The sequence below is a fragment of the Thioalkalivibrio sulfidiphilus HL-EbGr7 genome (assembly GCF_000021985.1).
Lineage (GTDB): Bacteria > Pseudomonadota > Gammaproteobacteria > Ectothiorhodospirales > Ectothiorhodospiraceae > Thioalkalivibrio_A > Thioalkalivibrio_A sulfidiphilus.
In genome coordinates this window covers 283,847-341,517 of record NC_011901.1, presented here as the reverse complement: position 1 = coordinate 341,517, position 57,671 = coordinate 283,847, and the positions used below count along the sequence as shown (strand labels likewise).

The window sequence follows — 57,671 nt, the reverse complement described above, 5'->3', positions numbered from 1 at the left end:
GTCCGCCATCTCACCGGCACCGCCATGCACGGAACGGTCGATGGACTGGAACAACTCCATACGGGGACCCACGGCGTCCATGAGCCGCTGGCGCTCCGCGGGGGACGGCCGGGGATGATGGGCGATGGCGGACGCGTAACGCTCGATGGCCTCGAAGTCCTCGGCGAAGATGGCGGTGTTGAGGTGGTTCATGTCCTCGGCGAGCCCCTGCATGATCACCTTGAAGGTCGGCCCCTCCTGGGCAGCGGCGCCGGCGATCCACGAGACGGCGACAAGGGCGAGCGCGGCACGGCGTACGGTGTTCGACAGACTCATCGGTGTGTCTCCTTTATTGATGGATATTTGGTACATGTTTCAGTGCGCAACGGGGCGAACGGGAACGACGGCCTGAATGCCTCAGGGTGTCCAGCGCGCCTCGAGCGCCGGCTCCAACAGCCGCCACAGGGTGTCGCCCTGGGCCTCCAGGGGGAACTCGAAGTCGCTGATGGACCAGCGCATCACCAGTCCCTGCACCAGGGCGGTGATGAGCCGGGCCGTCTCTTCCGTATCCAGGTCGGGGCGGAACTTGCCTTCGTCCACGCCCTCATCCAGCAGTGACCTGACCCGCCCCGTGTAGGTCTCCATGATCCGCCGCACGACGGCCTTGAGTTCCGGGTCCTCCATGTGCAGGCGTTCCGAAAACAGCAGGCGCGGCAGCCCCCTGCGCTGGCTGATGAACTGCAACTGCCGCGAGAGGAGCTGGCGCAGGCGCTCGTCGGCCGGACCGGATCCGGCGAAGATGGGCGTCAGCACGGTGAGCACCCCCTTGCCGATCCACTCCAGGGCGGCCCGGAGGATGGCGTCGCGGGTCTTGAAGTGGCGGAAGACCGTGGGCTGGGCGATGCCCACCCGGTCCGCGATAGCCTGGGCGGTCACCTGCCCCACGCCCCGCTCGGCAGCAAGATCCAGCACCGCCTGGACGATCTCTTCCCGCCGTTCCTCGCCGGATTTGCGCATGCATCTCCACTAATGTAAGTGATTACTTGCTTGCTTGTATCATAGATGCCGAAGCTTCCTCTTTACAAGGCCTCGTCGGTGAAAAAGGAAATGGACAGGACTAACAGGACTCCTCGGGACTGACAGGATTCAATGAATGCTTATCGCGGCACCCCGCCTGATCATTCAATCCTGCAAATCCGCCCATAAGTCCTGCTAATCCTGCCCATTAATTTCCCGTTTCCGCGCCTCGCCGATCCCCCGCGGATCCGAGGCGGCGCTCACATCACCGGAGCGCCGATCCCACACGATGGCCTGCATGTTGCCGAAGCGCCGCGCCTGGGGGGCGAGGCTGTGGCCTCGGGACTGGAGACCTTGCAGGGTTGCGGCGTCGAAGGCATCCACCTCGAACTGGATCTCGTCCGGCAGGTACTGGTGATGGAAACGGGGCAGCGACACGATGGCCTGAGCCTCTCCGCCTTCCATGAACTCCATCGCGCCCAGCAGCACCATGGTGATGATGCGGCTTCCGCCGGGGGTGCCCAGGATGGCGAGGCGCGCGTCGTTTTCCACGAAGGCCGGCGTCATGCTGGAGAGCATGCGCTTGTTCGGCGCGATGGCGTTGGCCTCGGCGCCCACCAGGCCGTAGACGTTGGGTACGCCGGGCTTGGCGGAGAAGTCGTCCATTTCGTCGTTGAGCAGCACGCCGGTGCCGGGCGGCATGAAGCCGGAGCCGAAGGGGTAGTTGATAGTGATGGTGGCCGCCACCCGGTTGCCCTCGGCATCCAGCACGGAGAAGTGGCTGGTCTGCTCGCTCTCCGGCGCCGGCTCCAGCACCACGGGCAGCAGCTCGCTGGGGGTGGCGCGCTCCGGGTGGATGGTGGCGCGCAGGCCGGCCGCGTAGTCGGGGCTCAGCAGACGGGCCAGGGGCATGTCCACGAAGTCGGGATCGCCCAGGTACTCGGCCCGGTCCCGGTAGGCACGGCGCATGGCCTCCACCATCAGGTGGGTGCGGGTGACGCGGTCCAGCGCGGTCAGGTCGTAGTGGGACAGCTGGTTGAGGATGCTGATCAGGGCCACGCCGCCGGAGGACGGCGGAGAGGCGGCGGTGATGCGGTAGCCCCGGTACTCGCCGCGCACCGGTTCGCGCTCCACCACGCGGTAGTTCGCCAGGTCCTCCAGGGTCCAGATGCCGCCGGCCTCGCGCACGCCCTGCACCAGGCGCTCGGCCAGTTCACCACCATAGAATCCCTCGAAGCCTTCCCGGCCCAGACGCTCCAGGGTATCGGCCAGGTCCGGCTGGCGGATGATCGTGCCTTCCGCGGGCACGCGCCCGTTGTACAGCAGCACCCGGGCCGCCTCGGGATGGGCGTTCAGGGCCGGCAGGCGGAAGTTGGCCATGCGCCGGTACACGGCGTCCACGGGGAAGCCGTCCCGGGCCAGGCGCACGGCGGGGGCCAGGGAATCCGCGAGCGGCAGGGCGCCGTAGCGCTCGGCCAGGTGCACCAGGGCCGCGGGCGTGCCGGGGATACCGGCGGACAGGGGGCCGTCCACGGAGAGGTTCGGGATCACATCACCCTGCGCATCCAGGTACATGTCCCGGTGGGCGGCGCCGGGGGCGGTCTCCCGGCCGTCCAGCATGGTCTGGAAACCGTCTTTGGCGCGGTGCAGCAGGAAGAACCCGCCGCCGCCGATGCCGGAGCCGTAGGGTTCCACCACACCCAGGGCGGCGGTCACCGCGATGGCGGCGTCGAAGGCGTTGCCGCCCCGTTCCAGCACCTCGTGGCCCGCCGCCGTGGCCAGCGGGTGGGCCGAGGCGATAGCGTGGACGCCGGGGCGCTCGGTGGCCGACGCGACACCCGCGAACAGCAGCAGGATGAGTGCGAGCAGGATCGTGGGTCGGCCTTCAGGCCGACGGCGCAGTGTCCGACCCGCAGCGTGTTGTTGGCCTGAAGGCCGACCTGCGGTGAGCGCGACGCTGCGCGCCAGACGTGACAAGGGGCCCATGGGGCCCCTTGCATGTATCGATTCCGTCACCCTGAACATCAGGCCTTCAGGGCCATCAGCTGTTCGTACTTGGCCATCAGTGCCTCCTTGCTCTCCACCATGTCCGGATCCTTGGGGATGCAGTCCACGGGGCAGACCTCCACGCACTGGGGGGTGTCGTAGTGGCCCACGCACTCGGTGCACAGGGCCGGGTCGATGACGTAGATCTCGTCACCGGGAGAAATGGCGCCGTTGGGGCACTCGGGCTCGCACACATCGCAGTTGATGCATTCGTCGGTGATCATCAGGGCCATGGGGATTTCCTCTTGCAATTCCGTCACATGCCAGCGTCTCGGCGCAGGCGCAAAGGGGCGTATTTTATCCCATGCGCGCCTTGAGCGCAGCCACGACCGGTCCTGAGACGAAGTGTGAGACATCGCCGCCCAGCGCGGCAATTTCCCGCACCAGGCTTGAGGAGACATAGGCGAACTCCTCGGCGGGGGTGAGGAACAGGGTCTCCAGCTCCGGGGCCAGGTGGCGGTTCATGCCGGCCAGCTGGAACTCGTGCTCGAAGTCGGAGACCGCGCGCAGGCCGCGCAGGATCACCTGGGCCTGCTGCTCGCGCATGAACTTCGCCAGCAGGCCGCTGAAGCCCGTCACCTCCACGTTGCCCAGGCCGGACAGGGCATCCCGGGCCAGCCCCACCCGCTCGTCCAGGTTGAAGAAGGGCTGCTTGGCGGGGCTGGCCGCCACCGCCACCACCACCCGGTCGAACAGGCGGGTCGCCCGGCGCACGATGTCCGTGTGTCCGTTGGTGATGGGATCGAAGGTCCCGGGATAGACGGCGATGACTTGCATGACAGGACTCCCCGTGTATTGCCTCAGGCCGGCCGCGGCCTGGCGAGGGCGGCGGCCCGCCCGCGAGCCTCGTTGATGGGCAGAATGGCCACCAGGGCCAGGGCAAAGAGTAGCAGACACAGCAGGATCGCCGCCTGCAGACCCACCCAGGCCTGCAGCACGCCGATGCCCAGCAGTCCGACGATGGCCGCCAGCTTGCTGGACAGCCCCCAGAAACCGAAGAACTCCGCCGCCTTGAGCCGGGGCGCGAACTGGCCCACCAGGGCGCGTCCGGCGGACTGCACGGAGCCCAGGCACAGGCCCGCCACCGAACCGACCACCAGGAACACCTGCTGGGGCTCGACGCTGCTGCCGGTCACGGCCGTGAGCCAGTGGGCGATCTGCGGTGTGCCGAAGATCAGCAGCACCGCCAGCAGCCAGAGCGTGAGGCTGATCCCGTAGGTGAGCTTGGCGCCGATGTGGTCCTGCAGATAGCCGAAGCCCAGGGCGCCGGCGGCAGCGGTGAGCTGCACCACCACGAACATGATCACCCGGGTCTGCTCGTCCCAACCCACCACCTGGGCGCCGTAGATGAAGGTGAAGGAGATGATGATGTAGATGCCCGCCATGGCGAAGAACACCGACACCAGCAGCCAGGCCAGATCCCGGTGACTGCCCACGGTGGCCAGGGTGGCCTGTACCCGGCGCAGCCCCAGCCAGAGATAACTTGCACCCCGCGCCAGGCGCCGACGGCGACCCCGTTCCTGGAGCCAGAGGAAGGTGGGGATGGCGGTCACCAGGAAGAAGCCTGCGGCGAAGGGCCCCACCCAGCGCACGTTGTCGAAGTTCTCCAGGCTGACCTCGCCCAGGAACAGCAGCGCGAAGGCGGTGGACACCAGACCGCCCACGTAGCCCAGGGCCCAGCCGAAGCCGGAGATCCAGCCCAGGCTCTCCGGCGGGCCCAGGTCGGGCAGAAAACTGGCGATGAAGGATTCGCCGATGGCGTAGGCGAAGTTGGACAGGATGATGAGCAGCATGCCCAGCCAGATGTAGCCCGGGGCGACGAAATACAGCAGCGCCGTGGTGACCACAGTCATCAGGTAGCTGGCGAACAGGAAGCGCTTGCGGGCGGCGGAGAAGTCCATGATGGCGCCGCACACCGGGCCGGCGATCACCACCGCGAGATAACTGATCGCCAGCGCCACGCTCCACAACAGATTGCCCAGCCGGTAGCCCTGATCCGCGTCGCCCACGATCACCCGGGTGAACAGATCGCCGAACACCACGGTGATGATGAGCAGGGTGTAGGCCTGATTGGCGAAGTCGAACATCGCCCAGCCGAAGATCTCTTTCCGCGACGCGCGCTGCATGCAGGGGTTCCGATCGGGAGCCGGTGGAGAAGACGAACCGGGCTAGCGTAACACGCGGATCAAGCCTGACAGAGGCCACAAAATCGGGAGCCGCCCGGCGTCAGCGATTGACGCCCGTACAAACACCCGCACAGAATGTATCCGGTTTAGCCACCCATGGATCCCCGGAGGTCGTGCGTCATGATCAAGAACAACTACATTCGACGTGTACTCGTCCTGCTCTGCATCTTCGCCCTGCTGGGCGGCACCCTGAGCCCCGCGTTTGCCAGCATGATCGGCACCGGCGAACTGCTCGCCACCGAACAGTCCCTGGCCGATCGTGAGCGCCTCATGGCCACCCTGTCCCGCGACGACGTGCGCGAGCAGCTCGCCACCATGGGTGTGGATCCCGCCCAGGCCGCCGAGCGTGTGGCGCGCATGACCGACGCGGAAGTGGTCGCCCTCAACGAGCGCCTCGACGAACTGCCGGTGGGCAGCGCCAGCGTGCTGGGCGTGGTGCTGCTGCTGTTCATCGTGTTCGTGATCACCGACGTGATCGGCGCCACGGACATCTTCCCGTTCATCCGTCCGGCGCGCTGAGGCGCGGCCGGATAAGGAGTCACGATCATGATGAAATCCGGACTTCGCACCCTCGTCACCCTGGCCGCCACGCTGCTGCTGTTCGCCATCGTGACCTCCCCGCTGCACGCCTCCATGGTGGGCACCGGGGAACTGCTGGCCAGCGAACAGGCCCATGTGGACCGCGCCACCCTGATGCAGACCCTCTCCCGGGAAGACATCCGCGAACAGATGGAGCGCATGGGCGTCTCCCCCGAAGCGGCCCAGGAGCGGGTCTCGCGCATGACCGACGCGGAAGTGGCCGAGCTCAACCAGCGCCTGGCCGAACTGCCCGCCGGCGCCGGCGTGGTGGAGACGGTGCTCATCATCTTCCTGATCCTGGTGCTGCTGGATGCCCTGGGCGTGACGGACATCTTCTCGTTCATCCGCCCCGTCCGCTGATGCCCCGCAGTGCCCGCGACGCCCGCCAGGTGGCGGGCGTCTTCTTTTCCCTGCTGCTGGTCGCCCTGCTGGGCGCCGGCTGCGCCACCGCCCCCCAGAGCAAGCAGCTCGCCCGGGGCGCACCGCCCGACCTGCCCGAGCAGGTGGAACTCACGCACGTGCCCTTCTTCCCCCAGGAGGACTACCAGTGCGGCCCGGCGGCGCTGGCCACCGTGCTGGTGGACCTCGGTGTCGACACCCATCCCGACGCCCTGGTCTCCGAGGTCTACATCCCCGAGCGCCAGGGCAGCCTGCAGACGGAGATGCTCGCCGCCGCCCGCGCCCGCGGGCTGGTGGCCTATCCGCTGAATCCCCGCCTGGAAGACGTGCTGCGGGAGGTGGCCGCCGGCCATCCGGTGCTGGTATTCCAGAACCTCGGCGTGAACTTTGCACCCTACTGGCACTACGCGGTGGTGATCGGCTACGACCTGCCCGCCCGGGAGATCGTGCTGCGCTCCGGCACCATCGAGCGCCACGTGAACAGCTTCAGCCGCTTCGAGCGCACCTGGCGCCGGGGCGAGCGCTGGGCCTTCATCACCCTGCCTCCCGACCAAGTGCCCGCCACGGGCGAGGCCCTGCCCTGGCTGCGCGCCGCCAACAACCTGGAGCAGATCGGCCGCACCGAGGCGGCCGCCGTGGCCTATGAGACCGCCACCCGGCAGTGGCCGGAGCAGCCCATCAGCTGGATCGCCCTGGGCAACCTGCGCTATGCACAGGGCGAGCTTGCGGCCTCCGAGTCCGCCTTCCGCGCCCTCATCGAACATCAGCCCGAGGCCCACGCCGGCTGGAACAACCTGGCCCACGTGCTCAAGGCCCAGGGTTGCGGAGAGCAGGCCCGCCAGGCCGCCCGCTGCGCCGTGGCGCTCGCGCCCGACAACGCCCAGTACCGGCAGACCCTGGTCACCATGGATGGCGCGGAAGTGACGCGCACCTGCGCACCCCTGCACTGCCCGCTGCCCACCCAGGCCCTCGCCCCATGAGCGAGCCGGTCCTGCAATCCACCCTCACCTGTCCCCACTGCGGTCATGCCACGACCGAGACCATGCCCACGGACGCCTGCCAGTGGCACTACGAGTGCGCGCAGTGCCATGCCCTGCTGCGCCCGAAACCGGGCGACTGCTGCGTGTTCTGCTCCTACGGCGATGTGCCCTGCCCGCCGACCCAGCAGCAGTCCGGAGGAGGCGCTTTTACATAACCCGTCAAGGCGATTCGGTGTCTTTCCTTGTAGGTCGGGCTTCAGCCCGACAGCGCGGTCTCCCGAAGCTACGGCTGTCGGGCTGAAGCCCGACCTACAACGGATCCCCTTGAATCATTTCCCTGTGACCTCTGTGCCCTCTGTGGCAAACCCGCCTTTCGCCTGAACCCTCAGCCCATTCCGTGACCTGATCACAGAAACCCGCCCGCGCCTTGCGCACACTGTGCCCCGTTCAACCCACCATCCCTTCACAGGAGGCCCCCATGTCCCTGCGTCACACCCTGATCCCCCTGGCCACCGCCACCGCCCTGCTGGGCGCCGGCCCCGCGATGGCCGACCGCACCCCGCTGGACCCCGCCATCGCAGTGCTCGGTGGCGTGCTGTTCCCGGACGTGCCCCGGGCCGATGATGACTTCGTCTACGGCGTCGAGCTGTCCGGCAACTGCCAGTTCATCCAGCCCGCCCGCGGCCACCTGCGCCACCACCTGAGCGTGACCCGCTACAAGGACAATCCGCTCACCATGACCAGCGCGGAGCTCAACACCCATTACATGATGACCATGAGCCCGGAACTGTCCCTGGGCATCGGCCCGGGCATCGGCTACGCCCGCACCGAGATCGGCAGCGACGAGAACGGCCTGTGGGCCTTCCAGGTGGGCGGCAGCATGCACTACCGCATGCCCAGCAACCTGTTCATCGGCGTCGAGGCCCGCTACCAGTTCACCGAGAGCGCCCGCTTCGAAGGCGTGAGCCGGGACGCGGACAACATGCGCGTGATGGCCAAGTTCGGCACCCATTTCTGATCGCCACCCGGTGCCGCCCGGGACAGGGATCCCGGGCGGTACCGCCTTGACCTGGCTGCAAGCGGTGCGAGACTGATCCCGCTCAAGTCCGACCCGCGTCGCCCTTGCGAAGCGCGGGAGGATTCCTGACCATGTCCTTGACACCTCACGGAGCCACGTCATGGACAGCCCCAGCGACACCCCCCCCGAGAACCCGGCCTGGCACACCCGCACGGCGGACGAAGCCAGGGCCTTCTGGCGCACCGGCCGTGACGGCCTCGCCGATGACGAGGCGGGGCAACGGCTGACCCACTACGGCCCCAATGCCCTGCCCGCCCCGCCCCGGGCCAATGCCCTGGTGCGCTTCCTGCGCCACTTCCACAACATCCTGATCTATATCCTGCTGTTCGCCGCCCTGGGCACGGCCCTGCTGGGACACTGGGTGGATACCGGCGTGATCCTCGCCGTGGTGCTCATCAATACCCTCATCGGTTTCATCCAGGAGGGCAAGGCGGAAAAGGCCCTGGACGCCATCCGCAACATGCTCTCCCCGAAGGCGACGGTGATCCGCAACGGCCACCGGCGGGAGATCGCCGCGGACCAGGTGGTGCCGGGTGACCTGGTGCTGCTGCAAGGCGGGGACCAGGTGCCCGCGGACCTGCGCCTGGTGGAGGCCCGCAACCTGCGCATCGAGGAGGCGGTGCTCACCGGCGAGTCCGTGCCGGTGGAAAAATCCCTCGACCCCGTGACAGAGGACGCGCCCCTGGGCGACCGCAGCTGCATGGCCTTCTCCGGCACCATGGTGGCCTTCGGCCGGGGCGTGGGCCTGGTGGTGGGCACCGGCAAGCACACGGAGATCGGCCGCATCTCCACCCTGCTGGGCGAGGTACACAGCCTGGAGACGCCGCTGGTGCGCCAGGTGGAGCAGTTCGGCCACTGGCTGGCGGTGGTGATCGTGCTCATCTCCGCCGCCACCTTCGCCTTCGGCTACTGGGTGCGCGACTACCCGCTCAACGAGATGTTCCTGGCGGCGGTGAGCCTCGCGGTCTCCACCATCCCCGAGGGCCTGCCCGCCATCATGACCATCGCCCTGGCCATCGGCGTGCAGAAGATGGCCCGGCGCAACGCCATCATCCGCCGCCTGCCGGCGGTGGAGACCCTGGGCTCGGTGACCACCATCTGCTCCGACAAGACCGGCACCCTGACCCGCAACGAAATGACCCTGGAGACCCTGGTCACCGCACGCCACGCCTACCAGGTGAGCGGCGTGGGCTATGCGCCCCATGGCGGTTTCTCCCTGGACGGCCATGAGGTGGACCCGGACGATGACCCGGTGCTCAGCGATGCGCTGCTCGCCGGCATGCTGTGCAACGACGCGGCGCTGCATGAACGCGACGGACAATGGCAGATGGAGGGCGACCCCACCGAGGGCGCCCTGCTCACCGCTGCCCTCAAGGCGGGCCTGGACATGCGCCTGCAGCAGGAGCGCCTGCCACGCACCGACGTGATCCCCTTCGAGTCGGATCACAAGTACATGGCCACCCTGCACCACGACCACGAGGGCCACGGGCGCATCCTGCTCAAGGGCGCGCCCGAGCGGGTCCTGGAGTTGTGCGATCTGCAGCGCACCGCCGAGGGCGATCTGCCCCTGGACCGGGACACTTGGCACCGCCACATGGAGGCCATCGCCGGCAAGGGCCAGCGTCTGCTGGGCGTGGCCGTGCGCGAGGCGCACGCCGGGCAGCAGACCCTCGCCTACCAGGACGTGGAGGCCGGCGGATTCACCCTGCTGGCCCTGTGCGGGATCATCGATCCGCCCCGGGAGGAGGCCATCGCGGCGGTCAAGGAATGCCAGGAGGCGGGCATCCGGGTGAAGATGATCACCGGCGATCACCTGGTGACCGCCCGGGCCATCGGCGAACAACTGGGCATGGGCAACGGCTGCCGGGCCATCGCCGGCCATGAGCTGGAGACCCTGAACGACGCGGCCCTGCAACGGGCCGTGCAGGAGTCGGACGTGTTCGCCCGCACCACCCCGGAACACAAGCTGCGCCTGGTGCAGGCCCTGCAGGCCCAGGGCCACGTCACCGCCATGACCGGCGACGGGGTCAACGACGCCCCGGCGCTCAAGCGCGCCGACGTGGGCGTGGCCATGGGGCGCAAGGGCACCGAGGCGGCCAAGCAGGCCGCCGAGATGGTGCTGGCGGACGACAACTTCGCCTCCATCGCCCACGCCGTGGAGGAAGGCCGCACCGTCTACGACAACATCCGCAAGTCCATCCTGCACATGCTGCCCACCAACGCCGGGCAGTCGCTCACCATCATGATGGCCATCCTCATGGGCCTGGCCCTGCCGCTCACGCCGGTGCAGGTGCTGTGGGTGAACATGGTCACCTCGGTAACGCTCGCCATGGCGCTGGCCTTCCAGCCCGCCGAGCCCGGGGTCATGAAACGCCCGCCGCGCCGGCCCGACGCGCCCCTGCTGTCCGGCTTCCTGTTGTGGCGCATCCCCTTCGTGGCCATCCTGCTGTGGGCCGGCACCTTCGGCCATTTCGTGTACATGGAGGAGGTGCTGGGGGTCTCCGATGAACTGGCCCGCACCGTGGCTATCAACACCCTGGTGGCCGGCCAGGCCTTCTACCTGCTCAACCTGCGCCTGATCTATCAGCCGGTGCTCCTGGGCGGCGAACTGTTCCGCTCCGGCGCCATGTGGATCGCCATCGGCGTGCTGGTGCTGCTGCAGCTGGCCTTCACCTATGCCCCGGTGATGCAGGCCCTGTTCGGCACCGTCAACCTCAGCCTGCAGGACTGGGGACGCATCCTGCTGTTCGGCGCCGCCGTGTTCATCATCGTCGAGCTGGAAAAGACCGTGATCCGGAGATTCTTCCTGTGAATGATCCCTCGCGTCAGGACACCCCCTGGCATCAGCTGGAGACCTCGGAAACCCTGCAGCGTCTGGAGGTCTCCGAGGGCGGGCTTGCGGGCGAGCAGGTGCGCGAGCGCCTGGAACGCTTCGGCTACAACCGCCTGCCGCCGCCGGAGCGTACCGGGCCGCTCAAGCGCTTCCTGCTGCAGTTCCACAACGTGCTGATCTACGTGCTCATCGCCGCCGCCCTGGGCACCGCCTTCCTGCAGCACTGGGTGGATACCGGCGTCATCCTCGGCGTGGTGCTGATCAACGCCATCATCGGCTTCATCCAGGAGGGTAAAGCGGAAGAGGCGCTGGACGCCATCCGCAACATGCTCTCGCCCAAGGCCCTGGTGCTGCGCGATGGCCAGCGCCGCACCTTGCCCGCCGAGGAACTGGTGCCCGGTGACATAGTGTTCCTGCAGGCGGGCGACAAGGTGCCCGCGGATCTGCGCCTGCTGCGCGCCCACAACATGCGCATCGACGAGGCGGTGCTCACCGGTGAATCGGTGGCGGTGGACAAGCAGACCGGTCCCGTGGACGCACAGGCGGACCTGGGCGACCAGGCCAGCATGGCCTTCTCCGGAACACTGGTGGCCTTCGGCCAGGGCAAGGGCGTGGTGGTGGGCACGGGCGCGAGTACCCAGATCGGCCGCATCTCCACCCTGCTCGGCGAGGTGGAGACGCTGACCACGCCGCTGCTGCGCGACATCGCCGTGTTCGGCCGTTGGCTTTCGGTCGCCATCGTGGCATTGGCGGGCTTCACCTTCGCCTTCGGTTACTGGTTCCGGGACTACGACATCCTGGAGACCTTCCTGGCCGCCGTGAGCCTGGCGGTGGCGGCCATCCCCGAGGGCCTGCCCGCCATCATGACCATCACGCTCGCCATCGGCGTGCAGCGCATGGCGGCACGCAACGCCATCATCCGTCGTCTGCCGGCCGTGGAGACCCTGGGCTCCGTGACCACCATCTGCTCCGACAAGACCGGCACGCTCACCCGCAACGAGATGACCGTCAAATCCATCGTCACCGCCGAGGAGATCTTCGAGGTGGGCGGGGTCGGCTACGAGCCCCATGGCGGCTTCTCACTCGACGGTCAGGACATCGACCCCCAAGACCATGTCGTCCTCGCCGAGGGCCTGCGCGGCATCCTGCTGTGCAACGACGCGGAACTGCACCAGCGCGACGGCCAGTGGGTCCTGGAGGGGGACCCCACCGAGGGCTCGCTGGTCACCGCCGCGCTCAAGGCGGGACTCGACCACAGGGAGACCAACGAACTCTACCCCCGGGATGACGTGATTCCCTTCGAGTCCTCCTACAAGTTCATGGCCACCCTGCATCACCATCACGAGGGCAGGCAGAGCTTCATCTTCCTCAAGGGTGCGCCGGAGCGGGTACTGGCGGTGTGCGCGAAGGAGCGCACCGCGGACGGCGACCGGGAGATCGACGCCGATCGCTGGCAACGGCAGATGGACGAGATCGCAGCAAAGGGCCAGCGCCTGCTGGCGCTCGCGGTCAAGACCGTGGACGCGGACAAGCGCAGCCTGGCGTTCCCCGACATCGAGGACGGGGGACTTACCATGCTGGCCCTGTGCGGCATCATCGACCCGCCCCGGGACGAGGCCATTGAAGCGGTGAAGGAATGCCAGGAGGCGGGCATCCGGGTGAAGATGATTACCGGTGACCATGCCGTCACCGCCGAGGCCATTGCCCGGGAACTGGGCATCCACACCGAGGGCGGGGTGATGACCGGTCACGAGCTAGAAAAGATCAGCGACGAGGAGATGCAGCAGGTGGTGCAGAAGGTGGACGTGTTCGCCCGCGCCACCCCCGAGCACAAGCTGCGCCTGGTGCGTGCCATCCAAACCCATGGCCACGTGGTGGCCATGACCGGCGACGGGGTGAACGACGCCCCGGCGCTGAAACGCGCCGACGTGGGCGTGGCCATGGGCATCAAGGGTACCGAGGCCGCCAAGGAGGCCGCCGAGATGGTGCTGGCCGACGACAACTTCGCCTCCATCGCCCATGCCGTGGAGGAAGGCCGCACCGTCTACGACAACCTGCGCAAGGCCATCCTGTTCCTGCTGCCCACCAACGGCGGCCAGGCCTTCACCATCGTCGCCGCCATCCTGCTGGGCCTGACCCTGCCGCTCACGCCGGTGCAGGTGTTGTGGGTGAACATGGTCACCGCCGTGACCCTGGCCCTGGCGCTCGCCTTCGAGCCCACCGAGCCCGGCGTCATGAAACGAGCACCCCGTCCGCCCAACACCCCGATCCTGTCCGGCTTTCTCATCTGGCGGGTGGTGTTCGTCTCGGCCCTGCTGGTGGCCGGCACCTTCGGCCACTTCCTGTGGATGCAACAACACGGCATGGCCGTGGAACTGGCGCGCACCGCCGCCATCAACACCCTGGTCATGGGCCAGCTCTTCTATCTCTTCAACAGCCGCTACATCCTGGAGCCGGTGTTCAACCGGGAGGGCCTCCTGGGCAGCCGCGCGGTGCTCATCGCCATCGGCGTGCTGATCGTGCTGCAGGGCCTGTTCACCTACGCGCCGCCGCTTCAGTTCCTGTTCGGCACCACCGCCCTGGGACTCGAGGACTGGGGCCGCATCCTGGCCTTCGGTGTCATCCTGTTCGTGCTCGTGGAACTGGAGAAGGCCTTCCTCAAGTGGCGCCAGGTGGGTTGAGCATAAGGAGTTAAGGTCAAGAGCTTTCAACGCAAAGACGCAAAGACGCAAAGGAACGCAAAGAATCTTTTGATCTTTAAGCCGAAAAGCTTTGCGCCCCTTTGCGTCTTTGCGTCTTTGCGTCTTTGCGTTAAGGCTTTTATCAGTCGAGCCCAGCACCAGCTCAGCCGGGCATGCGTCCTTCGGTGATCATGCCATCCAGAGGACTGCGATCCGATGGGGCCTCCCGCGCGCGCAGGTCCTCGGGCAGCACATCGGCATCGGCCCGCCTTCCGACGGCGATCACACACAGGGCCTTGTACTGGTCGCGATCCAGCCCGGTGGCCTCATAGGCCATGTCTTCATCGAAGCCGCCCATGGCATGACAATGCAGACCCAGACGATGGGCCTGCAGGTTCAGGGCCATCCAGGCGGCGCCGGCGTCGAAATCCGCCCAGCGGTTGGGCTTGTCGTTTTTGCGAAAGCGCGGGCGACTGAAGGCGATGATCAGTACCGGCGCCCTGCTCGCCCATGACCTGTTCTTGTCGGTGAGCACGGACTGAAAGCGCGCGAGATCTTCATCCGCGACGGCATAGACGAAATGCCAGGGCTGCTCGTTGAAGCAGGATGGACTCCACCGGGCCGCCTCGAACAGGGTCATCAGGTCCTCGTGGCTCAGCTTGTCCGGCAGGAAGGCCCTCGGAGACCAGCGGTCAATGAAGGTCCTATCGAGTTTGGCGCAGGTGGTGTTTCGCATGAGTCATGTCTCCTGTCGGGCGTGCATCGGCCGACGGCCGATGCACGCGTGGATTTAGGGCAGATCAAACACCAGTGCCTCGCTGTCCTCCAGGGCGACGAACGCCACCCTCTCGGTCTCACCGATGCGCGCGCCATCGCCCGCCTCCAGCCGCTCCCCGTTCACGTTCAGCACCCCCGAGACCACGTGCACATAAATCGTACGTCCCCTGCCGAGGGCGTGACTGGCCGATCCGTCCGCATCCAAGCGCAAGTGATAGAGGAAGGCGTCCTGGTGGATCTGCAGTGAATCGTCGCGGCCGTCGGGGGAAATGACCAGCTGCAGGCCCTGTCGCGCCGGGAATCGCTTCTGCTGATAACCCGGCTCGATGCCGTAGACATTGGGCTGGATCCAGATCTGCAGGAACTCCAGCGACTCGGTGGACGACGGGTTGTACTCGCTGTGGGTCACCCCGGTGCCGGCACTCATGAGCTGGAACTCGCCTGCCGGCAGTTGCTCCACGTTGCCCATGCTGTCCCTGTGTGCGATGACACCCTTCTTCACGTAGCTGATGATCTCCATGTCCTCGTGGGAATGGGCAGGAAAACCCTGCCCAGCACTCACCCGGTCATCGTTGATCACCCTCAGGGCGGACACGCCCATGTGCCGCGGGTCGTAGTAGCGGGCGAAGGAGAAGGTATGGCGGCTCTGCAGCCAACCGTGGTCCGCCGCGCCGCGTTCTTCACTGCGTCTGACCTCAATCATGACTCGCCTCCGGTGTCTGAAATTTGACCTGAATTGAGCGTATAGGATGGAATCTGTTAGATAAACGGCCTATAAGTGAACAAATTGTTTCCTATAGATTGACAATATGGACCGGCTGACCGGCATGAGCACCTTTGTGGAAGTGGTGAACGCGGGCGGTTTCGCGGCCGCCGCCCAGAGGCTCGGCGTCTCCCGGGCCCAGGTGAGCAAGGCGGTGATGCGCCTTGAAGCGCACCTGGGGACCCGCCTGCTGAACCGCACCACCCGGCGCATCAGCCTCACGGAGACCGGCCGCGTCTACTACGAGCGATGCCGCGATATCCTGGAGGAGATCGACGAGATCGAGCGCATCGCGGGCGAGCAGAGTGACCGGCCGCGCGGCCGGCTCACCGTGAGTGCCCCGACCTCCTTCGGTATCCTGCACCTCCAGAAGCTCATCCCCGAGTACATCACGGCCTACCCCGAGGTGCAGGTCTCCCTGAGCCTGAGCGACCGCTTCGTGGACGTGGTGGCCGAGGGCTTCGACCTGGCGATCCGTATCGGTGAACTGGAGGACTCCAGCCTGATCGCCCGCAGGATCGCACCCTCCCGACGGGTGTTCTGCGCATCGCCCGAATACCTGGCACGACAGGGCACCCCCAAGGTGCCCCAGGACCTCGCCATCCATGCCTGCCTGATCTACGCCAACGACCTCAAGCCGGACACCTGGACGCTGCACGGCCCCCGCGGCACCGAGTCGGTCAAGGTCAATGGACCGGTGTGCGCAGACAATGGAGACATCCTCAGGGCATCGGCCCTGGCCGGCCTCGGGGTCACGCTCCTGCCCACCTTCATCGTCGGCCCGGACCTCGCCTCGGGACGCCTGCAGCAGGTGCTGCACGCCTACTGCCCGGCCGACATCTCCATCCATGCCGTGTACCCCTCCCGTCGTTACCTGTCGGCCAAGGTCAGGACATTCGTGGAGTTCCTGGTGGGGCGGTTCGGCAACGAAACCGACCGTGATCAGTTCATCAAGGCGTCGTGACCCGCCCGGCATGTATCATGGAACCATCCGCAGGACCTGACAGGGAACCCACATGAGCATCGAGACCGACATTGAAGATGACACGATCGAGCAGGCAAACCCCTGCACCGGCATCGATCTGATGATCGTCCCCAAGGAACACGACCTCGGCGGTTTCACCGTGCGCCGCGCCCTGCCGTCGGCCAAGCGCCGCATGGTGGGGCCGTGGATCTTCTTCGATCACATGGGGCCGGCGGTGTTCGAACCGGGCCAGGGGGTCGACGTGAGGCCCCACCCCCACATCAACCTGGCCACGGTGACCTACCTGTTCGAGGGCGAGATGCTGCACCGGGATTCACTGGGCAACGAGCTGACCATCACCCCCGGCGCGATCAACCTGATGGTGGCGGGCAAAGGCATCGTGCATTCCGAGCGCCAGCGGGAAGAGATCAAGGCCGCCAACAATGTCCTGGACGGCCTGCAGCTCTGGCTCGCCCTGCCGGAGGCCGACGAGGAGACCGACCCGGCCTTCCATCACTATGGTCGCGAGCAGATCCCCTCGGTGGACGTGGACGGGGTGCCCGTGCGCGTCCTGATCGGTGCCGCCTACGGCGTGCAGTCCCCGGTCAGGACCTTCGCGCAGACGCTCTACGTGGAGGCCGCCCTCAAGGCCGGCCAGAGCCTCACGCTGCCGGACGGCGCGGAGGAACGGGCGCTTTACGTGGTGAAGGGCAGGCTCGCGGCCCTGGACAGCCAGATCGACCAACACGGCATGGCCGTGCTTCACACGGGCCATACGGTGACGGTCCGGGCGGTGGAGGATACCCAATTGGCGCTGATCGGTGGTGAGGCGCTGGGCCCGCGCCACATCTGGTGGAACTTCGTCTCCAGCCGCAAGGAACGCATCGAGCAGGCCAAGGCGGACTGGAAGAACGGCGCGTTTCCCAAGGTGCCGGGGGACGAGGTGGAGTTCATTCCCCTGCCGGAGCGGTAGGTCTTGTCCACGAAAAAAATCCAACGCGAAGGCGCAAAGACGCGAAGGACGCAAAAGGGCTTTTTGATTAACTAACTTTGCGTCCTCTGCGTCTTTGCGCCTTCGCGTTGAAGGCTTTGTGTTTTCAACGCCGGTGATAAATACTGCCCGCCACAATCATGACCACACCCACCGATAAACCCGCACCTGTCGGCCTGTTAGAGGCCTTTCTGTACTGGCTCAAGCTGGGCTTCGTGAGCTTCGGCGGCCCCGCCGGGCAGATCAGCATGATGCACCAGGAGCTGGTGGAGCGCCGGCGCTGGATCTCCGAGCACCGCTTCCTGCATGCGCTCAACTACACCATGGTCCTGCCCGGCCCCGAGGCCCAGCAGCTGGCCACCTACATCGGCTGGCTCATGCACGGCAGCCTGGGTGGCATCATCGCCGGCACCCTGTTCGTGCTGCCCTCGCTGCTGATCCTGATCGTCCTCACCTGGATCTACCTGGCCTTCGGCGACGTGCCGATCGTTCAGGCGATCCTCTACGGCATCAAGCCGGCGGTCACCGCCATCGTGGTGCACGCCGCCTGGCGCATCGGCAGCCGGGCGCTGAAGAACGGCGCACTCTGGGCCATAGCGGCGGCGGCCTTCGTGGCCATCTTCGCGCTCAACGTGCCCTTCCCCTATATCGTGATCGGGGCAGCCGTCATCGGCTGGATCGGGGGGCGGCTCTCGCCTGCACGCTTTCAGCTCGGCGGCGGGCATGGTGGCAGCGGAAAGAACAGCTACGGCCCGGCGCTGATCGACGACGACACGCCGGTCGCGGACTGGATGCGCTTTCGCTGGTCCCGGGTGGTGCGCTTCGTCGCCATCGGCCTGCTGCTCTGGGCGGGGGTGCTGGGCCTGTTGTTCAGCCTGTATGGCTGGGACGGCACCCTCACGCGCATGGGCGTGTTCTTCACCCAGGCGGCCCTGGTCACCTTCGGCGGCGCCTACGCGGTGCTGCCCTACGTCTACCAGGGTGGCGTGGAGACTTACCAGTGGCTCACGGCGCCGCAGATGATCGACGGGCTGGCCCTCGGCGAGTCTACCCCGGGCCCCCTGATCATGATCGTGGCCTTCGTGGGCTTCGTGGGTGGCTGGACCCACGGCTTCCTGGGTCCCGATGCCCTGGTGATGGCCGGCATCCTCGGTGCGGTGGTGGCCACCTTCTTCACCTTCCTGCCCTCGTTCCTGTTCATCCTGGTGGGCGCGCCGGCCGTGGAGGCCAGCCGCCACGAGCTGCATTTCACCGCGCCACTCACCGGCATCACCGCCGCCGTCGTGGGCGTGATCCTCAACCTCGCCGTGTTCTTCGCTTACCACGTGCTCTGGCCCGAGGGCTTTGACGGCGACTTCGAATGGTTCTCGGCGCTGCTCGGTATCGCGGCCTTCATCGCATTGTTCCGCTTCAAGATGGGTATCATTCCCCTCATAGGCGCCTGCGCCGCCATCGGCGCCGGCTACCAGTTGCTGCTCTAAAGACAGCACACCCCGGCAGGAGCGCCGGCAGCGACAAAGGGGAATGGATGGCAAAGAACTCAGACTCGGCATCCGGCGAGGTGCCGACCCAGGAGCGGGTCGCGCAGCTGCTCGGCCAGGCACCCCGCCTGATGGCCGAAGGGCGCGTGACTGAACTGGCCGAGGCCCTGGCCGATTTGCCGAACGCCTTGCGTGCCCGTGAACCCTGGCTGGTCTACTGGGACGCGACCACCCGCATGTTCCAGTCACCGGCCGCCGCCCGGGATGAATTTGCCCGCGCCTTCGAACAGTTCGAGGCGCGAGCCGACATCCAGGGTCAGTACCTGGCCTGCACGGCCATCCTGGAATGCCTGGTGCTCGACTGGACCGACTTCGATCCCGCCGATCACTGGCTGGAGCGCTTCGAGACCCTGCATCAGCGCCACCCGGACTTCCCGTCGCCGGAGATCGAGATCCGCGCCAGCGCGGCCATGCTCAGCGTCATGTCCTACCGGCGCCCCGGGCATGCGCGCATGGCCCACTGGGTGGCCCAGTCCCATGCCCTGATCGACCGGCACCGCAGCCCGCAGTGCCTGGCCGCCTTCGCCTTCGGGCTGTTCTTCTACCATCTCTGGGTGGGTGATACCCCGGCCCGCAACCGCATCCTGCATCAGGCCGGCCCCCTGGCGGACTCTGCGCAGATACCCGCCATCGTGCGCATCGGCGTGCACGTGATGCGTGCCATCGACCACATGTCCCGCGGACAGCTGGCAGAGGCCCAACACTGGGCCGACCAGGGCATCCGTCTTGGCCAGGAACACGGGGTGAAGCTGTGGGATTTCCTGGTCCATGCGCCGGCCATCTACGCCGCCCTCTCCGCCGGTGACCTGCCCGCCGCGGGCAGGCATCTCTCGGCCATGGGCGCCAGCCTCAGCCTGCGCGGGCGCCTGGACCAGGCCTACTATCAGCACATCGCCGCCCTGGTCGAACTGCACCGGGGAAACCTGCCTGTGGCCCGGGAGATCGCCCGACAGGGCCTCGAGGCCAGCGACCAGGCGGGCGTGCCCTTCGGTGCCGCCTACAACCACCTCAGTGCCGCCCTGGTCGCCCACGGCCTGGGCGATGCCAGCGCCGCCGAAGACCAGCTCGCCCGCATCGACACCATCGCACGGGAGACCAGCAGCCGCTGGTTCGATTACCTGGCCCGGTTCAATCCCGTACGCCTGGGCACAAGCGTGGATGGGGACCTTCAGGCACTGGCCGAGGCCCTGGCCCTGGGCCGGTCCCTGGAGAGCTACTCGGCCCCGTTTCTGCGGCGCGAGGAACTGGCCGCCCTCCTTGCCCGGGCCCTGGAGGCGGACATCGAGCGTGACTATTGCCGGGAGGTCATCTGCCGACTGCAGCTTGCCCCGCCGGTCGGTCGCGAGGTGCCCGCCAGCTGGCCCTACCCGGTGAAGATCCGCACCCTGGGCGGTTTCGGGGTGAAGCTCGAGAGCGCTTCGCCGGGCACCGGCAACCGGCAGCGCCCCCTGGAACTGCTCCAGGCCATCATCGCCCTGGGCACCCGCAAGGTCCCCGTGGCGCAGCTGTGCGATGCCCTGTGGCCGGACCTGGAGGGAGACCTGGCGCGCCAGAACCTCAAGACCACGCTGCACCGGCTGCGCAAGCACCTGGGACGGGATGACAGCCTGCTGTGGCGGGAAGGCTGCATCAGCATCAACGAGGACGCGGTGCTCGTTGACGCACTGCGTTTCGAGCAGGCCCTGACTGCGGCGCTGGCCGCGGAGAACGATGCGCAGCTTCGCGAGGCCCTGCAGCTCTACCGGGGCCCATTCCTGCCCGGGGAAAACAATGCCCACTGGGCCCTGTCCGCCCGGCTCAGGCTGCGCAATCTTTACCTCAAGGGCGTGCGCAGGCTGCTCGATCACGATCTCGGCGCCGGCGATCACGAGGCCTTCCTGCACCTGGCGGAACAGGCCGTGGCGCTGGAGCCCCTGGCCGAGGACATCCAGTCCGCGCTGATCCAGGCCTACCTGCACAGCGGCCGCAAGGGCGATGCCCGCCTGGCCTATGAGCGATGCCGGGCCGAGTTCATGGCACGGCTGGGCGAGATGCCCGCCTCCATATCCGAACCGTGATGCTGAACGGTTCGAGCATTTCCGTTCACGGGCATCCCTTCACGTCATTGATCGCTGCCAGCAGGTCATCGGTGCTGGGAAACCGCGACGCAGAGGCGCAAAGACGCAGAGGAACGCAAAGAGTTTTGGGTTTTAAACCCTTATAAGACTTTGCGAAACTTCGCGTCTTTGCGCCTTTGCGTCGCGGTTTCCTTTCGATTCCATTCAGGCTAAGAGATCAGCAACCAGTGCAGCGAGATCGTCAGCGATCCGGGCACGGTGGGTATCGATATGGTCCTCGTCGCCGGGCCGGTACTTGCCGGTCCTCACCAGGCAGGCCTGAATGTCCGCGTCCAGGGCGCCCTGCACGTCGGCCTCTGCGTCGTCGCCCACCATGAGCACCTCGTCCGGTTCCAGACCCATGTCCGCCACGGCGGCGTGGAAGAATTCCGCCGAGGGCTTGCCGAGCACCGTGCCCTGCACGCCGGCGGCGTATTCCAGGGCCCTGAGGAAGGGACCGATGTCCAGACTCAGACCGTCCTGTTCCCTGAAGTAACGGTTGCTGCCCATGGCCAGCAGGGGCGCGCCGTCCATGAGCAGGCGGAAGGCGCGGTTGAGATTGTCATAGCTGAAGGCCTCGCCGGCATCGCCCAGCACCACCGCATCGGGGGTGTCCGTCACCAGGTCCTGGAACTCCGGGGCAAGCCCGGGATGGATGAGCAGCAACGGCTTGAGCCCGTCGCGTTCAAGCGCCGCGCGCACGGCGCCCGGCGCGGTAAATATCTCTTGCTCTGGAATGCGAAATCCCATGGTGGAGAGCATGCGATGGATCTCGCGCCGGGGACTTCGGGTGGTGTTGGTGATGTAACGCACCGGCAGGCCCGATGCCTGCAGCCGCGTCAGGGCCTCCAGCGCACCGGCCAGGGGCGCATCCCCCACGTAAAGCACACCGCTCAGATCCAGCAGGACACCACGGATCGGTTTCATTCCGCAGTCCTCCACAGTCACATAATCGAGTTTAACGCAGAGACCGCAAAGGCGCAGAGGTCGCGAAGGTTTTGATCAAAAGATTTCTCTGCGCACTCTGCGCCTTTGCGGTTTCTGCGTGATGATCACCTGACCGAGAATTATTTGAGTTCAAACGCCGGCAGCTTCTTCTCCAGCAATTCGCCGCGGATGCGCACGTAGCGGGGCAGGCCGCCCTCGTAGGGCGGGTAGGCCTCGCCCTCGATGAGCGGGCGCAGGTAGCGCCGGCAGGCCTCGGTGATGCCGTAGCCGCCCTCGCTGATGAAATCCCTCGGCATGCCCTGCTCGATGTTGGCCACCTGTTCCAGGGGCACCCGGTCCACGGTCCACAGGTAGGGGGCGTCGCACAGGCGCCTGATCACCGGCATGAAGCCGGTGTGGCCCTCGGCGGCGAAGCGCACCGCCATGGCACCGGTGGCGTAGGCCTGCTCCACGTCCACCCGGGCGGCGATGTGCCGGGCCGATCGCTGGATGTAATCGGCCACCGCCCAGTGGATCTTGTGGCCGGTCTTCTCCTTGATCATGCCCGCCAGCATGGGGGCCACGCCGCCCAGCTGGGTATAGGCGTAGACATCGTGGGACTGGGCCACGGTGAGCAGCTTGCCGTCGGGTCCCTTGAGCCCTTCCGAGGCCACCACCACGCAATAGCCGTGGGTGGCGATCACGTCGTTGAGCCGGCGCAGGAAGTCCGCCTGGTCGAAGGGGATCTCGGCGAACAGGATCAGCATGGGCGGGCTGTCCTTGGACTGCTGGGCCAGGGCCGCGGCGGCGGCCAGCCAGCCCGCATGGCGGCCCATCACCTCCATGATGAACACCTTGGTGCTGGAACTGGCCATGGACTCCACGTCCATGCTGGCCTCGCGCACCACGGTGGCGATGAACTTGGCGGCGGAGCCGAAGCCGGGGCTGGTGTCGGTGCAGGCCAGGTCGTTGTCGATGGTCTTGGGCACGCCCACGCTGACGATGGGATAGCCCATCTCGTCGGCGATGCGCGCCACCTTGAGCGCCGTGTCCATGGAGCCGCCGCCGCCGTTGTAGAAGAAGTAGCCGATGTCGTGGGCGCGGAAGACCTCCACCAGGCGCCGGTACTGTTCCGGGTGCGTGTCCGGGTCGCCCAGGTCGAATCGGCAGGAACCGAAGGCGCCGCCGGGGGTGTGGCGCAGGCCGGCGATGGTCTCCTCGGACTCCCGGTCCAGGTCGATCAGTTCCTCGCGCAGCACGCCGAGGATGCCGTCCTTGCCCGCATAGACCTTGCCGAAGGTCTCCGGGAGGGCCCGGGCGGTCTGGATCACCCCGCAGGCACTGGCATTGATGACGGCGGTCACCCCGCCGGACTGGGCATAGAGGACGTTGTTGGGCATGGGATTCCGGGGTTCCTGTGTGTGGCGTGGGGGGCGGCGGCCTGACCCCCTGAAGGCACGCAAAATCCGGGCCGCCATGGGGATATGCGCATCGCTCCGGGCGTTTTGCTATGATACGCCCCCTGATTTGACGGCTTCGTGGCAGCGCATTCCCTCAGGTTAACAGCTTGAGCCCCCGGGACAAGCCGGGGGAGCGCGCCACGCCGTCCGCCCCGCGAGCGTGCACCCCGCACCACGATCGCCCGCCCGGGACCTGTTTCCCCTTAAACATTAGGAAATTCGCAACCATGCATATCGGAACAACGCTTACCAACTACATCATCGAGACCCAGCGCAACTTCAAGGGCGCCACGGGCGAGTTCACCGGCCTGCTGAACGACATCGCCGTGGCCTGCAAGAAGATCTCCGACCTGGTGAACAAGGGTGACCTGGTGGACATCCTGGGCTCCGCCGAGTCGGAGAACGTGCAGGGCGAGACCCAGAAGAAGATGGACGTGATCTCCAACGAGATCTTCATGGAGGCCCTGCAGCACAACGGCCACGTGGCCGGCCTCGCCTCCGAGGAGATGGACGAGATCTGCCAGCTGCCCAAGAACGCCCCCCGGGGTCATTACCTGGTGCTGTTCGACCCCCTGGACGGTTCCTCCAACATCGACGTGAACGTCTCCGTGGGCACCATCTTCTCCATCCTCAAGGCCCCGGTGCACCCGGGCGACCCCAGCACCGAGGACTTCCTGCGCCCCGGCGTGGAGCAGGTGGCCGCCGGCTACTGCCTGTATGGTCCCTCCACCATGATGGTGCTGACCACGGGCCAGGGCGTGAACATGTTCACCCTGGACCGCCACTTCGGCGAGTTCCTGCTCACTCATGAGAACATCACCATCCCCGAGGACACCCAGGAGTTCGCCATCAACGCCTCCAACATGCGCTTCTGGGAAGCGCCGGTGAAGCGCTATATCGATGAGTGTCTGCAGGGCAAGGAAGGCCCCCGCGGCAAGGACTTCAACATGCGCTGGGTGGCCTCCATGGTGGCCGAGGTGCACCGCATCCTGACCCGTGGCGGCATCTTCATGTACCCCCTGGACGAGAAGCTCAAGACCAAGGGCCAGGCCGGCAAGCTGCGCCTCATGTACGAGGCCAACCCCATGAGTTTCCTCATCGAGCAGGCCGGCGGCGCCAGCACCACGGGCCGCGAGCGCATCATGGAGATGAAGCCCGAGCACATCCACCAGCGCGTGCCGGTGGTGCTGGGCTCGAAGAATGAAGTGGATCGGGTCACCAGCTACCACAACGACTGAACCTGCCTCACTGCTGTAAGTCAAAAGCCCGGCTCTGCCGGGCTTTTTTTGTGTCTTGATTTCCGTAGCTTGGGCTGAGCACAGCGATGCCCAACCGTTGCGAACCCAAAAAGCTATCCTCTCACGGAGCCACGGGGGGCACGGGGGAAAGGCGACGGGTTATGAAGACCGAAAGACGATTCTCTCGCGGAGGCGCAGGGGCGCGGAGATAAACACTTGATCAAAAAACCCCGTGACTCCGTGGCTCCGTGAGAGGACAGCTTTAGTTATTCGGCCACGGGGCTTCGATGTCAAAACCATGATCTCTCGCGAAGCCGCCAAGACGCGAAGAAAAATCGATTCAATGATCTTCTTTGCGACTTTGCGTCTTGGCGAGAGAACCGCCTTTCAGGTCATATCCAACAGCCTTCCTCCGCGCCTCTGCGTCTCTGCGAGAGAATGGGTTTTACAAATACGAAACCAAAAAACATCATGCTCTCGCAGAGGCGCAGGGGCGCGGAGAAATGCACTTGATTCAAAAAACCCCGTGCCCCCGTGGCTCCGTGAGAGCACAGGCTTTTGATGACGCGGGGTTAATCGATCACATCCTTCCCCTGCGTCCTCGCACCTCCGCGAGAGAATCGGTTTTTGCTGGCATGAAACCCGTCTCCGAGAATCGAGCCTCATTCCACCGTGATGGTGACCACCTCAGAGACCACCGGCGGATCGAAGCTCACGTGCCGGTAGTCCATGAACAGCAGCTGCAGGGTGTAGGTGCCGGGCTGCAGTTCAAGCCTGGCCTCGGTCTGGCCACCACCGAAATGGCGGGTCTGGTCAGAGAACGGCAGCGAAGCACTCAGGTCCACCTGCTCCAGGGGCATGTTCACCAGCAGGTGGTGATGCCCGGTGTTCGGGTGGTCGATACCCGCCGGGGCCACACCCATGCCGCGCAGACCCATGCGCACGGTGACAGGGCCGCGGATGGTCTCTCCATCGGCAGGTGAGATGAGGTAGACACTGGCGCCCTCGGGTGGCGCGACCCGCTTGAGTTCCGCCTGGGCCGTGGTAAGGAGCAGGAGAGAAAGGATGGGGATCAGGACAAATGCCAGATAGCGCTTCATGGGTATCTCCTCCATTGGGCTGCATACAAGCAGCATCTTTGTTATGAGCGGTTTCGTGGTCCGCTCATGGAGTATAGAAGCCGTACGGCAGATCGGTCCGCGCGACCTGCATTCAGGCTCCCATGCGGGCACGGGGAAAGGCGACTTGTCATGAAAACCCAAAGGCGACTCTCTCGCGGAGGCGCAGGGACGCTGGGAAAAGCACTTGGTTCAGAAAACCCCGTGCCCCCGTGGCTCCGTGAGAGAACAGGCTTTTGGTTCAGCCACGGAGGCCTTGACGTCAAAACCATGGTCTCTCGCCAAGACGCGGGGTCGCGAAGAAAATCGATTCAATGATCTCCTCTGCGCCTTCGCGTCTTGGCGAGAGAACCGCCTTTCAGATTTTCTCCAAAAGCCTTCCTCCGCGCCCCTGCGCCTCTGCGCCTCTGCGAGAGAATGGTTTTTTACAAATACGAAACCAAAAACCATCATGCTCTCGCAGAGGCGCAGGGGCGCGGAGAAATGCACTTGATTCAGAAAACCCCGTGCCCCCGTGGCTCCGTGAGAGAACAGGCTTTTGATCCGGCCACGGAGGCCTTGATGCCAAAACCATGGTCTCTCGCGAAGCCGCAAAGACGCGAAGAAAATAGATTCAATGATTTCCATTGCGCCTTCGCGTCTTGGCGAGAACATGGATTTTTGAGTAGGAGCGGCGACCGCGCCGCGAACATCGGCGTCCGGGGAGGCCGCGCTGTTCGGTCCGAGATCGGGCCTCCTACAAGATCACCTAAGCAACCGCCGCGTCTTCAGATCCTCCTCGATGGCCTTGAGCGCCTTGTCGCGCACCGCATCGCGAATCTTGCTGGAGGCGAAGCTGCGCACCAGGCGGCCCAGCAGGCGCTTGTCGCTCAGGCCGATCATGCCCAGGCCACGGCGCACCAGGGCCGGGGTGATGGCCTCGGCACGCTTCTCGATACCGGCCTTCAGTCGCTTCTCGATCACCGGCCAGCGCAGCTGGGGCCAGGGGCGCGACGGCACCTGGGCACGGGCATCGCCCACCAGCGGGATCAGCTGCACGAAATCCCGGTCCACAATCTCCTGGCCGCCGGCGGCGCGAATCCTCGGCTGGAAGTCCTGGAGCTTGCCACTGGCCTCCATGCGCTTGACCCAGTCCGCCACGATGGGATTATCCCGGTGCACCACCAGGTGATCGCGCAGAAACTTCTGGGCGTTGCGCCGGCCCAGTTGGAAGTCGTGCATGCGCAGTTCCGCGTCCACGAAACCGGCGAAGCCACCGAGCCCTGCCGAGGCGATGTCGGTCTCGCTCTCATGGCGCCCGCCCCTGCGGGGCACGATCAGGAAGCGGCTGTAGACGTCCTCGTGTAAGGCAAGCATCACCTCCTCCGGCTTGAAGCGCGCCTGGTTCTTGAGGGTCGGCAGCAGGGCGAAGGCGGCACCCAGCATGTCCGGGATCTCGCCGTGCTCGGGGGCACTGTAGCCGGTGTCGTCTGGGAACGGATCGATCATCAGCACCGCCCGATCGGCCTTGGTGGGGTCGCGCTCGTTGCGGGCATCCGGCGCACCGGCCAGGGCGATGCGCGCCGTCTCCAGGGGCTCGTTGTTGATCAGACCCCCGTCCACGCTCCAGAACTGGTAGGGCTGCATCAGGTGGGGCGGGCAATCCGGCGCGATGCGCGGCGGCTCCTCGGACAGCGGCACGCCGGCGGGCCGCGACCAGGGTCTCGACTCGTAGCTGCGCAGATGATTGTCCATGGCCCGGGCGGGCAGGCCCACCGGGAAGGCGGAGGTGGCCAGGGCCGCGTCCCGCACCCGTTCCCAGCCGTCGTCGGGCGTGCCCAGGGTGCCCGGCCAGTTCACCGCCGTCGCACCCAGGGGCAGACCCTCGGGCTGGCTCGCGCTGGTGCCGTAGACGGCGAAGTGGGCATGGTCGGCATGACTCATCACCCGGTGCCCGCGCACGCCCTGGTCGGTGACCATGTTGATGAGATAGGGCACGCCGCGCAGGTTGGTCACCTGCAGGTAGAGCTGCAAGGGATTGGCGAACCAGCGCATCCACCCTGAGGGCGGGCTCTGGCGCACCGAGGTGATGGCCTCGTTGGCGATGCGGCTCACGGGATCGCCGCTCAGCAGCGAGGGGATGTGGTCGCCCTTGATGTCCGCCGTGTCCAGCATGTCGCCCAGGTCCACGTCCCTCACCCAGCATCGGTACAACAGGTTTTTCCCGGCATTGACCGGCTTGCCCGGCCCGTCCGCCAGGTGCAGATCCTGGACCGGGTGATGGCGCGTGAAGGGCAGCATGGCGGTGATCGCCGAGGCGATGCCGCCCGCGGAAGTGCCGGTCACCACCCGGATCTGGATGCGGTGGCTCGGCACTTCGTCCGGCGTGGCCGCCTTGGCGTTCTCCCAGGTCTCCAGGGCCTCGAACAGATAATCCAGCACACCGGCCGTGTAGGCGCCGGCTGAGACCGCACCGGCCATGACCAGGCCGAGTTCAAAGGTACCGGGTTCGGGTTTGCGCATGGGAATCCTCCTTGAAAGTGCGAAGTGGGAATTGGGAAGTGGGAATGCAGGTTGGAAGTGTGAATTGGGAAGTGCGAATGAATACAACACTCGACTGTGTCAGAGCATAGCACCGGATTCAGGCAGGTTCGGGTCGAAAAGTCTTTCTTGCATACTTCGCACTTCCCAATTCACACTTCTGACTTCCGATCACCCTTCCCAATTCACACTTCGTACTTCAACAAGGTGCGCCCCGCACCCCGCCGTGCAATCACTGGCACCGAAGCCAGGCACCGGAATCATACCTGCAATGCGCTGATTCGCCTCGCACTCCGACTGATCGAGGATCCGCACATCCACCACCGTGACGTGTGGACTCGCCAGCAGATAATCGATATGCCAGCGCAGTCCCTTATCCCTCGCGAGATGTCTTTTCAGCCGTGAAGTCATCCCGCGCCGCGCACTGCCGGTATACACGTAATACCCCGGCACGAAGACGAACTCACCCAGCCGCCCAACGCGCACCCTGATCGCCTGATCCACCGTGATCAGCAGTTGATAAGTTGCATTCTCCTTGCCACCAGCCACTTGCTACTTGCCACTGTCCTTCGCCCAGCTCCGCTGGGCGAGGACGCCAAGCGCCATGTCGTCCGGATCACCGCCGCCCACCAGGCGAAGCTGATCCAGGGCCATCCTCATCCACTGCGCGCGCGTCTGCGGCGAGAGCACATCTTCTGAAACCCGGGCCTCGCTTGCCGGCCCGGTAAGCAACCAGGCCAGGGCACCGTGGGTGCGGGACTCGGTCCAGGGGTCCATGTCAACGCCCAGGCGTTCCGCGAAGCCGCCGAGTTCAGGATCCACATGCGCACCGATGCGTTGCAGCAACTCCACGCCCCGACGCGCGGCCGCCTCATCCCCCGTGGCCTCGTAATAGGCCCACCAGGCCGCGGCCGGCCAGACCAGGGACGGCAGGTAACCGGAGAGTTGCGCCTCGCCGCCTTCGACGCGGAAGTGGTAATAGCCCCCATCGGAATCGGCGAGGCGCTCGTCCAGACCGCCCAGGGCGCGGGCGGCCCAGGCCAGGTAGGCCGGCTCGTTCAAGGCTTGTGCGGTACGCACCAGGGCGATGATCATCTGCCCGCTCACGTCCGCGTACTGCACCCGCTCCACCACCGGCGGCGTGGCCGCGCGCCGCTCGGCCGGCGGCAGGCGGTAGTAGTCAGAATCCGAATACTGGCTGCCCCAGAAGGCCTTCAGCTCGTCATCCCAGAGGAAACGCTCCACGTAGGCCAGGGCCTCGCGCACCACCCGCGCATCACGCTCGCGCCCCAGCAGCCCATGGGCCTCGGCAAACAGCCACACCATCTGGGCGTTGAGCCCCAGCACCTTGGAGGTCTCCACTGCGGTCAGGGGATTGGGCTGGTCGGGATCGAAGAAAAAGAAGAACCCGCCGTCCACGGGATCGCTGAGATCATCGCGCAACACATCCAGCATGTACGGGATGCGCGCACGCCAGTGATCCTCATGGAGCAGCAGGCGGTAGGTCATGGGCTGTGGCCGCTTGCTCAAGCTGCCGACCACCGCGGCGCGGCTCAGCCGGTGCTGACCCGGATCATATGTCTCATCCAGAAAGGCGATGAATTGCTCCGGGTCACCGTCCAGCAGGGCGTCCAGTCCCGCCGGGACCGCCTGGGCCGTGGCAATGCGCACCGCCGCCTCGCGCAACAGGCCCTGCAGATCGCCGGCGCCCACGTGTCCCGTGAACCGGCCCAGCACGTCACCCTGGTCATCCATGATCACAGTGAACGGCAGGCCGCGGCCTCCCAGGCGGGTGAACAGGTCCCGGCGTTGATCCACGTTCACCAGCACCGGCACGAAGCCCTGCTCGATCACGGTGACGGTCTCAGGATGCTCCAGGCTGTCGCGCTGGTACTCCCGGCACCAGGTGCACCACTGCCCATGGAAATACACGAACAACCCCTTGCCCTCCCGAGCCGCCCGCGACTGCGCGGCATCACCCCAGGGCTGCCAGGGGATCGCCGAGCCCCGTGGATAGTCGTCCAGCTGGCCAACAGGCTCGACCGGCGTCTCGGGCGCCTCCTGGTCACCGGTCATCCACGGCCAGAGCGCGAAGACCAGGGCCACGAGGATCGCAATCAGCACGACGATGAAGTGATGGCGTCTCATGACATGGAGTCTAGCGCGTAACGTCTGACCTGGCCGATCCGCGAGCCGAAAGGCATTTCTCTCACGGAGCCACGGGGGCACGTAGTTCCTTGATCAAAACACGATTCTCTCGCAGAGACGCGGAGGCGCAGGGGGATTGAATCAAAAAGCCTTTCCTCCGTGGCTCCGTGCCCCCGTGAGAGGACAATATTTTAGGTAGGTCACCCACACAAAGCCCATCCTCTCGCCAAGACGCGAAGACGCAAAGAAACCCAAAAGTTGCATTCTTCGCGCCTTCGCGGCTTTGCGAGAGATACGGTTTATTTGCCGGATCCAATACAAAACAAATTCCTCTCACGGAGCCACGGAGACACGGGGTTTTTATTCAAAAGCCTTTTCTCCGCGCCTCTGCGCCTCCGCGCCTCCGCGAGAGAACCGCCTTTAGGGTTTTTTCGTACAAGTTGCGAGGCGCGCAATACGCAACCCACAGCCGACGGAATTCTTTACAGTTTTCAGAGCCCTGCTGAAATCACCCTGTCACGATCACGCCGGATGATTCCATTCCCAAATCCAACAACAAGGGAGTCTAGCCATGTCATCCAGCACCCTGCGCAAGCGCCTCAATCCCTATGTCCTGGCCCTGGGCCTGGCCGTCGCCACGCCCGCCGCACTGGCCGCCACGCCGTTTGCCCTGAGCATCCAGCCCATCGGCACCTATGCCAGCGGCATCTTCGACCAGTCCTCCGCCGAGATCGTGGCCCACGATCCGAAGACCCAGCGCCTGTTCGTGGTCAACGCCTTCAGCGGCCAGCTGGACGTGCTGGACATCCGCGAGCCTTCCATGCCCACCCTGCTGTTCAACATCGACCTGTCCGCGTACGGTTCCGTGGTCAACAGCGTGGACGTGCACAAGGGCCTGGTGGTGGCGGTGATCGAGGCCGCCGTGCGCACCAATCCGGGCCGCGCCGTGTTCCTGGACACCGACGGAAACGTGCTGGCCGACGTGGAAGTGGGCGCCCTGCCCGACATGGTCACCTTCACCCCCGACGGCAAGCGCGTGCTGGTGGCCAACGAGGGCGAGCCCAGCGACGACTACAGCATCGACCCCGAGGGTTCGGTGAGCATCATCGACCTGCCCAATGACATCACCACGCTCACCCAGGCCCACGTGCGCGCCGCCGGTTTCCGCAAGTTCAACGACGCGGAACTGGACCCCTCCATCCGCATCTTCGGCCCCGGCGCCACCGTGGCCCAGGACCTGGAGCCCGAGTACATCACCGTCTCCAAGGATTCGAAGACCGCCTGGGTGGCCCTGCAGGAGAACAACGCCATTGCCGTGCTGGATATCGATGCGGGCGAGTTCACCGAGCTTCGCGGCCTGGGCTTCAAGGATCACCTGTTGTCCGGCAACGAGCTGGACGTGAGCGACCGGGACGGCCGCATCAACATCACCAACTGGCCCGTGCTCGGCATCTACCAGCCGGACTCCATCGCCAGCTACGAGTACCGGGGCAACACCTACATCGTCACCGCCAACGAGGGTGACGCCCGGGACTATGCCGGTTACAGCGAGGAGTCCCGTTTCCGAGCGCTCTCCGGCAGCATCCCCGTGTGCCCGGATTCCGAGCGCTTCAATGCCTTCTACGCCAGCAACGAGATGGGCATCACCAACCTCACCCAGCTGCGCGACAACGCCAACATGGGCCGGCTCACGGTAACCGCCGCCACGGGCCTGCGCGAGGACGGCAGCTGCTACCAGGACATCTACGCCTTCGGCGCCCGTTCCTTCTCCATCTGGAACAGCGAGCTGGAAATGGTCTACGACAGCGGTTCCGACTACGAGCGCATCACCGCCGAGATGTTCCCGGAGCACTTCAACTCCAACCACCGGGAAAACAGCTTCGAGACCCGCAGCGACGACAAGGGTCCCGAGCCCGAGGGCGTGACCGTGGCCAAGCTCTGGGGAAGCACCTACGCCTTCGTGGGCCTGGAGCGTATCGGCGGCGTGATGATCTATGACATCACCGATCCCTATGCCCCGCGCTTCGTGCAGTACTTCAACAACCGCGACTTCAGCGATGAACCCGGCACCCCCGCAGCCGGCGACCTGGGCGCCGAAGGCCTGATCGTGATCGAGGCGTCCAAGAGCCCCATCCCAGGCGTGCCCCTGCTGGTGGTGGCCAATGAGGTGAGCGGCACCACCACCGTGTTCCGCATCGCGCGCGAGCGCCTGGTGGGTCGGCGGTAAACAGAAGCACTTTTTAAGACAAAGCCCCGCGCAACTGCGCGGGGCTTTTTTGTTTCCGGAAAGGCAAAACCGATGCTCTCGCAGAGGCGCAGAGGCGCAGGGTTATTGAAATAAATGCTTCTCTCCGTGGCTCCGTGTCCCCGTGAGAGGACGATGTTTTCCGTCGGTCTCCCACACAAAACCCATTCCTCTCACGGAGCCACAGAGGCACGGGGTTTTAATTCAAAGGTCTTTTTCCCCGCGCCCCTGCGCCTCCGCGAGAGAATCGCCTTTCGGGTTTTTTCACCCCCCAACTCACATCTCCAGCGCATCCACATCCAGCACCCAGCGCACCTTCCTCGCCCCGGGCAACTGCGCGAGCCCCGGCGTCCAGGCGCGCAGGGCGCGCTGCAGGGCGGGGCGCGACGCGCTCTGGATCATCAGCTGCGCCCGGTAGCGCCCGGCGCGGCGTTCCATCAGCGCGGGGGCCGGGCCCCAGATCTGCACCGAATCCGGCCGCAGGGCCTCCAGGCTGCGGCGGGCCGCCTCCAGGAAGTCGTTGGGCGCCTGCTGGCCCGTGGCCTCGGCACGCAGCAGGACCAGGCTCGTGTAGGGCGGCAGGCCGGCCACCCGGCGTTCGGCCAGGGCCGCCTCGGCGAAGGCCTCGTAGCCCTGGTGCACCAGGGTCAGCAACAGGGGGTGATCCGGGTGATGGGTCTGGATCACCACCTCGCCGGCGCGGCCCGCGCGTCCGGCGCGCCCGGCCACCTGCACCATCATCTGCGCCATGCGCTCGGCGGCGCGGAAATCGGCGCTGAACAGGCCCTGGTCCGCATCCAGGATCCCCACCAGGGTCACGTCCGGAAAGTGATGCCCCTTGGCGAGCATCTGGGTACCCACCAGGATGCGATGCCTGCCGGAACGCACGTCCTCCAGCACCGCCTCCAGGGCCCCCTTGCGCCGGGTGCTGTCCCGGTCCAGGCGGGCGACTGAGTGCCCGGGGAAATGCCGCTCCAGGGCCGCCTCCACCCGCTCGGTGCCCTGGCCCAGACCACCGAGGCTTACGCTGCCGCAGGCGGGGCAATGTCGCGGACGGTTGCGTTCGTGGCCGCAGTGATGGCAGCGGATGCGCCCGTCGCCCTGGTGCCAGGTCATGCGCGCATCGCAACGGGGGCATTCCGCCACCCAGCCGCAGTCGTGACACAGGAGCGTCGGCGCGAAGCCCCGGCGATTCAGAAACAGCAGCACCTGCCCCTCGGCCTCCAGGTGGCGCTGCATGCGGTCCATCAGACCCAGTGACAGGCCCTCGTCCAGGGTCTGACGGCGCAGGTCCAGCAGCTCCACCCGGGGAGGCGCCGCGCCGCCCGCCCGCTCCCGCAGGCGCAGCCGGGTGTACTGCCCCCGGGTCACGTTGGCCAGGCTCTCGAAGGAGGGCGTGGCCGAACCCAGCAGCACCGGCACGGATTCGAGATGCGCCCGCTTCACCGCCACGTCCCGGGCGTGGTAGCGGAAACCCTCGTGCTGCTTGAACGAGCCGTCGTGCTCCTCGTCCACGATGATGAGCCCCGGCCTTGCCCAGGGCACGAACACCGCCGAGCGGGTGCCGATGATCACGCCGGCCGCGCCGCTTCGGGCCGCCAGCCAGCCGTCCAGCCGCTCCCGTTCACCGAGCCCGGAATGCAGCACCGCCACCGGGCAGGCCAGCCGGCTGCGGAAGCGGCGCACCAGCTGGGGCGTAAGCGCGATCTCCGGCACCAGCACCAGGGTCTGCCGCCCCTCGGCCAGGGCGGCCTCGATCAGCTGCAGGTAGACCTCGGTCTTGCCGCTGCCCGTGACCCCCTGCAGCAGATGGGGTGCGAACTGCCCGAAGTGGCCCCGCACGGCCTCCACCGCCGCCGCCTGGGCCTCGTTGAGGGCAGGGCCTGCCCGGGCAGGGCACGGACCGTCAATCGCGTCCAGCGCCCGTTCAATCCGCTCCACCCAGCCGCGCTCCACCACGGCCCGCAGGACGCCGCCCCAGTTCCCCGGAGGTTCATCCTCCAGTTCTCCGGCGGAAAGCCCGCCAGGCGCCTCCCTGAGTAGTGCCAGCAGCGCAGACTGGCGAGGGGCCCGGGTCAGGGTTGCCGGATCGACCTGTGCACCCGCGTCGCTTAGCCGGTAGACGCTGCGGGTGGCCGCCTGGGCCTCCCGCCCCTGGCGCAGCAGCACCGGCAAGGCCTGGTTCAGTACCTCGCCCACGGGATGGTGGTAGTAGTCCGCCGCCCAGGTGAGCAGGGCCATCAGGGTGTCGTCCAGCAAGGACGCCTCGTCCAGCACCTCGCGCACCGGCCGCAGCCGGTTGCGCGGGATCTCGCTCGTGGACGCCAGTGCCGTGACCACGCCCACCACCTGCCGGCGCCCCAGATCCACCCGCACCCGGGCGCCGGGCACGGGCGGCTCGCCCCGCTCGGGCACCCGGTAATCCAGGGCCTCCGGCAAGGGGCCCGGCACGGCGACCCGGCAGATGGCAATGGGGGATTCGGATTTCATCCAAGTTAGGCGTGTTTGTTTATGTGATTTCCCGCAAAGAACGCTAACTCATTCTTTCACTGAGGGATAACATGCTTTTCCACAAAACCTGTGGATAACTATGTGGATAGAATGTCACAAAACTGGCGCAAAGCCCGTGATCATTGGCCGGCTGTTAACTTGAACAAAAAATGACCAATGATATTTATTATTCAAAAACAAAGAGTTGTATATTTTTTACGGCCAGCGCACATAAGTCTTGACATCTTCGGGCAGTGGCATTCCAGCCCGCCAATTCCTGTGCATAACCCTCGGCAAAGAGCTTGACACGGCAGGTGATGTTACCCCATGCACACGTCATAAACCCGAAAGCCTGTCCTCTCACGGAGACACGGGGCCACGGGGGTTTCTTGATCATAAGGCCTCCACCTTAGCCTCCGCCTGTAGGAGCGGCGACCCCGCCGCGAACTGCCCGAGCTTCAGACAGAAACCCCAAAACCTATTCTCTCGCAGAGGCGCGGAGACGCAGAGGTTTTTGAGATGAAAAGCCTTTCCTCCGTGTCTCCGTGTCTCCGTGTCTCCGTGTCTCCGTGTCTCCGTGTCTCCGTGAGAGGACCCGCCTTTGGTTTGTTTCCAGGACAAACCAGATCCTCTCGCCAAGCCGCCAAGGCGCGAAGAAAGACATGAAAAAATGGGTTCTTTGCGGCTTCGCGGCTTGGCGAGAGATCGGGTTTTCATATCGAAGCCTCTGACCGCCCCCAAACCCATCCCCTCTCGGAGCCACGGAGGCACGGGGTTTTCTGATCAAAATGCCTTTCCCCGCGCCCCTGCGCCTCCGCGAGAACATCGATTTTTGGGTTTCCTGGCCAGACAAAACCCATTCTCTCGCAGAGACGCGGAGACGCGGAGACGCGGAAGTATTGAAAAGCAATACCCTTCCTCCGTGGCCCCGTGGCTCCGTGAGAGGACGCGCCTTGGCAGCTTCGCGAGAGATCGGTTTTTATTATCGAAACCCCGGACCGAACCCAAAACCCATCCCCTCACGGAGCCACGGGGTTTTCTGATCAATACGCCTTTCCCCGCGCCCCTGCGCCTCCGCGAGAACATCGATTTTTGGGTTTCCTGGCTGGAAAAACCCATCCTCTCGCAGAGACGCGGAGGCGCGGGGGTTTTGAAATGAAAAGCATTTCCTCCGTGGCCCTGTGCCCCCGTGAGAGGACCAAGCCTTTCCGATTTACGCCTTTGAACCGCCCAAAAAAACCCCCGCACGAGGCGGGGGTCAAGGGACTCACGGAGGTTACGCTTTGGATCAGCCGCGATTCATCCGACGGCGCCAGCCCAGGGCCAGCAGGGCCGCCGCAATCAGGCCAGGCAGGGTCCAGTCCATGGCGGCACCGGGATTGTAGGCACAACCACCGCCACTGCTACGACGCGGGGTCACCGGGATCTCCACCGGCACGCCGCTGGTGAACACGGCATTGGTCTCACCGGTCGACTCACCCGTCAAAGGATCGGTCACATCCTGGTTCCACACGGCATAGATCTTGTTGCCATCCGGCCGTGCCTGAAGCTGAGACTCGAAGGCGCGCTCTGCCTCCTCGTCATCCACCAGCGGGCCACCGAAGACACCCTGCGCCGTGGACAGCTGCACCACCGGCTCGAAGGTCTGACCGGCGTCCGTGGTCCGGGTGATGTACAGACCCAGCTCCTCGGCCTCTACCGGCGCCCAGGGAGACACGTTGGTCTGGGTACCCCAGGCCACGAAGAACACATCGGCGTTACGGCACTCCTCGGTCAGGCCCGCACCCGGATCACAGGCCGGGCCGCTCTGAGGCGTACCCACCAGGCGTGGCTCACGCACGTTCACGCTGGGATCCTCCTGGCTGGTGACACGCACCGGGCGTGCCCAGGCCGAGTCGGGGTCGGCGTTGAAGGCGTCCACGTTGAACTTGCGGATCCAGAAGTTGTAGTTGTCCGCGTTCAGGTAGGTGAGCAGGGCCAGGTTCTCGGTGTAGCTGTAGCCGAGCCACATGTCGCGACCGCGCAGCAGACCGCGATGGGCCAGGGCATTCTCCGTGAACTGTTCCTGGGTGTCGTCATGCAGGTTGTTGTAACCCGACGAAGCCACCAGCTTAGTCTGGCTGGAGATGTTCTGGGCCCGATCGTGGTTCAGCAGCTGCGTCTCCTCGTACACCGAGGTGGCACAACCGGAATCCACGGCCGGCAGCATGTTGCTGGCTGCTACGCCACCGATACCGGCACGGAACATGATGTCCGAGGGACCGCCCTGGGAGACCACGCCTTCCTTCCAGAAGATGCCGATCTGGATACCGCCGGTGCCTGCGTCCGCCGGGCTCTGGGTCACGAAACGCACCCGCCGGGCGTTGCGCTCGGGATCGCTGATGATGCAGCCGGGCGTACCCACGGTGATGCCCTCGATCTCACCACCCTGGGGCGGCGTGTTGTAGGGGAAGCTCAGGTAGCGGATGAATTTGCCTTCATCCAGGCCCTGGGAACCCTTGGTTTCCTCCCAGGCCACGATCACGGTGTTCGCCACCGAACCCAGGTTGGCGCGCGCGGCACCGGCACGACCCTTCTCGATATCATCGTCATCCACCGGGTTACCGATATTGTCGAAGACGATGTTCAGACTGCCCGGGGTGCCGCTCTTGCCCTCGAAGTTGTCCGTCAGGCGCACGGCCGGCAGCCAGGTCATGGTGCTGTTGTCTACACCGCTGTCCGCCCAGCCCGTGCCGACTGCCGTGGCCCGCGCGTACCACACATCCGTACCGCCACTGATGTTGGCGCCGGAGGCACCGTCACCGGGGCCTTCCGCCTGGCCCAGTTCAAGGCCGGTGGGGTCTTCCTGCCAGGTCACCGCCCACCAGGTCTGGGTGCCTCGGTTCACATCCTGCTTGGCGGCGCGCTCACCAGTGCTGAGCTGCACGGCAGGCTGCCAGGTCACGCCCCGGTCCAGAGAATGGGCCACCCAGGTGCAGGTGAAGGGGATCACGCGGCTGTCGCGCTCGATGTAGAGTCGTGCGCGCTGAGACGTAGGGGCTCGATCAATTTCAGGAGCCGTTATGGCGGTCGGTTCGCCGTCAACGAGCCCCGGGCAGTAGTGGCTCACCCAGCTCACCACGGTCATGCCGGTCTGGGGGTTGATGAAGCCGTTGGGTTTCTCGGCGTCTCCCCAGTAGGTTTCCAGACCCTCGCCACGCCAGTCGGATTCGATGCTGCTCAGGGTCGCTGCCTGGGACACGTTGACGGGTGCCGTCCAGTCGGACTCGACGTTACAGGTCTTCGTGGTGCCATCGCCACGATCGGCGCCATCCTGGCAGGTGCGCACGAAGATGTCACGGGGCGTACGCTCCGCCTGTCCTTTCAGGTCGTAAACCAGGAAGTCTTCCTCATCGACCCCAACAGGCGGCGTCACCGCATCGCCATAGATCATGACCAGCGTACCGTCCTGGTGACGGAACAGCTTGCTCTTGTTGGCGCTGATGCCTAGGGCCGTGCCTTCGCCAGCCGGCTCTTCCGGCACTGACAGATCAATGGTCGGCTCGAATTCCAGCTGAGTCGCCGCGCCGGCCAGCCCGGCCATCATGGCCAGACCCACACCCGCAGCAATCGGTGTCAATGCAAATCGCATATCAATTACTCCCGTAGACAGGACGATAAAATTCTCTTGCCGCCTTTCGTGAAGCTGTGGCGGTGGTCAGCCTGGTGCTCCCTGTTCGTCCTACGGGCACGTTCCCGCGCGCCCTTGTGAATGCATCGCAATCTTCCAGCGGTTCAGAGGACACCACCCCAACCGAGTCCGGCCAGCAGGAAGGCCAGGTTGAATAGCCCGTGCAACACCATAGGCATCCACAGACCGGCATAACGTTCTCTGAAGTACCCCAGCACCAGGGACGGAACGATCACCGCCAGTGCCCAGTACCAGGGGTGATGGACCAGGTGGAAAAGCATGAAGATGACGCTGGTCAAGAGATTCGCATGGCTGAGTCCCAGGCGCCGCACACGGCCCCAGGCATGGCGCAGCAGTTCGCCCTGCAGGATGCCGCGGAACAACCATTCTTCGAGGATGGGATAGAGGATCAGGAAGCCGAGCAGGCGCCAGGGATCCGAGGTGACGGGTTCGGCGAAGCCCGTAGGCAGCCACCACCACAGGGCGATGCCCGTGGCCAGAGTACCGAACAACACGGCGTGCAGATGGGGGTCTGCCCACAGGTTTCTTGCGACGATCACCCGGTCCGAGCCGGGTTTCTGTATCTGCCCCATGCAACCTGCCATGCCCAAATCCACCATGTACGCAGCGTTGTTATTGGTGCGCACAATGGCAAAAGATCAAATGGCCGGGTATTGGACTTTCGTCCAATACTCATGGGGGGGAAATCAGGCTATGTATATGAACTGGCCTTCTCAGGACATTGTGGCCCCGACAAGGAGGAGGTGGGATTTCAGGAAGACGGCTAGTGCTGCTGCCGGTTGCCGGCAGGGGTGTAGTCGCTCAGCTGCACGGCCAGTTCGGTCCGGCTCTGGGCGGCGGTCCGCTCGAGGATGGCGGAGACATGGGCCTTCACGGTGCGCTCGCTGATCATGAGGCGCTTGCCGATGGCCTTGTTGGACAGCCCGTTGGCCACCATCAGAGCGACCTCCAGCTGGCGCGGCGTCAGCTCCATGAGCTTGCTGTGCACGCCGGTGTTTCGCCGCATGGCCCGGGCCTGTTGGTCGTGCTTGAGGATGTATTCCATAAGATGGCGCGTCAGCCACATCTCACCCTGCATGACCCGATCCAGCGCCTGGGTGATGCGATCGGCCGGGGCATCCATGGACAGGTAGCCCTGGACACCGACACCCACCAGCACTTCGCCTTCCGCGTCGCTGTAATGGGAGGAAAAGGCAAGGATCCGGGCGTTGTGGAATTCGGCCAGCAGCGCCTCCACCCCGTCGCCGTCATTGAGATCCGGCAGGTCCAGATCCAGCAGCACCAGGGCATCGGGTTTCCGGGCGAGGCCCTGATGGACCACACCAATGGTCCGGGCATCCACCAGCTCTTTGGAGAAACGCCCGGCTGCCACACGCCAACGTTCCAGACGCGCAGGTTCATTCGTAGCGATGAGGATCATCGAACGATGGGACCTGCCGGAGTATTGAGCATGGAGACTTTCAAGTCTTACCCGTTGGGCGTAGCCATGTCCAGCAAAACGAACCCGACGACGGGCGGCGCGGCGCGACGCTTCGGTGTCTTTCTCCTGGGCGGACTGGTCCTGCTGCTCACCGGCTGCCTGGGCGACTCCAGCGACAGCACCGCGCCGGGCAACGGAGATCCCCCACCTGTCACGGGGCTGTTCCAGGAGACCCCCTTCTCGCCCACCTGGGGTCACCTGGGCGCCTTCGCCGGGGCACTGGAATGTGCCGCCTGTCACAAGGCAACACCCAACGTGCCCGACGTGATGTGGTACGAGGGCAAGGACGTGAGCCCCTTCACCGACTGGCGCCACACCATGATGGCCAACGCCTTCGCCGACCCCTATTTCCAGGCCAAGATGCTCTCGGAGACGGACGTCTTGCCGCACCTGGCCGGCGTCATCGAGGACAAGTGCCTGACCTGCCATGCGCCCATGGGGCGCACCCACGCGATTCACACCGGCGCCATCGACGAGACGGGCGGCCTTTATCGCTTCGAGACCGCGCTGGAGGGCATGCATGCCCGGGAAGGGGTGAGCTGCACCCTGTGCCACCAGATCCAGCCCGGCGGCACGGGGAATATCCCCGCGCTGGGGACCGGGGGCTCCTTCACCGGCGGCTTTCGGATCGAGCCGGGGCTCAGGGCGATCTACGGGCCATACGACGACCCGCGTGGCAACGCCATGCAGATGAACGTCAACTATGATCCTACCTACGGGCCGCACATGGGCACCTCGGCCCACTGCGCCACCTGCCACACCCTGTTCACCCCCGTGGTGTCCGTCAATGACCGTGAACTCACCGGTGATGAATTCCCCGAACAGACCGCCTACCTGGAATGGCAGAACAGCGTGTTCTCCCGCGGGGATACGACGCGACAGTGTCAGGACTGCCACATGCCTGTGCCGTCCGACGAGTATCGGACGAAGATCGCCACCCTGAACGGTTCAGCTCCGCCGGGAGGCTGGCCTGAGCGAGGGCCCTTCAACTACCACGCCATGGTGGGCGGCAATACCTACCTGCTGACGCTGTTCCGCGAGTTTCGCGAGGTGCTGGGCCTGCTGGATACGACCGAGGCCGGTTTCCAGAACAAGATCGATGAAACCCGGGCGTTCCTGGAAAGCCGCGCGGCCGACCTGGAGATCGCCGCCGTCACGCAGGCCGACAGCGTGCTGGAGATTCCGGTGCGCATCACCAACAAGGCCGGCCACAAGCTCCCCACGGGTTTTCCATCCCGGCGCATGTGGCTGCACCTGCGGGTGCTGGATGCTGCGGAGCAGGCGGTGTTCGAGTCGGGCGCGGTGGACGCGTACGGCCGTCTGGCAGTGGACGCGGCGCACACGCATCCCGCCTGCCTGTCACGCCACGAGTGGACCGATCCCTTCGATATCAGTACCTGCTACGAACCGCACCGGGACGTGATCGACGATCCCACGCAGGTGGCGATCTACGAGTCCGTAATGGGCGACGTGAACGGGGACATCACTTACGTGCTGCTGTTCGCTGACCACTACCTGAAAGACAACCGCATCCCGCCACGGGGTTACGAGCGCGGCTTTGATCTGGGCGAAGGCCTGGGCGTGGCGGACGGCGGGATCACGGGGATCTTCGGTGTACCCGAGAACGATGCGGACTTCAGCCCCGATTTTCCAAGCCAGGGCAGCGGCCAGGACGTGGTGCGCTACCGGGTGGACACGGCAGGCCGCACCGGCCCGTTCCACGTGGAGGCGCGCCTGATGTTCCAGTCCGTGCGCCCCAGCTTCGTCGCCAGCCTGCACGGCACCGACAACCCGCGGGTGGATCGCTTCCAGAAGATGTACGAGATGGTGCCGCCTGCGTCTGTGGTGCTGGCGGAGGCGGAGGTTGAGATCCCGTAAAACCCGAAAACATGATTCTCTCGCGGAGGCGCGGGGACGCGGAGAAAGGCTTTGTGATTTTTAAAACACCTTTGTCCTCTCACGGGAGCCACGGGTTTTGTTGAGTAAAGGCTTTTCTCTGCATCTCCGCGCCTCCGCGAGAACATCGAGCTTTTGGTTTTTTCTTGTTGGAAAATCCATTCTCTCGCAGAGGCGCAGAGACGCGAAGGGGGGATGAAATGAAATGCCTTTCCTCTGTGGCCCCGTGCCTCCGTGAGAGGATGGCTATTATAAAGTCAAAGGCGGGTCCTCTCACGGAGCCACGGAGGCACGGGGTTTCCTGATAAAGCCGTAGGATGGGTGAAGCGCAGCGCACCCATCAAACCCCGTCGGCATGGGCACGCGTTGCTTTGCCCATCCTACAGAATCTTTCTTCGCGCCTTTGCGGCTTTGCGAGAGATCGGGTTTTCATATCGAAGCCTCGGATCTAACCCAAAACCCCATCCTCTCACGGAGCCACGGAGACACGGGGTTTTCTGATCAAAATGCCTTTCCCTGCGCCTCCGCGCCTCCGCGCCTCCGCGCCTCCGCGAGAAAATCGCCTTTGATGTTTAGCGCGTCTCCCCCGTGGCTCCGTGCCCCCGTGAGAGGATCATCTTTTCCGTTCCAACAGACACAAAAAAGCCCGGCTCACACCGGGCTTTCTCGTCTGCGTCAGCCTGATGACCGACCTCAGCTGATTTCCTTGATGCTGGAGATCAGCTCTGCGGCCACCTTCTGGCCGTCGCCGTAGAGCATGCGGGTGTTGTCGGCGAAGAACAGGTGGTTCTCCACGCCGGAGAAACCGGCACCCTGGCCACGCTTGATGACGATGACGTTCTTGGCCTGGTCGGCATTGAGGATCGGCATGCCGTAGATCGGGCTGTTCGGATCGGTGCGGGCGACGGGGTTGACCACGTCGTTGGCGCCGATCACCACGGCCACATCGGCGGTCTTGAACTCGCTGTTGATCTCGTCCAGGTCGTAGATGATGTCGTAGGGCACGCCGGCCTCGGCGAGCAGCACGTTCATGTGACCGGGCATGCGGCCCGCCACCGGGTGGATAGCGAACTTCACGGTCACGCCGCGCTCCTGCAGGATCTGGGTCAGTTCCCAGATCTTGTGCTGGGCCTGGGCCACGGCCATGCCGTAACCGGGCACGATGATCACCTTGTCGGCGAAGGCCATCATCACGCCGGCATCACTGGCCTCGATGGACTTCATGCTGCCGGTGACCTCGGCGGCCTCGCCGGTACCGGCGGCACCGAAGTGGCTGAACAGCACGTTGCTGATGGGCCGGTTCATGGCCTTGGCCATGAGCTGGGTCAGCAGGGTACCGGCGGCACCCACCACGATACCGGCGATCATCAGCGCCGGGTTGTCCAGCACCAGGCCCTTGAAGCCCACCGCCAGACCGGTCAGCGCGTTGTACAGCGAGATCACCACGGGCATGTCCGCGCCGCCGATGGGCAGGGTCATGAGCACGCCGAACACCAGCGCCAGCACGAAGAACACCAGCAGCACGTTGCCGCTGACCTCGGCACCGCTGAAGGCCAGGATCAGGCCGCTGATGACGGTGATGCCGAACACGGCCAGGTTGAGCCACTGCTGGCCACCGAAGCGCAGGGTCTTCTTCATGATGCCCTGGAGCTTGGCGTAGGCGATGAGCGAGCCGGAGAAGGCCACGGAGCCGATCAGCACACCCAGCACGGCGATGAACTGGATGATGAACGACATCTCGTACTTGCCGGCCTGCAGCAGAGCGATCAGACCGATGCCGGCGGCGGCGCCGCCGCCCATGCCGTTGTACAGCGCGATCATCTGCGGCATGTCGGTCATGGGGACCTTCTTGCCGGTCCACCAGGCCAGCGCGCCGCCGATGCCGATGCCGAGCACGATCAGCAGGTAGTTGACCAGCCCGGAGACTTCCGGGTGCACGAAGGTGACGAGGGTGGCGATGACCATGCCCACGCCGGCCCAGATGATGCCGCGCCGGGCGTTGACCGGCGAGGCCATCTGCTTGAGGCCGACGATGAACAGGACCGCCGCGATGAAGTAGGCAGCATTGATGATGAAGCTCATTTACTTGCCTCCCTTGCTGCTCTTGAACATCTCGAGCATGCGTTCGGTCACCACGTAGCCGCCCACGGCGTTGCCCGCGCCCAGGATCACGGCGACGAAGCCGATCAGCTGCTCAAGCGGGGTGCTGGCGTGGCCCAGGGCCACCATGGTGCCCACCAGCACGATGCCGTGCACGAAGTTGGAGCCGGACATCAGCGGTGTGTGCAGGATCACCGGCACCTTGGAGATCACCTCGTAGCCGGTGAAGGCGGCGAGCATGAAGATATAGAGTGCGACGAAACCCTCGATCATGACTGACCTCCTTCCACCAGGCTGCGGGTCGCTTCGTGTTTGATCTCGCCGGCGTGCGTGAGGCAGCTCTTGGCGATGATCTCGTCTTCCCAGTCGGGGGTGAACTCACCTTCCTTGATGTGCGGCGACAGGAAGTTGAGCAGGTTCTTGGCGTACATCTCGCTGGCGTGCAGGGCCACCTGGGAGGGGATGTTCAGGGGGCCGTGGATGATGACGTTGCCATGCGCGATGGTCTCGCCGGGCTGGGTCAGCTCGCAGTTGCCGCCACCCTCTGCGGCCAGGTCCACGATCACCGCGCCGGGCTTCATGCCGGCCACCATGGAGGCGGGGATGAGCTTGGGCGACGGACGGCCGGGGATGGCAGCAGTGGTGATCAGCACGTCGGTCTGGCTGATGAACTTGGCCAGGGCCTCCTGCTGCTGTTTCTTCTCGTCCTCGGTCAGCTCGCGGGCGTAACCGCCCTCGCCTTCCGCCTTCACGCCCAGGTCCAGGAACTTGGCGCCCAGGGACTCCACCTGTTCCTTGGTGGCGGAACGCACGTCGTAGGCCTCGACGATGGCGCCCAGGCGCCGCGCGGTGGCGATGGCCTGAAGGCCCGCCACGCCGGCGCCGATCACCAGCACCTTGGCCGGGCGGATGGTGCCGGCGGCGGTGGTGAGCATGGGAAAGAAGCGGCAGGAGAGGTCCGCACCCATGATCGCGGCCTTGTAGCCGCCCACGGCCGCCTGGGAGGACAGGGCGTCCATGCTCTGGGCACGGGAGATGCGGGGAATGAGTTCCATGGCGAAGCTGGTGATCTTCTTGGCCTGCATGGCCTTCACCAGTTCCGGGTTCTTGTGGGCATGGAAGAAGCCCACCAGGGTGGCGCCGTCCTTCATGCGGTTGACCTCGTCCACGCTGGGCGGGGCCACCTTGACCAGGACATCGGCCTCGGCCGCGGCATCGTCCACCAGGCGGGCGTCGGCGTAGGCGGCGTCGGGGAAATGGGCGGATTCACCGGCCCCTTTCTGGACCAGGACTTCGATCCCCATCTTGGTCAGCTTGGCGACCACGCTGGGGTCCAGGGCGACCCGGCGCTCGCCGGGCGCGGTTTCTTTGGGCACGGCCAGTTTTATGGGCATAACTCACTCCGTCAGCCGGCGCGGGATCCGGGGTCGGGATGACCCTTTGCCGGACGCATGGCGGGAACAGGATGTCTGTGGAATCAGTGTCTTCTGGGCGCGGATTCTTGCCGATCCGCTCCGAAAAAGGGGGGTATGGTATCGGATTCTTCGGCCTGTTTGAATACAAAGTGTCAGGGCCGGCCCGGCGAAACCCTCTTTTTTCGCGGGTTTTGACCGTCATCCCCTTGTAACGGCCTGATAATTGCTTTGCGGGGCCGGTAACGATAAAGTCAGCGCAGCAGCCAACAAGCTCGCCGAGGGTCACCCGGTGTTCGAGTTGAATCAACAGGTGCTGCGTACCGACGCAGCCGGCATGCCGCTGGAGTGGATCAACTACCAGCAGGCGGTCCGCCTCTACCACGCCGAACAGGTGGCCTACACCTGCGGCACCCTGCTGTATCGCGTCCATGGCGGCATCTGCGCCGCCACCGGGCGGCAGAGCGTGGTGGAGGTCAATTCCATCATCGCCACCTACGGCTCCAACCGCTCCATCCACGCCGGCTACGTGCCGCCACTGAACAACCCCGCCCTGTTCAAGCGTGATGCCCACCTGTGCCTCTACTGCGGCCAGTCCCATCCGTCCCACGAGCTGTCGCGGGACCACGTCACCCCGTTGAGCCAGAACGGCGCCGACCACTGGCGCAACGTGGTCACCGCCTGCAAGCGCTGCAACAACCACAAGGCCGGGCGCACCCCCGAACAGGCCGGCATGCAGCTCCTGGCCGTGCCCTTCGTGCCCACCCACGCCGAATACATCTACCTCCAGGGCCGGCGCATCCTCGCCGACCAGATGGAGTTCCTGCAGTCCCATTTCCCGCGCACCAGCCCGCTACGGCGCCGCACCCTCGCGTAGGACCGACCTCGGGCCGAAAAGCCTTGTTCTCTCGCGAAGCCCAGGAATCAAAGCCAAAAACCCATCCTCTCGCAGAGGCGCGGAGGCGCAGGGGTTTTGAACTATAAGGCCTTTCCTCCGTGGCTCCGCGCCCCCGTGAGAGGCCATGCCTTTGACCTTGCGACCCCCAAAACCCATCCTCTCACGGAGCCACGGAGGCACGGGGATTTCCTGATCAATAAGCCTTTCTCCGCGCCCCTGCGCCTCCGCGAGAGAACGGCCTTTGAGGTTTTGACCCAAATTTCTTTCCCCCGTGGCTCCGTGCCCCCGTGAGAGGATCGCCTTTCGGGGTTAGATTTCGCCCTTCCCAATTCGCCCTTCTCACTTCATTTGTCTGTATCCTTTGATACATTCCCCAAACCCCGAATAACTCCCATGCGCTTCGACGGTGAATCCGACTACCGCCACGGCAGCCCCGAGATCCTGGGCGTGCTGGTCACCAACCTGGGCACCCCCGACGCCCCCACGCCCAAGGCCCTGCGCCGCTATCTGAAGGAGTTCCTCTGGGATCCGCGGGTGGTGGAAATCCCCCGGGCCGCCTGGTGGCTGATCCTCAACGGCATCATCCTCAACGTGCGCCCCAGGCGCAGCGCGAAGCTCTACGAGCAGGTCTGGACCGAGGAGGGCTCGCCCCTGCTGGTCATCGGCCGGCGCCAGGCCGAAGGTGTGGCCACGCGCCTGAGCGAGCGTCTGCCCGGGCCGGTGAAGGTGGAACTGGCCATGCGCTATGGGCAGCCCTCCATCGAGAGCGGCCTCATGCGCCTGCGCGAGGCCGGCGCCCGGCGCATCCTGGTGCTGCCCCTGTATCCCCAGTATTCCGGCTCCACCGGCGGCTCCACCTTCGACCAGGTCTCCAGGGTGCTGCGCCGCTGGCGCTGGGTGCCCGGCCTGCGCTTCGTGAGCGATTACCACAGTGATGCCGGTTACCTGGACGCCCTGGCCGAGAGCGTGCGCGCCTACTGGGACCAGCACGGCCGGGGGAGCAAGCTGCTCATGTCCTTCCACGGCGTGCCCAAGCGCTACCTGCTGGCCGGCGACCCCTACCACTGCCAGTGCCACGCCACCGGCCGTCAGCTGGCCGAGCGCCTGGGCCTCAAGGAAGGCGAGTGGGTGGTGACCTTCCAGTCCCGCTTCGGCAAGGCGGAATGGCTCAAGCCCTACACGGACATGACCGTGAAGGCCCTGGGGGAGGAAAAACTGGGTCGTCTGGACGTGGTCTGCCCCGGCTTCTCCGCCGATTGCCTGGAGACCATCGAGGAGATCGCCGGCGAGAACCGGGAGATCTTCCAGCACGCCGGCGGCGGCGAGTTCCACTACATCCCGGCGCTCAACGACAACCCGGACCACCTGGACGCCCTGGCGGACCTGGTGCTGCGCAACGTCCAGGGCTGGCCCGAGGCCAACCCCGGCTACGACGCCACCGCCCGGCAGTCCGCCGCCGAAGCCAGCCGCGCGCGGGCCCTGGGTATGGGGGCGAAGGATTAAACCCGTTTCTCTCGCAGAGGCGCGGAGGCGCGGGGAAAGGCTTTTGGGGAAAACGTCAAAGGCGTTTTCCTCGCGGTGGCGCAGGGATTTTTAAATAAACAGCTTTTCCCCGCGTCCCTGCGCCTCCGCGAGAGAACCGCCTTTCAGGTTTTCAGAACAACGTCAGCCTTTTGCGGTCTGTCCTCTGTGACCTCCGTGCCCTCTGTGGCTGACAACGCCTTTCGAGACACCCACCATGCACATCGGCGCCCTGATCATCGGTGACGAGATCCTCTCCGGCAAACGCCGGGACAAGCACCAGGCCTTCCTCACCGGGGCCCTGGCCCAGCGCGGTATGGAGCTGGCCTGGGTGAGGATCGTGGGCGACGACCCGGACCTGCTCACCCGAACCTTCCGCGAGACCCTGGCCAGCGGCGACCTGGTGCTCTCCTTCGGCGGCATCGGCGCCACCCCCGACGACCGTACCCGCCAGTGCCTGGCGGCGGCCGCCGGGGTGGAGATCACCCGCCACCCGGAGGCGGTGGCCCTCCTGGAGGCGCGCTTCGGCCCCGACGCCTACCCCAACCGCATCCGCATGGCGGAACTGCCCGAGGGCAGCCGGCTGATCCCCAACCCGGTCAACCAGGTCCCGGGCTTCAGCCTGGGCCATCACCATTGCGTGCCCGGCTTCCCCAACATGGCCTGGCCCATGGTGGAGTGGGTTTTGGACACCCATTATCCGCACCTGCACGGCCGGGTGCCGCGCATCGAGCGCCTGTGGCTGCTCAAGGGGGCCCACGAGAGCGAGCTGATCCCCATGATGGAGGAGCTGCTCGCCCGCTTCCCCGGCGTGCGCCTCGCCAGCCTGCCCAGCACCGAGCACCGTCAGCAGATCGAGCTGGGTCTGTCCGGGACCGAGGAGCCTGTTGAGGCGGCGGCCCGCTGGCTGGAGGCGGCGCTCGATGAGCAGGAGGTCATGCGGGAGCGTCTGAATTAACAGAACCTCACCGTAGTCACCCGTAGGTCGGGCTTCAGCCCGACGCCGGAGCCCACCGAAGCCGCGCCTGTCGGGCTGAAGCCCGACCTACACAGGCCCCTCGCTTTGTTGCCGGTCACCGGGGGCTGGATGTGACTTTGCCTCGACCGCCCTGTGATTTTCGAGAAAAGACCTATTCTCTCGCAGAGACGCAGAGGCGCGGGGTAAGGCTTTTGGGGGAAAAACCTGAAGGCAGGTCTCTCGCGAAGACGCAAAGAAATTCATAATGAAGTGCCTTTCTTCGCGTCTTGGCGTCTTCGCGAGAGATCGGGTTTTCGTACCGGAGCCTCGGAACGAACCCCAAAACCCATCCTCTCACGGAGCCACAGAGACACGGGGTTTTCTGATCAAAGGCTTTTCTCCACGCCCCTGCGCCTCCGCGAGAGAACCGCCTTTGGGTTTGTTGCTTTCCCTCCGTGGCCCCGTGCCCCCGTGAGAGGACCGCCTTAGTAGGTTTTTACCCAGACCGGATACTTGAAGCCCGCCGGACGCCCCGGCACACTGCCCGCCACTTGAACATACGGAGTACAGACCCATGCCGCACGACATCCCTGACGACCAGGGCCCCGACCGCAGCCGCAAGGCGGAACGTATCGCCTGGGCCGGCTTCATGGTGTTCCTGGTGGTGGTGCTGTTCATCTACATGCTGCGCGGCGCCGGCCTGGAGAAGGACGTGGCCGCCGCCAACGAAGAGAACCTGCGCCTGCAGATGCATCTCGCCCGCTACCTCAACCGGGAGGTGCAGGTACGCGCCGACGTGGGCCTGACCAATGCCCAGGTGCGCCGCCTGAACCGCCTGGGGATCACCAACCCCGCCGAGCGCCTGCGCGACGAGCTGCTGAACCAGCCGGAGCTGATCCCCCACGAGCCGGTCCTGGGCGGCACCATGCACTTCCTGCCCGACGGCATCCACGTGCTCAACGACCGCTGGGTGCTGGCCATCTTCGAGGACGGCCACATCCGGGGGCAGATGCTGCTCCAGTACGAGGTGGCGTACGGCAACATCACCTGGCAGGTGATGGACTCCTACCTCGAATGAAGTACGAAGGGTGAATTGGGAAGTGGGAAGAAAAGGCCGTTCACTTCGCACTTCCCAATTCACCCTTCGTACTTCCAAGTGTCCCCTTGGGCGCCAGGCCCCAAACCGCTAGAATTGGCGTTTCGATCTCCCCCATCCACCTCTGCCGGACCCTCCCACTTTGAAAGACCAGCTCCAGGCGCTCATTGAACAGGCCATCGATGCACTCCGTCAGGACGGCACCCTGCCCGGGGACACCGCCGTGGACGTGCAGGTGACACGCACCAAGGACAAGGCCCACGGCGATTTCGCCACCAACGTGGCCCTGCAGCTGGCCAAGCCGGCCAGGAAGAAGCCCCGGGACGTGGCCGAGGCCATCGTCGCCCGCCTGCCGGCCTCCGGCCTGGTGGCGCGCACCGAGATCGCCGGCCCCGGCTTCATCAACCTGTTCCTGGGCGAGCAGGCGAAGCTGTCCGTGATCGCCACCATCCGCGAGCAGGGCGAGCGCTATGGCCGGAGCCAGCTGGGCGCGGGCAAGAAGGTCCAGGTGGAATTCGTCTCCGCCAACCCCACCGGCCCCCTGCACGTGGGCCACGGGCGCGGCGCCGCCTACGGCGCGGCGGTGGCGGACCTGCTGGAGGCGGTGGGCTTCGACGTGCACCGGGAGTACTACGTCAACGACGCCGGCCGGCAGATGGACATCCTGGGCACCAGCGTGTGGCTTCGCTACCTGGAACTGACGGGCGTGGAACTGCCGTTCCCCACCAACGCCTACCGGGGCGACTACGTCTACGACATCGCCGCCACCCTGCATCGGGAGCACGGCGACCATTACAAGCGCGAGGCGGCCGAGATCCTCGACGGCCTGCCCCCGGACGAACCGGACGGCGGCGACAAGGAGGAGTACATCGACGCCATGATCGCCCGGGCCAAGGAACTGCTCGGCGACAACCACTACCGCTTCGTGTTCGAACTGGGCCTGAACGTGATCCTGGACGACATCCGGGACGACCTGGCCGAGTTCGGCGTCACCTACGACACCTGGTACTCGGAGCGCTCGCTCACCGACAAGGGTGCCGTGAACCTGGCCATCGAGCGCCTGCGCGAGGCCGGACACCTGTACGAGAAGGACGGCGCCCTGTGGTTCCGTTCCACCGACTTCGGCGACGAGAAGGACCGGGTGGTGCAGCGGGACAACGGCCAGACCACCTACTTCGCCTCGGACATCGCCTACCACATGGACAAGATGGAACGGGGCTATGACCGGGTCATCGATGTCTGGGGCGCCGACCACCACGGCTACGTGCCCCGTGTGAAGGCGGCCTTGAAGGCGCTGGGCGAGGACGAGACCCGCCTGGACGTGCTGCTGGTGCAGTTCGCCATCCTCTACCGGGGCGGCGAGCGGGTGCAGATGTCTACCCGCTCCGGCTCCTTCGTCACCCTGCGGGAGCTGCGCGAGGAGGTGGGCAAGGACGCGGCGCGCTTCTTCTACGTGATGCGCCGCTGCGAGCAGCACCTGGACTTCGACCTGGACCTGGCCAAGTCCCAGTCCGCCGACAACCCGGTCTACTACATCCAGTACGCCCACGCCCGGGTGTGCAGTGTGCTGCGCCAGATGGAGGCCAAGGGCCTGAAACATGACCCGTCCCACGGCGAGGCCAAGCTGTCCCTGCTCACCGAGTCCCACGAGCAGGAGATCCTGGCGACACTGGCGCGCTTCCCGGAAGTCATCGAGGCCGCAGCCCTGGTGGAGGAACCGCACCAGATCGCCAACTACCTGCGCGAGCTGGCCAACGACTTCCACACCTACTACAACGCCCACCAGTTCCTGGTGGACGAGCCGGCGATCCGTGACGCGCGCCTGAGCCTGATCCTGGCAGTACGCCAGGTGATCGCCAACGGCCTGGGCCTGCTGGGGGTCTCCGCACCCCAGGAGATGTGATGGCCACCCGGGACTACAAGCATTCCACCAGCCGTAGTCGCAAGAAGAAGTCCAGCGGTGTGCCCGGCTGGGTGTGGGGTGTGGCGGGCCTGACCGTGGGCCTGTTCGCCGCCTTCCTGGTCTACCTGGACGGCCGCGACAGCGCCCCCGCCGAACCCCGGGTGGCGGCGACCCCGGCACCGGCCCCCGCCCCGCGGGAGACCCGGGACGTACGCCGCCCGCAGGCCGAGGAGATCCCGGCCCCGCCCCGCCCGCGCTTCGACTTCTACACCATGCTGCCGGAGCTGGAAGTGGTGGTCCCCGAACCGGAGACCCGCCCCAGCCGCCCCGGCGAGCCCGCCCCCGCGCCCCAGCGGGTGGAGGAGCCCGGCGTGTACATGCTCCAGGCCGGCTCCTTCCGCCAGTTCCAGGAGGCCGACCGCATGAAGGCCAGCCTGGCCCTGCTCGGCGTGCAGGCGGACATCCAGCGGGTGCAGGTCAATTCCGACACCTGGCACCGGGTGCGCGTCGGCCCCTTCCGCGACACCGCAGAGCTGAATAAGGTGCGCGAGCGTCTGCACGCCAACCAGATCCAGACCCTGCTCATGAAGCTGCCCGAATCGGGCTGATCTCGGTCAAACCCGGTCTCTCGCGAAGACGCAAAGACGCTAAGAAATTCTTTTGATCGATTTTCTTGGCGCCTTCGCGGCTTTGCGAGAGATAAGGTTTTCCATGAAGTCCCGAAGCCGGACAACACCCTGTCCTCTCACGGAGCCACGGGGGCACGGGGTTTCCTGATCAAGCGCCTTTCTCTGCGTCCCTGCGCCTCCGCGAGAACATCGTTTTTGTGGTTTTCTCTCCCGCACAAAACCCATCCTCTCGCAGAGGCGCGGAGGCGCGGGGTTTTCTGATCAAATGCCTTTCCCCGCGTCCCAGCGCCTCCGCGAGAGAATCGCATTTCAGGTTGATTGAATAAGGAGCCTTTTCTCCGTGGCTCCGTGCCCCCGTGAGAGGATCAGGTTTTCCCTCCCATATCAGCACCGATCCCGCCCCGAAGCGCTACATTTAGAGGATGGAGACACGCGGGGCACTCCCATGCACGAACAACGCCGCAAATACATCCAGGCCCTGATCGACACCCTCAAGCGTGACTTCCGCGAGACCGCCGGCAGTACCGGCCTGGACGCCCCGGACCCGCGCATCCTGGAGGCCATCCGCCAGGTGCCCCGGGACCGCTTCGTGCCGGAGCGCAGCCTGGACATGGCCTGGGAGAACACGGCGCTGTCCATCGGCTACGGGCAGACCATCTCCCAGCCCTACGTGGTGGCGTTGATGACTCAGCTCCTGGAGCTCACGCCAGAGAGCCGGGTGCTGGAGATCGGCACCGGCTCCGGCTACCAGGCGGCCCTGCTGGGGGAGCTCGCCGGGGAGGTCTACAGCATCGAGGTGGTGCCGGAACTGGCGGCGCAGGCAAAGACCCGCCTCGAAGAGATGGGCTACGGCAACGTCCACGTGCGCGCCGGCAATGGCCGCCTGGGCTGGCCCGAGGCGGCGCCCTTCGACGCTGTGATCGTCACCGCCGCCGCCGAGGACATCCCCGAGGCCCTGGTGGATCAGCTGCGCCCCGGTGGACGCATGGTGATCCCGGTGAACACCGGCTGGTACGGCCAGGACCTGGTCCTGGGCATCAAGGGCGAGGACGGCGAACTCAAGACCCGCAGCATTCTGGCCGTGGTCTTCGTGCCGCTGGTGGGGAAAGAGGATGTCCCGTAGGTTGGATTTTAAAACCTGTTCTCTCGCAGAGGCGCGGAGGCGCAGGGGTTTTGAAATGAAAAACCATTCCTCCGTGGCTCAGTGTCTCCGTGAGAGGGCCTGGCTTTTGTTTTGAACCTGGGCCTCGAAGCCAAACCCAAAGCCCATACTCTCACGGAGCCACAGAGACACGGGGTTTTCTGATCAAGGTTTTTTCTCCGCGCCTCTGCGCCTCTGCGAGAGAATGGATTTTCGATTTTTTGAACCCAGTGCCTTTCCTCCGTGGCTCCGTGCCCCCGTGAGAGGACCCGGCTTTCGTTTTGAACCGAAGCCTCGAAGTCAAACCCAAAACCCATACTCTCACGGAGCCACAGAGGCACTGGAGAATTATGATCAATAGCCTTTCTCCGCGTCTCTGCGCCTCCGCGAGAGAATCGCTTTTGATTTTCGTCGTACGCCCTGTTGGGGTTCGCTTCGCTCACCCCAACCTACCCGACCACCAGCACCGTGCATCCCAGGCGTGTCAGCAGCGGACGCAGCGCGGCCGCGTGTTGGGCGAGGAAGGCCGCCGGCAGGATCAGGATGCGGGGCCGCAGGGATGTAAGACGCGCGAGCACGCGCGTCGCTGAAGGTTCGTCTCCGGAGGCGACGTGCAACGGGGTCGCCCGGCGGTCCAGGGCATCGGCCAGGGCCAGGGCGGCATGACCGGCGGGGCTGTCGTCGTAGAGGACACACACGCCGTCCTCGACGGGTCCGCCGGCGACGGGCAGGTGATGGCCGTCATGGCCAAGCACCAGCAGACTGCCTTCCCCAAGTTCCAGCAGCAGTTCCTCCCAGGCGGACTTGCCGGCCGGTGCCAGGGACCAGGGCACCCGTGCGGGCGCGGTCAGCTCCGTGATCATGGCGTTGAGCCGGGCGCTCAGGCCCTCCAGGCTGCGTTGCAGACTGGCCGTGCTGAGGCGGCGCTCCATGCCGGCCAGCAGGCTGACCTCCGTGGCAAAGGGCAGCGCCGCGGCCCGCGCCAGCTGGGTCTGGGCAAGCACCAGGGCCTGGAACTCAGCCTCGAAGCGAGCGGCCAGGGTCACGGCGAAGGACAGGGTGGCGGGCATCGGCCCGGACACGTCCATGGCCAGCAGGATGCGCTTGAGGCGCAGCTCAGTGAGGCGGGTTGTCACCGTCACGCCCCGAGAAGGCCTGGCGCAACTGCGCCAGGGTGGTCAGCCGCGCCTGCACCCGTGCATTGAGGCTTTCCGGCGGCCATTGCCCGGCCTCGTCGGGCACGCCGGCCTGCAGGCCCGTGAGCAGGGTGGAGGCCTGGTCCACGTGGCTCACCGCATGGACGTGGAAGCGACCCTCGCGCACCGCCTCCACCACGTCATGGCGCAGCATGAGATGAGGACGGTTGCTGGCCGGGATGATCACGCCCTGGCGGCCCGTGAGCCCCCGGGCGGCGCAGACATCGAAGAAGCCCTCGATCTTCTCATTCACGCCGCCGATGGCCTGCACCTCGCCGTGCTGGTTTACGGAGCCGGTCACCGCCAGGGACTGGCGGATGGGCGCGTCCGCGAGCACCGAGAGCAGGGCGCACAGCTCCGCCACCGAGGCGCTGTCGCCCTCCACCAGGCCGTAGGACTGTTCGAAGGTGAGGCTCGCGGCGAGCGACAGGGGCAGGTCGGTGCTGTAACGCCAGGCCAGATAGCTGGAGAGGATCAGCACGCCCTTGGAATGGATGGCGCCGCCCAGTTCCACCTCCCGCTCGATATCCACCACCTCGCCCTCGCCCAGGCGCGCGGTGGCGGTGATGCGCGAGGGGCGGCCGAAGCTGAACTCGCCCAGGCTGATCACCGACAGGCCGTTGACCTGGCCGATGCGCTCGCCGTCCACGTCCACCAGCTGGATGCCGCGCGTGATCTCCTCGTGCACCCGTTCGCGAATGCGACTGGCACGGCGGATGCCCGCCGCGACGGCCTGCTGCACATGCTCGGCCTGCACCCGCTCGGCACCCGCCTTGCCGGCCCAGTAGTCCGCCTCACGCAGCAGGTCATCCAGGCTGCCCATGTGCAGGGACAGGCGCTCGCCGTCCTCGGCGCGGCGCGCGGCCTGCTCGATCACCCGGGCCACCGCATCCCGGCCCAGGGGACGCAGATTTGCCGTTCTCTGCCGGGAGGCGATCAGGCGCGCGTACAGCCGGGTGGCTTCGTCGTCCCGGCGGATGTCCTCGGAGAAATCCGCGGCCACCTTGAATAGGCGGCCGAACTCCGGATCGTATTCCTGGAGCAGGTAGTAGAGCAGGCGGTCGCCCACCAGGACCACCTTCAGGTCCAGGGGAATGGGCTCCGGCTCCAGGGTCGTGGTGCTGGCGATGCTGAGCATGGCCTCCAGGGATTCGATGCGCACCTCCCTGGCGCGCAGGGCACGCTTGAGTCCCTGCCAGGCAAAGGCATGGCTCAGCACCTTGTCCGCATCCAGCACCAGGTAGCCGCCGTTGGCCCGGGCCAGGGCGCCGGACTTGATCAGGGAGAAATCGGTGACCAGGGTGCCGAACTGCACCGTGTGTTCCACCCGGCCCACCAGGTTCTGGTAGGTGGGATTGTCCTCGTAGACCACTGGCGCGCCCTCGGTGTGCGCGTGGTCCACCAGCACGTTGATCTTGTAGCGGTTGAGCTGGCGGGCCGCCTGCCCGGCGGGATTGGGGCCGCCGCCCTCCTCCTCGCCCAGGCTGCGGATCTGCTCGGCGTTCTCCAGCAGGTCCTTGCGCAGGGCGTCGATGTAGGCCTGCACCTCGTCCAGATCCTGGTATTTCCTGCGCAGTTCCCCCAGGTGCTGGTCCAGGGTGAAGCTGGAGACGCTGAGGCTCAGCTCCTTGTGGCGCTCGCGCATCTCCCGTTGCCAGCGGGGGATCTGGGCGATGAGCTGCTTGAGGTCCTGCTTGAGTTCCTCCACCACTTTCTCGATGGCCTTCTGCTCATCCTCCGGCAGCTTGGCGAAGTCGTCGGCGTCCAGGATCTCACCCTCGCGGGTGGGCGCAAGGGTGTAGCCACCCGGGGTGCGCAACAGCACCACGTGCTCGCGCTCGGCCTTCTCGCGCAGGGCGGCAAATGCCTGCTCGTCACGCTCCTTGAATTCGTCGTGGATTTCCTGGGCCTGGCTGCGGTATGCCTCGCTCTGGAAGGCCGCAGCCAGGGCAGTGATGATGTCCTCCACGGCCTGCTGCATGTCCCGGCGCAGGGCCTGACCCGTACCCGCCGGCAGGCGCAGGGCGCGGGGACGATGGGGGGTGTCGAAGTCGTTGATGTAGCACCAGTCGCTGGGCACCGGGCGCCTGGCCGCGGACTCGCCCAGCAGCCGGTTCACCAGGCTGCGCTTGCCCAGGCCCGTGGAACCGAGCACGTAGAGGTTGTAGCCCTCATGGGCCATCTCGATGCCGAAGTCCAGGGCCTCCAGGGCACGCTCCTGGCCCATGACATGATCCAGATCGGGAAGATCGGCGGTGGTCTCGAAATCCAGCAGGGCCGGATCGCAGCCGTGGAACAGGGCATCCGCGGAAAGTGCTGTGGCGGACGGGCCGTCCGGTGAAGACTTCTTCTTGTGGGATTCAGACATCCAGTGGGACTCCGGGTCGGGCGCGATCAGGGCGCCCTCATCCGGAAACATAGCAGATCCCCTACGGGGGGACTCATCTCTCACGAATCCTGAGAAGACGACTTCCTGGCCAGGGCGTCCATGTAGGCCTTGAGGCCCCCGGCGATGGACACGGCATTCCTGTAACCCATCCTCTGCAGGGTGTCGGCGGCCAGGGCGCCGCGGTTGCCACCTGAGCAATAGCAGATGATGGGGGCATCCTTGTCCGGCACCACCTCGCTGATACGCATCTCCAGGGTACCTCTGCTCACATTGGTGGCCCCTTCCATGTGCCCCTGCTCATACTC

At 65.7% G+C, this 57,671-nt stretch carries 45 protein-coding genes (2 of these 45 running past the window's edge); 21 read left to right on the top strand and 24 right to left on the bottom strand.

From position 1 onward, the window contains the following. The 6 genes from TGR7_RS01490 to TGR7_RS01465 form a co-directional block, all read right to left on the bottom strand. A protein-coding gene (locus tag TGR7_RS01490) for a cytochrome c (RefSeq protein WP_012636890.1) crosses the window boundary here: on the bottom strand, positions 1–315 show its 5' portion. Its footprint begins 117 nt before the window's first position; the window shows 315 of its 432 coding nt (coding positions 1–315); the start codon lies at positions 313–315; its stop codon lies beyond the left edge, outside the window. A gap of 81 nt (positions 316–396) precedes the next feature. After that, the gene (locus TGR7_RS01485; protein ID WP_012636889.1) at positions 397–996 is read right to left on the bottom strand and encodes a TetR/AcrR family transcriptional regulator; all 600 of its coding nucleotides are present in this window, start codon (positions 994–996) and stop codon (positions 397–399) included. A 195-nt stretch (positions 997–1,191) separates the two neighbouring features. After that, positions 1,192–2,982 (bottom strand): gamma-glutamyltransferase, encoded by a 1,791-nt coding sequence (gene ggt, locus TGR7_RS01480; protein ID WP_012636888.1) that lies wholly within the window; start codon positions 2,980–2,982, stop codon positions 1,192–1,194. Between the two features lie 38 nt (positions 2,983–3,020). Continuing rightward, positions 3,021–3,275, bottom strand: a complete 255-nt coding sequence (locus TGR7_RS01475; protein WP_012636887.1) for a YfhL family 4Fe-4S dicluster ferredoxin — start codon at positions 3,273–3,275, stop codon at positions 3,021–3,023. A gap of 64 nt (positions 3,276–3,339) precedes the next feature. After that, positions 3,340–3,819 (bottom strand): pantetheine-phosphate adenylyltransferase, encoded by a 480-nt coding sequence (coaD, locus tag TGR7_RS01470; protein WP_012636886.1) that lies wholly within the window; start codon positions 3,817–3,819, stop codon positions 3,340–3,342. A gap of 23 nt (positions 3,820–3,842) precedes the next feature. Continuing rightward, on the bottom strand, positions 3,843–5,168 hold the full coding sequence (locus TGR7_RS01465; RefSeq protein ID WP_012636885.1) for an MFS transporter: 1,326 nt from the start codon (positions 5,166–5,168) through the stop codon (positions 3,843–3,845). Between the two features lie 180 nt (positions 5,169–5,348). Between TGR7_RS01465 and TGR7_RS01460 the strand changes: the two genes are divergently transcribed. From TGR7_RS01460 to TGR7_RS01435, 7 genes are all read left to right on the top strand, one after another. Next, positions 5,349–5,747, top strand: coding sequence for a DUF6627 family protein (locus tag TGR7_RS01460; RefSeq protein WP_012636884.1), 399 nt, complete (start codon positions 5,349–5,351; stop codon positions 5,745–5,747). A gap of 27 nt (positions 5,748–5,774) precedes the next feature. After that, the gene (locus tag TGR7_RS01455) at positions 5,775–6,167 is read left to right on the top strand and encodes a DUF6627 family protein (RefSeq protein WP_012636883.1); all 393 of its coding nucleotides are present in this window, start codon (positions 5,775–5,777) and stop codon (positions 6,165–6,167) included. After that, complete coding sequence (locus tag TGR7_RS01450; protein ID WP_012636882.1) at positions 6,167–7,186, top strand: PA2778 family cysteine peptidase; 1,020 nt, start codon at positions 6,167–6,169, stop codon at positions 7,184–7,186. Before TGR7_RS01455 ends, TGR7_RS01450 begins: the two co-directional genes overlap by 1 nt. Further along, positions 7,183–7,401, top strand: coding sequence for a GDCCVxC domain-containing (seleno)protein (locus TGR7_RS16935; protein WP_012636881.1), 219 nt, complete (start codon positions 7,183–7,185; stop codon positions 7,399–7,401). Before TGR7_RS01450 ends, TGR7_RS16935 begins: the two co-directional genes overlap by 4 nt. A gap of 263 nt (positions 7,402–7,664) precedes the next feature. After that, positions 7,665–8,204 (top strand): hypothetical protein, encoded by a 540-nt coding sequence (locus TGR7_RS01445; RefSeq protein ID WP_012636880.1) that lies wholly within the window; start codon positions 7,665–7,667, stop codon positions 8,202–8,204. Between the two features lie 160 nt (positions 8,205–8,364). Next, a complete protein-coding gene (locus TGR7_RS01440) occupies positions 8,365–11,076 on the top strand; it encodes a cation-transporting P-type ATPase (RefSeq protein ID WP_012636879.1) in 2,712 nt (903 codons plus the stop codon). Beyond that, positions 11,073–13,778, top strand: coding sequence for a cation-transporting P-type ATPase (locus TGR7_RS01435; RefSeq protein ID WP_012636878.1), 2,706 nt, complete (start codon positions 11,073–11,075; stop codon positions 13,776–13,778). Before TGR7_RS01440 ends, TGR7_RS01435 begins: the two co-directional genes overlap by 4 nt. Before the next feature lie 163 nt (positions 13,779–13,941). On the opposite strand, the gene TGR7_RS01430 is transcribed toward TGR7_RS01435, so the two are convergent. Both TGR7_RS01430 and TGR7_RS01425 read right to left on the bottom strand, forming a co-directional pair. Further along, positions 13,942–14,514, bottom strand: a complete 573-nt coding sequence (locus TGR7_RS01430; protein ID WP_012636877.1) for a nitroreductase family protein — start codon at positions 14,512–14,514, stop codon at positions 13,942–13,944. Positions 14,515–14,568: 54 nt separating this feature from the next. Further along, the gene (locus tag TGR7_RS01425; protein WP_012636876.1) at positions 14,569–15,258 is read right to left on the bottom strand and encodes a pirin family protein; all 690 of its coding nucleotides are present in this window, start codon (positions 15,256–15,258) and stop codon (positions 14,569–14,571) included. A gap of 106 nt (positions 15,259–15,364) precedes the next feature. Between TGR7_RS01425 and TGR7_RS01420 the strand changes: the two genes are divergently transcribed. The 4 genes from TGR7_RS01420 to TGR7_RS01405 all read left to right on the top strand — a co-directional run bounded on the left by TGR7_RS01420 (position 15,365) and on the right by TGR7_RS01405 (position 20,871). Next, positions 15,365–16,282, top strand: coding sequence for a LysR family transcriptional regulator (locus TGR7_RS01420; RefSeq protein WP_012636875.1), 918 nt, complete (start codon positions 15,365–15,367; stop codon positions 16,280–16,282). 52 nt (positions 16,283–16,334) lie between these two features. Next, the gene (locus tag TGR7_RS01415) at positions 16,335–17,255 is read left to right on the top strand and encodes a pirin family protein (RefSeq protein WP_012636874.1); all 921 of its coding nucleotides are present in this window, start codon (positions 16,335–16,337) and stop codon (positions 17,253–17,255) included. A gap of 158 nt (positions 17,256–17,413) precedes the next feature. Continuing rightward, positions 17,414–18,754 (top strand): chromate efflux transporter, encoded by a 1,341-nt coding sequence (gene chrA, locus TGR7_RS01410; RefSeq protein WP_012636873.1) that lies wholly within the window; start codon positions 17,414–17,416, stop codon positions 18,752–18,754. 47 nt (positions 18,755–18,801) lie between these two features. Continuing rightward, on the top strand, positions 18,802–20,871 hold the full coding sequence (locus tag TGR7_RS01405) for an AfsR/SARP family transcriptional regulator (protein WP_012636872.1): 2,070 nt from the start codon (positions 18,802–18,804) through the stop codon (positions 20,869–20,871). Positions 20,872–21,075: 204 nt separating this feature from the next. Here TGR7_RS01405 and TGR7_RS01400 read toward each other — a convergent pair whose 3' ends face one another. Both TGR7_RS01400 and TGR7_RS01395 read right to left on the bottom strand, forming a co-directional pair. Then, positions 21,076–21,837: a TIGR01458 family HAD-type hydrolase gene (locus tag TGR7_RS01400; RefSeq protein WP_012636871.1), complete on the bottom strand. Its 762-nt coding sequence runs from the start codon at positions 21,835–21,837 to the stop codon at positions 21,076–21,078. A 140-nt stretch (positions 21,838–21,977) separates the two neighbouring features. Beyond that, positions 21,978–23,237, bottom strand: coding sequence for a 6-phosphofructokinase (locus tag TGR7_RS01395; protein WP_012636870.1), 1,260 nt, complete (start codon positions 23,235–23,237; stop codon positions 21,978–21,980). A gap of 287 nt (positions 23,238–23,524) precedes the next feature. Here TGR7_RS01395 and TGR7_RS01390 point away from each other — a divergent pair, with 287 nt between their 5' ends. Next, a complete protein-coding gene (locus TGR7_RS01390) occupies positions 23,525–24,535 on the top strand; it encodes a class 1 fructose-bisphosphatase (protein ID WP_012636869.1) in 1,011 nt (336 codons plus the stop codon). A gap of 662 nt (positions 24,536–25,197) precedes the next feature. Here the strand turns inward: TGR7_RS01390 and TGR7_RS01385 are convergent. The 4 genes from TGR7_RS01385 to TGR7_RS01370 all read right to left on the bottom strand — a co-directional run bounded on the left by TGR7_RS01385 (position 25,198) and on the right by TGR7_RS01370 (position 30,321). Then, complete coding sequence (locus TGR7_RS01385) at positions 25,198–25,635, bottom strand: DUF4399 domain-containing protein (protein ID WP_012636868.1); 438 nt, start codon at positions 25,633–25,635, stop codon at positions 25,198–25,200. Between the two features lie 762 nt (positions 25,636–26,397). After that, complete coding sequence (locus TGR7_RS01380) at positions 26,398–28,155, bottom strand: patatin-like phospholipase family protein (protein WP_012636867.1); 1,758 nt, start codon at positions 28,153–28,155, stop codon at positions 26,398–26,400. 189 nt (positions 28,156–28,344) lie between these two features. Beyond that, a complete protein-coding gene (locus tag TGR7_RS01375) occupies positions 28,345–28,722 on the bottom strand; it encodes a GIY-YIG nuclease family protein (protein WP_012636866.1) in 378 nt (125 codons plus the stop codon). 3 nt (positions 28,723–28,725) lie between these two features. Then, complete coding sequence (locus TGR7_RS01370) at positions 28,726–30,321, bottom strand: thioredoxin family protein (RefSeq protein WP_012636865.1); 1,596 nt, start codon at positions 30,319–30,321, stop codon at positions 28,726–28,728. 571 nt (positions 30,322–30,892) lie between these two features. On the opposite strand from TGR7_RS01370, the gene TGR7_RS01365 reads away from it, so the two are divergent. Further along, positions 30,893–32,548 carry a choice-of-anchor I family protein gene (locus TGR7_RS01365; protein WP_012636864.1) on the top strand — a complete coding sequence of 552 codons (1,656 nt, stop codon included), beginning with the start codon at positions 30,893–30,895 and terminating at the stop codon, positions 32,546–32,548. A 294-nt stretch (positions 32,549–32,842) separates the two neighbouring features. Here the strand turns inward: TGR7_RS01365 and TGR7_RS01360 are convergent, their stop codons facing one another. The 4 genes from TGR7_RS01360 to TGR7_RS17555 all read right to left on the bottom strand — a co-directional run bounded on the left by TGR7_RS01360 (position 32,843) and on the right by TGR7_RS17555 (position 40,167). Further along, positions 32,843–35,056: a primosomal protein N' gene (locus TGR7_RS01360; RefSeq protein ID WP_012636863.1), complete on the bottom strand. Its 2,214-nt coding sequence runs from the start codon at positions 35,054–35,056 to the stop codon at positions 32,843–32,845. Positions 35,057–36,344: 1,288 nt separating this feature from the next. Beyond that, a complete protein-coding gene (locus tag TGR7_RS01355; protein ID WP_012636862.1) occupies positions 36,345–38,687 on the bottom strand; it encodes a choice-of-anchor O protein in 2,343 nt (780 codons plus the stop codon). Between the two features lie 143 nt (positions 38,688–38,830). Then, positions 38,831–39,319, bottom strand: a complete 489-nt coding sequence (mrtJ, locus tag TGR7_RS01350; RefSeq protein ID WP_148211444.1) for a JDVT-CTERM system glutamic-type intramembrane protease MrtJ — start codon at positions 39,317–39,319, stop codon at positions 38,831–38,833. Positions 39,320–39,510: 191 nt separating this feature from the next. After that, positions 39,511–40,167, bottom strand: coding sequence for a response regulator transcription factor (locus tag TGR7_RS17555; protein WP_012636860.1), 657 nt, complete (start codon positions 40,165–40,167; stop codon positions 39,511–39,513). A gap of 66 nt (positions 40,168–40,233) precedes the next feature. Here TGR7_RS17555 and TGR7_RS01340 point away from each other — a divergent pair, with 66 nt between their 5' ends. Then, on the top strand, positions 40,234–42,105 hold the full coding sequence (locus TGR7_RS01340; protein WP_041440717.1) for a hypothetical protein: 1,872 nt from the start codon (positions 40,234–40,236) through the stop codon (positions 42,103–42,105). 711 nt (positions 42,106–42,816) lie between these two features. On the opposite strand, the gene TGR7_RS01335 is transcribed toward TGR7_RS01340, so the two are convergent. From TGR7_RS01335 to TGR7_RS01325, 3 genes are read right to left on the bottom strand one after another with little or no spacing between them, the layout of a single operon-like run. Further along, positions 42,817–44,205: an NAD(P)(+) transhydrogenase (Re/Si-specific) subunit beta gene (locus TGR7_RS01335; protein WP_012636858.1), complete on the bottom strand. Its 1,389-nt coding sequence runs from the start codon at positions 44,203–44,205 to the stop codon at positions 42,817–42,819. Further along, positions 44,206–44,496: an NAD(P) transhydrogenase subunit alpha part 2 gene (locus tag TGR7_RS01330; RefSeq protein ID WP_012636857.1), complete on the bottom strand. Its 291-nt coding sequence runs from the start codon at positions 44,494–44,496 to the stop codon at positions 44,206–44,208. After that, on the bottom strand, positions 44,493–45,617 hold the full coding sequence (locus TGR7_RS01325) for a Re/Si-specific NAD(P)(+) transhydrogenase subunit alpha (RefSeq protein WP_012636856.1): 1,125 nt from the start codon (positions 45,615–45,617) through the stop codon (positions 44,493–44,495). The genes TGR7_RS01330 and TGR7_RS01325 overlap by 4 nt, the downstream gene beginning before the upstream one ends. 355 nt (positions 45,618–45,972) lie before the next feature. Here TGR7_RS01325 and TGR7_RS01320 point away from each other — a divergent pair, with 355 nt between their 5' ends. From TGR7_RS01320 to TGR7_RS01290, 7 genes are all read left to right on the top strand, one after another. Beyond that, entirely contained in the window at positions 45,973–46,512 is a 540-nt protein-coding gene (locus TGR7_RS01320) for an HNH endonuclease (protein ID WP_049764702.1), read from the top strand. Between the two features lie 414 nt (positions 46,513–46,926). Continuing rightward, positions 46,927–48,036, top strand: coding sequence for a ferrochelatase (hemH, locus tag TGR7_RS01315; RefSeq protein ID WP_012636854.1), 1,110 nt, complete (start codon positions 46,927–46,929; stop codon positions 48,034–48,036). Between the two features lie 235 nt (positions 48,037–48,271). After that, entirely contained in the window at positions 48,272–49,012 is a 741-nt protein-coding gene (locus tag TGR7_RS01310) for a competence/damage-inducible protein A (protein WP_012636853.1), read from the top strand. 574 nt (positions 49,013–49,586) lie between these two features. Beyond that, on the top strand, positions 49,587–50,090 hold the full coding sequence (locus TGR7_RS01305) for a hypothetical protein (RefSeq protein WP_012636852.1): 504 nt from the start codon (positions 49,587–49,589) through the stop codon (positions 50,088–50,090). Between the two features lie 160 nt (positions 50,091–50,250). Next, positions 50,251–52,011 (top strand): arginine--tRNA ligase, encoded by a 1,761-nt coding sequence (gene argS / locus TGR7_RS01300; protein ID WP_012636851.1) that lies wholly within the window; start codon positions 50,251–50,253, stop codon positions 52,009–52,011. Next, on the top strand, positions 52,011–52,619 hold the full coding sequence (locus TGR7_RS01295) for an SPOR domain-containing protein (RefSeq protein ID WP_012636850.1): 609 nt from the start codon (positions 52,011–52,013) through the stop codon (positions 52,617–52,619). The genes argS and TGR7_RS01295 overlap by 1 nt, the downstream gene beginning before the upstream one ends. Positions 52,620–53,085: 466 nt before the next feature. Then, positions 53,086–53,763, top strand: coding sequence for a protein-L-isoaspartate(D-aspartate) O-methyltransferase (locus tag TGR7_RS01290; protein WP_012636849.1), 678 nt, complete (start codon positions 53,086–53,088; stop codon positions 53,761–53,763). Positions 53,764–54,230: 467 nt separating this feature from the next. Here the strand turns inward: TGR7_RS01290 and TGR7_RS01285 are convergent, their stop codons facing one another. From TGR7_RS01285 to TGR7_RS01275, 3 genes are all read right to left on the bottom strand, one after another. Then, the gene (locus tag TGR7_RS01285; protein WP_012636848.1) at positions 54,231–54,923 is read right to left on the bottom strand and encodes a hypothetical protein; all 693 of its coding nucleotides are present in this window, start codon (positions 54,921–54,923) and stop codon (positions 54,231–54,233) included. Next, positions 54,898–57,345, bottom strand: a complete 2,448-nt coding sequence (locus tag TGR7_RS01280) for a Lon protease family protein (RefSeq protein ID WP_081434308.1) — start codon at positions 57,343–57,345, stop codon at positions 54,898–54,900. Before TGR7_RS01280 ends, TGR7_RS01285 begins: the two co-directional genes overlap by 26 nt. An 80-nt stretch (positions 57,346–57,425) precedes the next feature. Then, positions 57,426–57,671, bottom strand: partial view of a rhodanese-like domain-containing protein gene (locus tag TGR7_RS01275; RefSeq protein ID WP_012636846.1) — the 3' portion only. The gene runs 129 nt beyond the window's last position; 246 of the gene's 375 nt are visible here — the last part of the coding sequence; its start codon lies off the right edge, out of view; the stop codon is at positions 57,426–57,428.

Excerpts from the sequence above, each read along its gene's own strand:
- TGR7_RS01485 (WP_012636889.1), bottom strand. The coding sequence starts at position 996 with ATGCGCAAATCCGGCGAGGAACGGCGGGAAGAGATCGTCCAGGCGGTG.
- ggt (WP_012636888.1), bottom strand. The coding sequence starts at position 2,982 with ATGGGCCCCTTGTCACGTCTGGCGCGCAGCGTCGCGCTCACCGCAGGT.
- TGR7_RS01475 (WP_012636887.1), bottom strand. The coding sequence starts at position 3,275 with ATGGCCCTGATGATCACCGACGAATGCATCAACTGCGATGTGTGCGAG.
- coaD (WP_012636886.1), bottom strand. The coding sequence starts at position 3,819 with ATGCAAGTCATCGCCGTCTATCCCGGGACCTTCGATCCCATCACCAAC.
- TGR7_RS01465 (WP_012636885.1), bottom strand. The coding sequence starts at position 5,168 with ATGCAGCGCGCGTCGCGGAAAGAGATCTTCGGCTGGGCGATGTTCGAC.
- TGR7_RS01460 (WP_012636884.1), top strand. The coding sequence starts at position 5,349 with ATGATCAAGAACAACTACATTCGACGTGTACTCGTCCTGCTCTGCATC.
- TGR7_RS01455 (WP_012636883.1), top strand. The coding sequence starts at position 5,775 with ATGATGAAATCCGGACTTCGCACCCTCGTCACCCTGGCCGCCACGCTG.
- TGR7_RS01450 (WP_012636882.1), top strand. The coding sequence starts at position 6,167 with ATGCCCCGCAGTGCCCGCGACGCCCGCCAGGTGGCGGGCGTCTTCTTT.
- TGR7_RS16935 (WP_012636881.1), top strand. The coding sequence starts at position 7,183 with ATGAGCGAGCCGGTCCTGCAATCCACCCTCACCTGTCCCCACTGCGGT.
- TGR7_RS01445 (WP_012636880.1), top strand. The coding sequence starts at position 7,665 with ATGTCCCTGCGTCACACCCTGATCCCCCTGGCCACCGCCACCGCCCTG.
- TGR7_RS01440 (WP_012636879.1), top strand. The coding sequence starts at position 8,365 with ATGGACAGCCCCAGCGACACCCCCCCCGAGAACCCGGCCTGGCACACC.
- TGR7_RS01430 (WP_012636877.1), bottom strand. The coding sequence starts at position 14,514 with ATGCGAAACACCACCTGCGCCAAACTCGATAGGACCTTCATTGACCGC.
- TGR7_RS01425 (WP_012636876.1), bottom strand. The coding sequence starts at position 15,258 with ATGATTGAGGTCAGACGCAGTGAAGAACGCGGCGCGGCGGACCACGGT.
- TGR7_RS01420 (WP_012636875.1), top strand. The coding sequence starts at position 15,365 with ATGGACCGGCTGACCGGCATGAGCACCTTTGTGGAAGTGGTGAACGCG.
- TGR7_RS01415 (WP_012636874.1), top strand. The coding sequence starts at position 16,335 with ATGAGCATCGAGACCGACATTGAAGATGACACGATCGAGCAGGCAAAC.
- chrA (WP_012636873.1), top strand. The coding sequence starts at position 17,414 with ATGACCACACCCACCGATAAACCCGCACCTGTCGGCCTGTTAGAGGCC.
- TGR7_RS01405 (WP_012636872.1), top strand. The coding sequence starts at position 18,802 with ATGGCAAAGAACTCAGACTCGGCATCCGGCGAGGTGCCGACCCAGGAG.
- TGR7_RS01400 (WP_012636871.1), bottom strand. The coding sequence starts at position 21,837 with ATGAAACCGATCCGTGGTGTCCTGCTGGATCTGAGCGGTGTGCTTTAC.
- TGR7_RS01395 (WP_012636870.1), bottom strand. The coding sequence starts at position 23,237 with ATGCCCAACAACGTCCTCTATGCCCAGTCCGGCGGGGTGACCGCCGTC.
- TGR7_RS01390 (WP_012636869.1), top strand. The coding sequence starts at position 23,525 with ATGCATATCGGAACAACGCTTACCAACTACATCATCGAGACCCAGCGC.
- TGR7_RS01385 (WP_012636868.1), bottom strand. The coding sequence starts at position 25,635 with ATGAAGCGCTATCTGGCATTTGTCCTGATCCCCATCCTTTCTCTCCTG.
- TGR7_RS01380 (WP_012636867.1), bottom strand. The coding sequence starts at position 28,155 with ATGCGCAAACCCGAACCCGGTACCTTTGAACTCGGCCTGGTCATGGCC.
- TGR7_RS01370 (WP_012636865.1), bottom strand. The coding sequence starts at position 30,321 with ATGAGACGCCATCACTTCATCGTCGTGCTGATTGCGATCCTCGTGGCC.
- TGR7_RS01365 (WP_012636864.1), top strand. The coding sequence starts at position 30,893 with ATGTCATCCAGCACCCTGCGCAAGCGCCTCAATCCCTATGTCCTGGCC.
- TGR7_RS01360 (WP_012636863.1), bottom strand. The coding sequence starts at position 35,056 with ATGAAATCCGAATCCCCCATTGCCATCTGCCGGGTCGCCGTGCCGGGC.
- TGR7_RS01355 (WP_012636862.1), bottom strand. The coding sequence starts at position 38,687 with ATGCGATTTGCATTGACACCGATTGCTGCGGGTGTGGGTCTGGCCATG.
- mrtJ (WP_148211444.1), bottom strand. The coding sequence starts at position 39,319 with ATGGGGCAGATACAGAAACCCGGCTCGGACCGGGTGATCGTCGCAAGA.
- TGR7_RS17555 (WP_012636860.1), bottom strand. The coding sequence starts at position 40,167 with ATGATCCTCATCGCTACGAATGAACCTGCGCGTCTGGAACGTTGGCGT.
- TGR7_RS01340 (WP_041440717.1), top strand. The coding sequence starts at position 40,234 with ATGTCCAGCAAAACGAACCCGACGACGGGCGGCGCGGCGCGACGCTTC.
- TGR7_RS01335 (WP_012636858.1), bottom strand. The coding sequence starts at position 44,205 with ATGAGCTTCATCATCAATGCTGCCTACTTCATCGCGGCGGTCCTGTTC.
- TGR7_RS01330 (WP_012636857.1), bottom strand. The coding sequence starts at position 44,496 with ATGATCGAGGGTTTCGTCGCACTCTATATCTTCATGCTCGCCGCCTTC.
- TGR7_RS01325 (WP_012636856.1), bottom strand. The coding sequence starts at position 45,617 with ATGCCCATAAAACTGGCCGTGCCCAAAGAAACCGCGCCCGGCGAGCGC.
- TGR7_RS01320 (WP_049764702.1), top strand. The coding sequence starts at position 45,973 with ATGCCGCTGGAGTGGATCAACTACCAGCAGGCGGTCCGCCTCTACCAC.
- hemH (WP_012636854.1), top strand. The coding sequence starts at position 46,927 with ATGCGCTTCGACGGTGAATCCGACTACCGCCACGGCAGCCCCGAGATC.
- TGR7_RS01310 (WP_012636853.1), top strand. The coding sequence starts at position 48,272 with ATGCACATCGGCGCCCTGATCATCGGTGACGAGATCCTCTCCGGCAAA.
- TGR7_RS01305 (WP_012636852.1), top strand. The coding sequence starts at position 49,587 with ATGCCGCACGACATCCCTGACGACCAGGGCCCCGACCGCAGCCGCAAG.
- TGR7_RS01295 (WP_012636850.1), top strand. The coding sequence starts at position 52,011 with ATGGCCACCCGGGACTACAAGCATTCCACCAGCCGTAGTCGCAAGAAG.
- TGR7_RS01290 (WP_012636849.1), top strand. The coding sequence starts at position 53,086 with ATGCACGAACAACGCCGCAAATACATCCAGGCCCTGATCGACACCCTC.
- TGR7_RS01280 (WP_081434308.1), bottom strand. The coding sequence starts at position 57,345 with ATGTCTGAATCCCACAAGAAGAAGTCTTCACCGGACGGCCCGTCCGCC.